General features: G+C 51.3%; 53 protein-coding genes and 2 riboswitches (2 of these 55 cut by a window edge). Of the genes, 21 read left to right on the top strand and 32 right to left on the bottom strand.

Going from position 1 to position 56,875, the window contains the following annotated elements:
- The 4 genes in view from ACTJJS_RS06625 to ACTJJS_RS06610 are tightly spaced (at most 41 nt apart) and all read left to right on the top strand, a layout consistent with a single transcriptional unit that may run on beyond the window.
- A protein-coding gene (locus ACTJJS_RS06625) for a glycosyltransferase family 4 protein (RefSeq protein ID WP_440662952.1) crosses the window boundary here: on the top strand, positions 1 to 160 show its end. Its footprint begins 956 nt before the window's first position; the window shows 160 of its 1,116 coding nt (coding positions 957-1,116); its start codon lies off the left edge, out of view; it ends in the stop codon at positions 158 to 160.
- Positions 144 to 884 (top strand): FkbM family methyltransferase, encoded by a 741-nt coding sequence (locus tag ACTJJS_RS06620; RefSeq protein ID WP_168868747.1) that lies wholly within the window; start codon positions 144 to 146, stop codon positions 882 to 884. The genes ACTJJS_RS06625 and ACTJJS_RS06620 overlap by 17 nt, the downstream gene beginning before the upstream one ends.
- 41 nt (positions 885 to 925) lie before the next feature.
- Positions 926 to 2,323, top strand: coding sequence for an undecaprenyl-phosphate glucose phosphotransferase (locus ACTJJS_RS06615; RefSeq protein WP_440662951.1), 1,398 nt, complete (start codon positions 926 to 928; stop codon positions 2,321 to 2,323).
- A complete protein-coding gene (locus ACTJJS_RS06610) occupies positions 2,313 to 3,578 on the top strand; it encodes a WcaI family glycosyltransferase (protein WP_440662950.1) in 1,266 nt (421 codons plus the stop codon). The genes ACTJJS_RS06615 and ACTJJS_RS06610 overlap by 11 nt, the downstream gene beginning before the upstream one ends.
- Here the strand turns inward: ACTJJS_RS06610 and ACTJJS_RS06605 are convergent.
- From ACTJJS_RS06605 to ACTJJS_RS06585, 5 genes are all read right to left on the bottom strand, one after another.
- Positions 3,538 to 4,278 (bottom strand): FkbM family methyltransferase, encoded by a 741-nt coding sequence (locus ACTJJS_RS06605; RefSeq protein ID WP_343746978.1) that lies wholly within the window; start codon positions 4,276 to 4,278, stop codon positions 3,538 to 3,540. The genes ACTJJS_RS06610 and ACTJJS_RS06605 overlap by 41 nt on opposite strands.
- A 356-nt stretch (positions 4,279 to 4,634) precedes the next feature.
- Positions 4,635 to 5,885 carry an NAD(P)/FAD-dependent oxidoreductase gene (locus ACTJJS_RS06600; RefSeq protein ID WP_440662949.1) on the bottom strand — a complete coding sequence of 417 codons (1,251 nt, stop codon included), beginning with the start codon at positions 5,883 to 5,885 and terminating at the stop codon, positions 4,635 to 4,637.
- An 8-nt stretch (positions 5,886 to 5,893) separates the two neighbouring features.
- Positions 5,894 to 6,895, bottom strand: coding sequence for a 4-hydroxyproline epimerase (locus ACTJJS_RS06595; protein WP_168868752.1), 1,002 nt, complete (start codon positions 6,893 to 6,895; stop codon positions 5,894 to 5,896).
- A gap of 41 nt (positions 6,896 to 6,936) precedes the next feature.
- Positions 6,937 to 8,361, bottom strand: a complete 1,425-nt coding sequence (locus tag ACTJJS_RS06590; protein ID WP_440662948.1) for an aldehyde dehydrogenase (NADP(+)) — start codon at positions 8,359 to 8,361, stop codon at positions 6,937 to 6,939.
- A gap of 9 nt (positions 8,362 to 8,370) precedes the next feature.
- Positions 8,371 to 9,285 (bottom strand): dihydrodipicolinate synthase family protein, encoded by a 915-nt coding sequence (locus tag ACTJJS_RS06585; RefSeq protein ID WP_440662947.1) that lies wholly within the window; start codon positions 9,283 to 9,285, stop codon positions 8,371 to 8,373.
- Between the two features lie 197 nt (positions 9,286 to 9,482).
- Between ACTJJS_RS06585 and ACTJJS_RS06580 the strand changes: the two genes are divergently transcribed.
- Positions 9,483 to 10,382 (top strand): AraC family transcriptional regulator, encoded by a 900-nt coding sequence (locus ACTJJS_RS06580; protein WP_440662946.1) that lies wholly within the window; start codon positions 9,483 to 9,485, stop codon positions 10,380 to 10,382.
- A 74-nt stretch (positions 10,383 to 10,456) separates the two neighbouring features.
- On the opposite strand, the gene ACTJJS_RS06575 is transcribed toward ACTJJS_RS06580, so the two are convergent.
- Entirely contained in the window at positions 10,457 to 10,897 is a 441-nt protein-coding gene (locus tag ACTJJS_RS06575; RefSeq protein ID WP_440662945.1) for an Hsp20/alpha crystallin family protein, read from the bottom strand.
- Positions 10,898 to 11,076: 179 nt separating this feature from the next.
- On the opposite strand from ACTJJS_RS06575, the gene ACTJJS_RS06570 reads away from it, so the two are divergent.
- Positions 11,077 to 11,523 carry a hypothetical protein gene (locus ACTJJS_RS06570; protein ID WP_440662944.1) on the top strand — a complete coding sequence of 149 codons (447 nt, stop codon included), beginning with the start codon at positions 11,077 to 11,079 and terminating at the stop codon, positions 11,521 to 11,523.
- Between the two features lie 6 nt (positions 11,524 to 11,529).
- Here ACTJJS_RS06570 and ACTJJS_RS06565 read toward each other — a convergent pair whose 3' ends face one another.
- The 3 genes from ACTJJS_RS06565 to ACTJJS_RS06555 are packed head-to-tail and all read right to left on the bottom strand — an operon-like array spanning position 11,530 to position 14,318.
- Positions 11,530 to 12,540, bottom strand: coding sequence for a zinc-dependent alcohol dehydrogenase family protein (locus ACTJJS_RS06565; protein WP_440662943.1), 1,011 nt, complete (start codon positions 12,538 to 12,540; stop codon positions 11,530 to 11,532).
- Positions 12,541 to 12,549: 9 nt separating this feature from the next.
- Positions 12,550 to 13,269, bottom strand: a complete 720-nt coding sequence (locus ACTJJS_RS06560) for a polysaccharide deacetylase family protein (RefSeq protein WP_440662942.1) — start codon at positions 13,267 to 13,269, stop codon at positions 12,550 to 12,552.
- A 2-nt stretch (positions 13,270 to 13,271) separates the two neighbouring features.
- A complete protein-coding gene (locus tag ACTJJS_RS06555; protein WP_440662941.1) occupies positions 13,272 to 14,318 on the bottom strand; it encodes a hypothetical protein in 1,047 nt (348 codons plus the stop codon).
- Between the two features lie 184 nt (positions 14,319 to 14,502).
- On the opposite strand from ACTJJS_RS06555, the gene ACTJJS_RS06550 reads away from it, so the two are divergent.
- Together ACTJJS_RS06550 and ACTJJS_RS06545 are read left to right on the top strand one after the other, a co-directional pair.
- Entirely contained in the window at positions 14,503 to 16,011 is a 1,509-nt protein-coding gene (locus ACTJJS_RS06550; RefSeq protein WP_440662940.1) for a DNA polymerase III, read from the top strand.
- A 103-nt stretch (positions 16,012 to 16,114) separates the two neighbouring features.
- The gene (locus tag ACTJJS_RS06545; RefSeq protein WP_440662939.1) at positions 16,115 to 16,735 is read left to right on the top strand and encodes a hypothetical protein; all 621 of its coding nucleotides are present in this window, start codon (positions 16,115 to 16,117) and stop codon (positions 16,733 to 16,735) included.
- Here the strand turns inward: ACTJJS_RS06545 and ACTJJS_RS06540 are convergent.
- Together ACTJJS_RS06540 and ACTJJS_RS06535 are read right to left on the bottom strand one after the other, a co-directional pair.
- Positions 16,732 to 17,556, bottom strand: a complete 825-nt coding sequence (locus ACTJJS_RS06540; RefSeq protein WP_440662938.1) for a sigma-70 family RNA polymerase sigma factor — start codon at positions 17,554 to 17,556, stop codon at positions 16,732 to 16,734. The two genes, ACTJJS_RS06545 and ACTJJS_RS06540, sit on opposite strands and share 4 nt — an antisense overlap.
- The gene (locus tag ACTJJS_RS06535) at positions 17,557 to 17,946 is read right to left on the bottom strand and encodes a winged helix-turn-helix transcriptional regulator (RefSeq protein ID WP_168868764.1); all 390 of its coding nucleotides are present in this window, start codon (positions 17,944 to 17,946) and stop codon (positions 17,557 to 17,559) included. It lies immediately after the preceding gene.
- Between the two features lie 84 nt (positions 17,947 to 18,030).
- Between ACTJJS_RS06535 and ACTJJS_RS06530 the strand changes: the two genes are divergently transcribed.
- Positions 18,031 to 19,452 (top strand): MFS transporter, encoded by a 1,422-nt coding sequence (locus ACTJJS_RS06530; protein ID WP_440662937.1) that lies wholly within the window; start codon positions 18,031 to 18,033, stop codon positions 19,450 to 19,452.
- Positions 19,453 to 19,455: 3 nt separating this feature from the next.
- On the opposite strand, the gene mgtA is transcribed toward ACTJJS_RS06530, so the two are convergent.
- Genes mgtA through ACTJJS_RS06510 form a run of 4 tightly spaced genes read right to left on the bottom strand, consistent with a single transcriptional unit; the run spans position 19,456 to position 24,186 of the window.
- Entirely contained in the window at positions 19,456 to 22,032 is a 2,577-nt protein-coding gene (mgtA, locus tag ACTJJS_RS06525) for a magnesium-translocating P-type ATPase (RefSeq protein WP_440662936.1), read from the bottom strand.
- A gap of 56 nt (positions 22,033 to 22,088) precedes the next feature.
- Positions 22,089 to 22,925, bottom strand: a complete 837-nt coding sequence (locus ACTJJS_RS06520; RefSeq protein WP_440662935.1) for a universal stress protein — start codon at positions 22,923 to 22,925, stop codon at positions 22,089 to 22,091.
- A gap of 20 nt (positions 22,926 to 22,945) precedes the next feature.
- A complete protein-coding gene (locus tag ACTJJS_RS06515; RefSeq protein WP_168868767.1) occupies positions 22,946 to 23,779 on the bottom strand; it encodes a universal stress protein in 834 nt (277 codons plus the stop codon).
- A gap of 11 nt (positions 23,780 to 23,790) precedes the next feature.
- The gene (locus tag ACTJJS_RS06510; RefSeq protein ID WP_168868768.1) at positions 23,791 to 24,186 is read right to left on the bottom strand and encodes a hypothetical protein; all 396 of its coding nucleotides are present in this window, start codon (positions 24,184 to 24,186) and stop codon (positions 23,791 to 23,793) included.
- A gap of 161 nt (positions 24,187 to 24,347) precedes the next feature.
- Between ACTJJS_RS06510 and ACTJJS_RS06505 the strand changes: the two genes are divergently transcribed.
- Together ACTJJS_RS06505 and ACTJJS_RS06500 are read left to right on the top strand one after the other, a co-directional pair.
- Complete coding sequence (locus ACTJJS_RS06505) at positions 24,348 to 25,940, top strand: ATP-binding protein (protein WP_440662934.1); 1,593 nt, start codon at positions 24,348 to 24,350, stop codon at positions 25,938 to 25,940.
- Between the two features lie 4 nt (positions 25,941 to 25,944).
- The gene (locus ACTJJS_RS06500; protein WP_440662933.1) at positions 25,945 to 27,003 is read left to right on the top strand and encodes a response regulator; all 1,059 of its coding nucleotides are present in this window, start codon (positions 25,945 to 25,947) and stop codon (positions 27,001 to 27,003) included.
- Here the strand turns inward: ACTJJS_RS06500 and ACTJJS_RS06495 are convergent.
- The gene (locus ACTJJS_RS06495; protein ID WP_440662932.1) at positions 27,000 to 27,377 is read right to left on the bottom strand and encodes a hypothetical protein; all 378 of its coding nucleotides are present in this window, start codon (positions 27,375 to 27,377) and stop codon (positions 27,000 to 27,002) included. The two genes, ACTJJS_RS06500 and ACTJJS_RS06495, sit on opposite strands and share 4 nt — an antisense overlap.
- Positions 27,378 to 27,536: 159 nt before the next feature.
- Here ACTJJS_RS06495 and ACTJJS_RS06490 point away from each other — a divergent pair, with 159 nt between their 5' ends.
- The gene (locus tag ACTJJS_RS06490) at positions 27,537 to 28,340 is read left to right on the top strand and encodes a hypothetical protein (RefSeq protein ID WP_440662931.1); all 804 of its coding nucleotides are present in this window, start codon (positions 27,537 to 27,539) and stop codon (positions 28,338 to 28,340) included.
- Here ACTJJS_RS06490 and ACTJJS_RS06485 read toward each other — a convergent pair.
- Positions 28,324 to 28,977, bottom strand: coding sequence for a hypothetical protein (locus ACTJJS_RS06485; protein ID WP_440662930.1), 654 nt, complete (start codon positions 28,975 to 28,977; stop codon positions 28,324 to 28,326). The two genes, ACTJJS_RS06490 and ACTJJS_RS06485, sit on opposite strands and share 17 nt — an antisense overlap.
- Positions 28,978 to 29,099: 122 nt before the next feature.
- Here ACTJJS_RS06485 and ACTJJS_RS06480 point away from each other — a divergent pair, with 122 nt between their 5' ends.
- Positions 29,100 to 30,236, top strand: coding sequence for a glycoside hydrolase family 172 protein (locus ACTJJS_RS06480; protein ID WP_440662929.1), 1,137 nt, complete (start codon positions 29,100 to 29,102; stop codon positions 30,234 to 30,236).
- Positions 30,237 to 30,241: 5 nt separating this feature from the next.
- Here the strand turns inward: ACTJJS_RS06480 and ACTJJS_RS06475 are convergent, their stop codons facing one another.
- Entirely contained in the window at positions 30,242 to 31,348 is a 1,107-nt protein-coding gene (locus ACTJJS_RS06475) for an ABC transporter permease (protein ID WP_440662928.1), read from the bottom strand.
- A 97-nt stretch (positions 31,349 to 31,445) separates the two neighbouring features.
- On the opposite strand from ACTJJS_RS06475, the gene ACTJJS_RS06470 reads away from it, so the two are divergent.
- Positions 31,446 to 32,519, top strand: a complete 1,074-nt coding sequence (locus tag ACTJJS_RS06470; RefSeq protein ID WP_440662927.1) for an AAA family ATPase — start codon at positions 31,446 to 31,448, stop codon at positions 32,517 to 32,519.
- Here the strand turns inward: ACTJJS_RS06470 and ACTJJS_RS06465 are convergent.
- Positions 32,485 to 33,219 (bottom strand): LuxR C-terminal-related transcriptional regulator, encoded by a 735-nt coding sequence (locus ACTJJS_RS06465; protein WP_440662926.1) that lies wholly within the window; start codon positions 33,217 to 33,219, stop codon positions 32,485 to 32,487. The genes ACTJJS_RS06470 and ACTJJS_RS06465 overlap by 35 nt on opposite strands.
- A gap of 595 nt (positions 33,220 to 33,814) precedes the next feature.
- Between ACTJJS_RS06465 and ACTJJS_RS06460 the strand changes: the two genes are divergently transcribed.
- Positions 33,815 to 34,378: a hypothetical protein gene (locus ACTJJS_RS06460; protein WP_440662925.1), complete on the top strand. Its 564-nt coding sequence runs from the start codon at positions 33,815 to 33,817 to the stop codon at positions 34,376 to 34,378.
- A gap of 42 nt (positions 34,379 to 34,420) precedes the next feature.
- Positions 34,421 to 34,876 carry an NUDIX domain-containing protein gene (locus ACTJJS_RS06455; protein ID WP_440662924.1) on the top strand — a complete coding sequence of 152 codons (456 nt, stop codon included), beginning with the start codon at positions 34,421 to 34,423 and terminating at the stop codon, positions 34,874 to 34,876.
- Between the two features lie 119 nt (positions 34,877 to 34,995).
- Here ACTJJS_RS06455 and ACTJJS_RS06450 read toward each other — a convergent pair whose 3' ends face one another.
- Both ACTJJS_RS06450 and ACTJJS_RS06445 read right to left on the bottom strand, forming a co-directional pair.
- Positions 34,996 to 35,925, bottom strand: a complete 930-nt coding sequence (locus ACTJJS_RS06450) for a hypothetical protein (protein WP_440662923.1) — start codon at positions 35,923 to 35,925, stop codon at positions 34,996 to 34,998.
- Between the two features lie 38 nt (positions 35,926 to 35,963).
- Positions 35,964 to 37,115 carry a DUF5074 domain-containing protein gene (locus tag ACTJJS_RS06445; protein WP_440662922.1) on the bottom strand — a complete coding sequence of 384 codons (1,152 nt, stop codon included), beginning with the start codon at positions 37,113 to 37,115 and terminating at the stop codon, positions 35,964 to 35,966.
- 250 nt (positions 37,116 to 37,365) lie between these two features.
- A riboswitch (cobalamin riboswitch) is annotated at positions 37,366 to 37,583 on the bottom strand.
- 217 nt (positions 37,584 to 37,800) lie between these two features.
- Here ACTJJS_RS06445 and ACTJJS_RS06440 point away from each other — a divergent pair.
- Positions 37,801 to 40,038 carry an FG-GAP-like repeat-containing protein gene (locus ACTJJS_RS06440; RefSeq protein ID WP_440662921.1) on the top strand — a complete coding sequence of 746 codons (2,238 nt, stop codon included), beginning with the start codon at positions 37,801 to 37,803 and terminating at the stop codon, positions 40,036 to 40,038.
- Between the two features lie 79 nt (positions 40,039 to 40,117).
- Here ACTJJS_RS06440 and ACTJJS_RS06435 read toward each other — a convergent pair whose 3' ends face one another.
- The 8 genes from ACTJJS_RS06435 to ACTJJS_RS06400 form a co-directional block, all read right to left on the bottom strand.
- Positions 40,118 to 41,287 carry a PKD domain-containing protein gene (locus ACTJJS_RS06435; protein ID WP_440662920.1) on the bottom strand — a complete coding sequence of 390 codons (1,170 nt, stop codon included), beginning with the start codon at positions 41,285 to 41,287 and terminating at the stop codon, positions 40,118 to 40,120.
- Positions 41,288 to 41,307: 20 nt separating this feature from the next.
- Positions 41,308 to 42,459, bottom strand: a complete 1,152-nt coding sequence (locus tag ACTJJS_RS06430; RefSeq protein ID WP_168868783.1) for a YncE family protein — start codon at positions 42,457 to 42,459, stop codon at positions 41,308 to 41,310.
- A gap of 3 nt (positions 42,460 to 42,462) precedes the next feature.
- Entirely contained in the window at positions 42,463 to 44,478 is a 2,016-nt protein-coding gene (locus tag ACTJJS_RS06425) for a TonB-dependent receptor (RefSeq protein ID WP_440662919.1), read from the bottom strand.
- Between the two features lie 124 nt (positions 44,479 to 44,602).
- Positions 44,603 to 44,806, bottom strand: a riboswitch (cobalamin riboswitch).
- A 17-nt stretch (positions 44,807 to 44,823) separates the two neighbouring features.
- Positions 44,824 to 45,456 (bottom strand): response regulator, encoded by a 633-nt coding sequence (locus ACTJJS_RS06420; RefSeq protein WP_168868785.1) that lies wholly within the window; start codon positions 45,454 to 45,456, stop codon positions 44,824 to 44,826.
- 128 nt (positions 45,457 to 45,584) lie between these two features.
- Positions 45,585 to 46,805, bottom strand: a complete 1,221-nt coding sequence (locus tag ACTJJS_RS06415) for a lanthionine synthetase C family protein (RefSeq protein WP_440662918.1) — start codon at positions 46,803 to 46,805, stop codon at positions 45,585 to 45,587.
- A 132-nt stretch (positions 46,806 to 46,937) separates the two neighbouring features.
- Entirely contained in the window at positions 46,938 to 47,096 is a 159-nt protein-coding gene (locus ACTJJS_RS06410) for a hypothetical protein (protein ID WP_168868787.1), read from the bottom strand.
- Positions 47,097 to 47,127: 31 nt separating this feature from the next.
- Entirely contained in the window at positions 47,128 to 47,301 is a 174-nt protein-coding gene (locus tag ACTJJS_RS06405) for a hypothetical protein (RefSeq protein ID WP_168868788.1), read from the bottom strand.
- 18 nt (positions 47,302 to 47,319) lie between these two features.
- Positions 47,320 to 47,475, bottom strand: coding sequence for a class I lanthipeptide (locus tag ACTJJS_RS06400; protein WP_168868789.1), 156 nt, complete (start codon positions 47,473 to 47,475; stop codon positions 47,320 to 47,322).
- A 273-nt stretch (positions 47,476 to 47,748) separates the two neighbouring features.
- On the opposite strand from ACTJJS_RS06400, the gene ACTJJS_RS06395 reads away from it, so the two are divergent.
- Positions 47,749 to 50,895 (top strand): lantibiotic dehydratase, encoded by a 3,147-nt coding sequence (locus ACTJJS_RS06395; RefSeq protein ID WP_440662917.1) that lies wholly within the window; start codon positions 47,749 to 47,751, stop codon positions 50,893 to 50,895.
- Positions 50,879 to 51,010 carry a hypothetical protein gene (locus ACTJJS_RS06390; RefSeq protein WP_262888710.1) on the top strand — a complete coding sequence of 44 codons (132 nt, stop codon included), beginning with the start codon at positions 50,879 to 50,881 and terminating at the stop codon, positions 51,008 to 51,010. The genes ACTJJS_RS06395 and ACTJJS_RS06390 overlap by 17 nt, the downstream gene beginning before the upstream one ends.
- A gap of 43 nt (positions 51,011 to 51,053) precedes the next feature.
- Here the strand turns inward: ACTJJS_RS06390 and ACTJJS_RS06385 are convergent, their stop codons facing one another.
- Positions 51,054 to 51,689, bottom strand: a complete 636-nt coding sequence (locus ACTJJS_RS06385) for a 4'-phosphopantetheinyl transferase family protein (RefSeq protein ID WP_440662916.1) — start codon at positions 51,687 to 51,689, stop codon at positions 51,054 to 51,056.
- A 142-nt stretch (positions 51,690 to 51,831) separates the two neighbouring features.
- Between ACTJJS_RS06385 and ACTJJS_RS06380 the strand changes: the two genes are divergently transcribed.
- Both ACTJJS_RS06380 and ACTJJS_RS06375 read left to right on the top strand, forming a co-directional pair.
- Positions 51,832 to 52,236, top strand: a complete 405-nt coding sequence (locus ACTJJS_RS06380; protein WP_440662915.1) for a VOC family protein — start codon at positions 51,832 to 51,834, stop codon at positions 52,234 to 52,236.
- Between the two features lie 100 nt (positions 52,237 to 52,336).
- A complete protein-coding gene (locus tag ACTJJS_RS06375) occupies positions 52,337 to 53,332 on the top strand; it encodes a S1C family serine protease (RefSeq protein WP_168868793.1) in 996 nt (331 codons plus the stop codon).
- A 133-nt stretch (positions 53,333 to 53,465) separates the two neighbouring features.
- On the opposite strand, the gene ACTJJS_RS06370 is transcribed toward ACTJJS_RS06375, so the two are convergent.
- Together ACTJJS_RS06370 and ACTJJS_RS06365 are read right to left on the bottom strand one after the other, a co-directional pair.
- Complete coding sequence (locus tag ACTJJS_RS06370; RefSeq protein ID WP_440662914.1) at positions 53,466 to 54,908, bottom strand: alpha-L-fucosidase; 1,443 nt, start codon at positions 54,906 to 54,908, stop codon at positions 53,466 to 53,468.
- Between the two features lie 12 nt (positions 54,909 to 54,920).
- Positions 54,921 to 56,875 carry the 3' portion of a glycoside hydrolase family 2 TIM barrel-domain containing protein gene (locus tag ACTJJS_RS06365; protein ID WP_440662913.1) on the bottom strand. Its footprint extends 106 nt past the window's final position, so only the last 1,955 of its 2,061 coding nucleotides appear in the window; the start codon falls outside the window, past its right edge; the stop codon is at positions 54,921 to 54,923.

Below are 56,875 nucleotides of genomic sequence, written 5' to 3'. Positions count from 1 at the left end.
CATTCGCCTGCTGGAGTCGGACCCATTCCGGCAACAGATCGTTCAGAAAGGCTATCAGCGGGCCAGCCTGTTTTCATGGAAAAAGACCATCGCAGAAACAATCGGTTTTTATCATCATTGCTGGAACCATAAATTTTCAGAACATGAATATCCTGTTTAGAATGGCGGATGCCGCCAGAGTCATGATCCGCTCGGGAAGGGGGCCCGGAGCCTTCCTTCAGGGAGGCGCGTCCATTGCCTCCACACAGCTGGTCCATAACTGCGGCCACTATATCCGCTCGCTGCACACCATACTGGACGTAGGCGCCAATAAAGGGCAGTTTGCCCTGGCCGTTGCCCACCGTTATCCCCAGGCCCGCATCTATTCTTTTGAACCGGTGCCGGACACCTTCAGCCAGTTGCAGCAACATACCCGGAAAACCCCTGCTATCCGCACGTTTAACTTTGCGCTGGGCAGCAGCAACGGAAGCCTTGAATTCTTCAGCAACGCGTATTCCCACGCCAGCTCAGCCTTGCAGGTGTCCGACAAACAAATACAGCTGCAACCACAGACAGCACATACCCGCAGGATGATGGTCCCGGTAAAACAGCTCGACCAGCTGCCGGACCTCCTGCTGAAAAGCCCTACCCTCCTGAAACTCGACGTGCAGGGCTTTGAACAGGAAGTGCTGCGCGGCGCCACCGCCACCCTCCGGCAAATAGACTATCTGTTGTTTGAAACGTCTTTCATCCCCATGTACAACGGAGAACCCCTTTTTGATGAAATGCATCATTTTGTAAAATCGCTCGGCTTTGACTTTATAGCACCGGTAGGATTTCTGCAGTCAGACAACCTGCAGATCCTGCAAATGGACCTGTTGTACCAGAAACAAAATGACCGGTAAAACTCCCGTATGTGATTACCTAACCGAATGAACTTGTGATTATGAAAACCGCGCTCAATGTACCGCTACTGCTCAGGCAATTTATTGACTGCCTGGTACTCACCATGGCCTACGTGGCGGCGCTGGAGACAGTAGGCACCTTCCAGCATCCCGCTCACAGCCCGTCGAACATACCCGTATGGTGCATCAGCCTGATCACCTGGCTTGCTACAGGGCTTTACCTGCACCTGTATGATGATTTTCGTTCCCGCCCCTTTTCCTATGAGTTTATGGCGATCATCAAAACGCTGTTATTGCACATTTGTATCCTTACCTTCACCCTCTTTTATTTCTTCAAGTTTTTCTATTCCCCCAGGGCCTTCATAGGCGTATACAGCGCCTATGTGTTCATTGGCATGATGTTGTCCAAAATAATGATCAAAAAACTCTTCCTGCGCATCAGGATGAGAGGTTACAATATGAAAAATATACTGATCGTCGGAGCAGGGGAAACCGCTATGAATTTTCACAACACCATCGCCACCAACGATCATTTCGGGTATCAGTGCGTAGGCTTTGTCGATAATACGCCTAACCAGGCAATTAACGGGAAATACCTGGGGCCGCTCTCTTCCCTCGGACATATCCTGGAAAACCACGAGATCGACGATGTGGTGCTGGCCATTCCGGAAAGCAGCCGGGAAGAAACGGAAAGCATCATTGTGGCCAGCGAAAAAGCCGCCAAACGCGTAAAGATCATCGCCAGCTGCTATCAGCACTGCACGTCTACCGTAAGCATGAGCCTTTTCGGCTCCTTCCCGGTGATCACTATCCGGTCTTCCCCGCTGGACAATTCCGGTAACCAGCAGTTCAAACGGTTGTTCGACATCTGCTTTACGCTGTTTCTGCTCATCACCTTTTCCTGGTTATTTATACTGATCGCTATCCTTGTAAAAATATCCTCGCCCGGACCGGTCATCTACAAACAGGAAAGATGGGGGCTCAAAAACAAAAAGCTGACTATTTACAAATTCAGGACCATGAGGGTAAACAGTGAATGGAACAGCGACGGCAGCTACCGGCTGACCACCCGCAATGACCCGCGGGTGACCCGGATCGGTAAGTTCCTGCGGCATACCAGCCTGGATGAACTGCCGCAGTTCTTTAACGTACTGAAAGGAGAGATGTCGTTTGTTGGCCCCCGGCCGCATGTAACGCCCATGCACCTGGAGTTGCAGAAAACCGTACAACACTATATGCTGCGCCACCTGGTGAAGCCCGGCATCACCGGATGGGCACAGGTAAACGGCTGCCGGGGAGAAAATGAACGGGTTGACTGGCAACAGCAACGTATCAACCTGGATATCTGGTATATTGAAAACTACAGCTGCTGGCTCGACTGTCAGATCATATTCCAGACAATCGTAAACCTGATTAAAGGAGATAAAAATGCTTTCTAAAAATAACGCGACCGGCAAACGTGTACTGTTGATCAGTTGTAATTATGCACCGGAGCCCAATGGCATCGGCAAGTACAACGGAGAGCTGATCAACTGGCTGGCGGCCAGAGGTTACCATTGCACCGTGCTTACCACATATCCCTACTATCCTGAATGGAAGATCAATGCGTCTTATCGTTCTAAGAAGTACTTCTTCTCCAGGGAAATCATCATCGCCGGAAGCAAGCCGGTGAAAGTGTACCGCTGCCCGCATTATGTGCCCGCTTTACCGTCAGGCGGCAAAAGAGTATTGCAGGATTTCACTTTCAGCCTGGCGGCTTTCGGGAAAATGCTGCATCTGTTGCTGCAACGGCGCTTTGACGTGGTGATCACGATAGCCCCCTCTTTCCATCTGGGACTGTTGGCCACCGCCTATAAATCCCTGCGGAATACGCGCTTTATTTACCATATCCAGGATATGCAGATAGAAGCCGCCGGCAGCCTTGGCATGCTGCGCTCACCGTGGCTGCTGCAACAGCTGTTCCGGCTGGAAAAGTACATCCTGCGGCGGGCAGACGTGGTTTCCTCCATCTCTCCGCAGATGGTAAACAGCATAGCCGTAAAAGCCTCGCGGGAAGTACAGCTCTTCCCAAACTGGGTAGATGTAGACCGCTACTTTCCACTCGACAACCGTGCTGCCCTGAAGGAAAAATTCGGCTTTTCCGCCGATAACAAAGTGATATTGTATTCCGGCGCACTGGGAGAAAAACAGGGTCTGGAGAATGTACTGCTGGCCGCACGGCAGCTACAGCATCGCCGCGATATCCGCTTTGTGATTTGTGGCGACGGCCCTTACCGCCAGCGGCTGGAAGCCCTGGCGGCCGAATGGCAGGTGGAACACGTTACCTTCCTGCCGCTACAACCGGCATCGCATTTTAACCTGTTCCTGAACATGGCCGACCTGCACCTGGTGATACAGCGCGGGCAGGCAAGCGACCTGGTGATGCCCTCCAAACTCACCACTATCCTGGCCGTAGGCGGTGTGCCTGTTGTTACTGCCAATGAAGGATCGGGGTTGCACCAGCTGATCAGCCAACACCGTATAGGCATCTCCGTTATAGCGGACGATGCAGCTGCTTTAAGTCGCGCCATAGCAGACGCCTTAGCGGGAGAAATCAGTCACATTGCAGCCAATGCCCGCAGGTATGCGCAGGAGCAGCTGGCCATCGATCATATCATGGAACGTTTTGAGCGGGAGATTCTACAAGCGCCGTAGCCCGTATGGCAACGATATTCTGGAAGGAGAAAATTTCATAGTGGGCGGGGTTATATTTACCCAGCGGCTGTAGCCCGTCTGGTAACAACCGGTAAAAATGATATCCTGGCAAGAGATCGATAATATCCTTAAAAAATGTACGGGAGATGACATTCATCTCATTAAATTCTATTTGTATCACGTTCACCATACCGGCAGCAATACACTGGCGGGCGCCTTTCAGCACGGGTAGCTCATGCCCTTCCGTATCTATCTTCAGCAGTGCTATTTCATCGATCTGATGGGACTGAACATATTCATCCAGTGTTGTCTGGGTAATGGCCACCGCTTCCGCCACGCCATCGTGCAGCGTTTCAATCACTTCCCGGTACATACTGGCATGTTCGGAACCACCGGCGCCCGAGTAATCATACATCACCGTTTCAGCTTCATGATCGCCGGCGGCCATCCATACCGGTATAAAATTATTTTTTAACGCCGTGGCCTTCAGTTTCTGATAAGCGACAGGATGTGGCTCAAACGCGTAGATGGACAGCTGTACGCCATGCCTGCGCAGCATTTCGGAGTAGTTGCCCACATTGGCGCCAATATCGAAAACGACACCGGAAGAGAGCATGCGCCGCCGCTTCAGGTAGCGGATAAAAGCCCGCTCCCCCGAAACGCGTTCGTTTTCGTGGTTCTTAATTCCCAATCCCAACATGCTGGTTTTATAAGCGATGAGGTGTAGGGGATAAAACAATTTTCTAACAAATAGAAAAACAAACAACTGTTTACAGGCACGACCTATTCTGTGCATATGTTTCCGGTATTAAAGGGTAAAGGATATAGCCATCAATACATCATGAAGATACGTCGTTAATGAAGACAAATTTCCATTCATTTTGTTCATTCGGGTTCCCAGGGCTGAAGCCCTGGGCTACGTTTTGTTTTAGTTTCTTTTAATGAGGATTCCTTATAAGAAAGGGAGATTTATAAGAGGATGCAAAAAGGAAAAAGCCTTTAAACGGGTAGTTTAAAGGCTCTTTTCCCTGTTGTTGTTTCATTTTATGCGGGCTTTCACCGCTTAAACCTTTCAGGGTGGAAAGGTTGCAGATCCATCGATGTTGGCCGGCCGGCAACGAGTTCAGCCACCAGTTTACCGGTGGACGCGCCCAGGCTGATGCCCAGCATGGAGTGACCTGTGGCGATTGTCATATTAGGGTAGCGTGTTAAGTTGCCGATATAAGGCAGGCCATCGGCGCTGCAGGGCCGGTAGCCATACCAGACCTGGTCTGCCGGAGGAACAGCCATGTCAAAGTCAGGGAAATACCTTTTCACTGAGTCGAAGATGCCCTGTACGCGCCGCATCCGCGGAGGGGTATGCAGCGGCGTGATTTCCATGGTGCCACCGAAGCGGACTTTATGGCCATCAAGCGGGGAGATAGCCACCCTTGCTTCGCTGAGGATGATGGAATGGTGTACTTTGAAAGGCGTATTCTCAAATGTTACGGAATACCCTCTACCCCCTACCATGGGGATACTCAGCCCAATTTCCCTGGCGAGGGCCGCGCTCCACACACCGGCGGCAAGTACTACATGATCTGCTTCCAGTGTGGTGGTAGCCGTGCGGACCCCGGTTATCCGGTTGCCTGTGGCCGCAAATCCTGTCACCTCCTGGTGGTGGATAAATTGCACGCCCTGTTTTTCCAGGTATGTTTGCAGGCTACGCATCAGCAGATTCGGATTGATCTGGGAGTCACCGGGGAAAAACACCGCCCCCAATGCATCCAGTTTCATGCCCGGCTCCATTTGCGACAGTTCCGCTTTGCTGAGCACACGCGCTTCAATACCCAGTGCTGCGGCATCTTTCACCGTTTCATGCGCGTGATGGGCGTTCTGTTCCGTCTGGAACAGTTCCATCATGCCGACAGGCGCATAGGCAAAATCAAGGCCTGGCACGGACGTCCATGATTCATACAACTGCTTGCTGAGCAGCGCGATATCACGCAGCGGAGCAGCCGAACGCTCCACATGTTGTCGCGTGGCGCTTTTCATGAATTTCAGGCCCCAGTTGACCAGGTCCCGGTTGAGCGACGGCTGAATATAAAAAGGGCTGGAAGCGTTCAGCATCCATTTAAGCCCCTGCCGCACAATGCCGGGCGTGGCCAGCGGCACAAAGTGGCTGGGACAGATGTAGCCGGCATTGCCGTATGAGCAGCCCTGCGACATGTCCGAGCGGTCTGCCACCGTGACGCTGTAGCCCGCCTGTTGCAGGTAATAGGCACTGGCCAGTCCGATAATACCGCCGCCGATGATAATTACTTTCATAGTCTGTATCAGATTACCTGTAGTCCGTAAGCATATGGATCGTCTTCCGGATCGATAGAAATAGTATTGTACCCGTACACCCTCGCCCATCCTTCAATGCTTGGACGGATGGCCGGCATATTGCCGATGCTCGTTTCCTCTTCTATCCTGCCGGTGAAGCGGGAGCCGATTATGCTCTCATGCACGAAAGCATCGCCGGTTTTCAGTTTGCCTTTGGCATACCATTGCGCCATACGGGCGGAAGTGCCGGTGCCGCAGGGAGAGCGGTCGATGGCCTTGTCGCCGTAGAACACAGCGTTACGTGCGGTAGAAGTGGCGTCCAGTACGGCGCCGGTCCATAATACATGAGAGCAGCCATTGATATTCGGATTGTCGGGATGCACGAAGCTGCGATTTTCGTTTATCCGTTTGCGTAATTCCCTCGCCCATCCGATCAACTGGGAAGCCGTGAAATGTTCCAGCCCGGGAAAACGTTCCTGTACATCTACGATCGCATAGAAGTTGCCGCCATAGGCCACATCTACGGTAAGCGGGCCCAGGTCGGGGCAGTCCACCACAATGCCGGTAGCCGCCAGGTAAGACGGCACGTTGGTGAGCTTTACGCTTTTCACCTTATTGCCCTGTTGCTGGTATTTTACTTCGACCAGTCCGGCGGGTGTTTCCATTCTCACCCTGCCAGGTGTCTTCGGGTTGATCAGTCCTTCTTCGATAGCGATGGTGATGGTACCGATGGTGCCATGGCCGCACATGGGCAGGCAGCCGCTGGTTTCGATGAAGAGCACCGCCACATCGTTGGCAGGGTCATGCGGCGGATAGAGGATACTGCCGCTCATCATATCATGCCCGCGGGGTTCAAACATCAGGCCTTTCCGTATCCAGTCAAATTCCCGCAGGAAGTGGTCTCTTTTTTCGCTCATATTGCTGCCTTTCAGGACGGGGCCGCCGCCGGCCACCAGTCTTACCGGATTGCCGCAGGTATGTGCATCGATGCAGAAAAATGTATGTTTCAAGAAGCTGTATTTATTGGTTAATAAAATGGCGGAGCCTAACGTTAACGAGTAAACTGATTATCTACCAACCGCCAGATACCACGCGGATTAGCGGTTTTCAGTTCATCGGGCAACAGCGCCTCGGGGAACTGCTGGAAACATACAGGCCTTACCCAGCGCCGGATGGCAGCGGTACCTACAGACGTGAAACGGGCGTCGGTGGTGGCAGGGTACGGGCCGCCATGTATCATGGCCGCACAAACTTCCACCCCGGTAGGGGCCGCATTCAGGATGATACGGCCGGCGAGCGTCACCTGCACATCAATTACCTCCTGCCATTGCGCAAGGTCTTCTTCCGTGGCCATTACGCTGGTGGTCAGCTGCCCTTTCAGGCTTCTGAGCACGGCCAGCAGTTCGGCTTTGTCCTTACATGCCACCAGTAGCGCATGTGGGCCAAATACTTCCTCTTTCAGCGCCGGATTGGCCAGTATGGCGGCGCCGGAAGTCAGGGCCAGCGATGGGCGTACGGCGCTGGCATCAAAGTCCAGTACCGGCGCGGGAGACAGCGTTACGTCCTGGCTGGCCAGCATACGGCTGCGTCCTTCCAGGAAAGCGCTGTGAATGCCGGGATGCAGCATTTTCTGCGGCGACGTTTTCTCCAGCGCGATGCCCAGTTGTCGCTGGAACGCTGTAAAAGCAGGGCTTTCCAGCCCTATCAGCAATCCGGGATTGGTACAGAACTGTCCGGCCCCGAGCGTGATGGAAGTGGCAAACATATCGGCCAGTTCAGCGCTGCGCGTTTCCAGCGCCTGCGGCAGGAACACCACCGGGTTCACGCTTCCCATCTCCGCAAAAACAGGGATCGGAGTTTCCCGCTCCGCTGCATAGGCGCAGAGCGCTTTACCACCTTGCTGAGAACCGGTAAAGCCAACGCCGGTGGTGTTGGGATGAACGACCAGCTCCTTGCCGGTATGATAGTCGCCGGTGACATGCTGCACGGTATACGCAGGCATACCGCTTTGTAAAATAGCCGCCTGTATGGCTTCAAACATCAGCTGTGAAGTACGCGGGTGGGCAGGGTGGCCTTTTACCACCACCGTAGCGCCGGCAGCCAGTGCGCTGGCGGTATCACCACCGGCAGTAGAAAAGGCAAAAGGGAAATTGCTGGCGCCGAAAACCACTACCGGCCCTACCGGCAGCAACATCCGCCGGATGTTGGGCGTAGTATCTATCACCGCTTCCACCCAGCTGCCTTCTTTTATAAGGTCGGCAAACTTCTGCAACTGCGTGGTGGTGCGCACTATTTCTCCGTTCAGCCGGGCCATGGGCAGGTTGGTTTCCTCGCCCGCCGTTTTCACCAGCGCTTCCCGCCGTGCCGTGATCTCTGCGCCGATTGTTTCGAGGAAAGCGGCACGTTGCAACGGTGGAATGTTTTTGTATTGCTCGTAGGCTGTGGCAGCCTGCTGCATAATCTGATCTATCTGCATACACGGAAATTATAAAGAGAGATAATCAGGTAAAACCGGACGTTTGGCTACGGCAGTGCGGATCACCTGCAGTATCCTTTCCCTTTCCGCACCTTCGAGTACCAGGCGTGGCGCCCGTACATATTCGCTGCCCAGTCCTACTTCGGCTTCAGCCAGTTTGATAAACTGTACCAGTTTAGGATAGAGGTCCAGCTCCAGCAGTGGCAGGAACCAGCGGTAAATTTCCACGGCTTCCTGCACGCGGCCCGCTTTGATCAGGCGGTATATGGCCACTGTCTCCGCAGGGAAAGCATCTACCAGTCCGCCTACCCAGCCATGAGCGCCCAGCACCATCTCTTCAAGTGCTAACGTATCGAGGCCGCATAATATTTTAAAACGGTCGCCAAAACGGTTGATCATACGGGTAACGTTGGACACGTCGCGGGTAGATTCTTTAACAGCCTGGATGTTAGGCAGTTCCTGTAACTGGTCGAAGATATCGAGGGTGACTTCTATCTTATAGTCCACCGGATTGTTATATACCATCACCGGCAGGTCGGTGGAGGCGGCCACTGTTTTGAACCAGGTGGCTGTTTCACGTTCATCGCTTTTATAACGCATCGGTGGCAGCAGCATGATGCCGGAAGCGCCCCATTTCTTTACCAGCGCGGCCTGTTGCACGGCGTCGCGGGTAGCGCCTTCAGCGATATTGACCACTACAGGTATTTTACCGGCCACTTTCTCTACGGTGAACTTCGTCAGGGTTTCTTTTTCCGCGGTTGTCAGTGTGCTGGCCTCGCCGAGCGATCCACCCAGAATGATACCATCGATACCAGCTGCCAGCTGGGCCTGGAGGTTTTTATCAAACAAAGGCAGGTCCAGTTCATCGGCTGCAGTGAATTTGGTAGTGATGGCGGGAAATACGCCTTTCCATTCGATAGACATGATATTCTTTTTTTTTCCAAAAGTATTCAGGACACCCGCAGTTGGCTTTCCCGATTGTAATCAATTATAACCCGATATTAACCAGTTTTGAAAAAAACAGGGATACATTACCGTTTTTTAACCAGTTCTACTACCCGGATGTTACAATACGGTTAATATTCGTAATATTGACTCATCCAAGCATAACGGCACCAATTATGAAAGTCTTACAGTTTACCGTACCTGTACCCCTGGATAAAACCATTATCGTGCAAAGAGATGTGTTGCCCTACTTCTATCCGCATCTGCACCGGCACCAGGAAGTACAGCTTACGTGGGTACAACAGGGGGAAGGCACGCTCGTGGCAGATAATAACATGCATGCGTTCCGGCCCAATGATATTTTCTGGCTGGGGGCCAACCAACCCCATATCTTCAAAAGCGACCCCTCCTACTTTGCGCCCAGGAGCCGCAAGAAGATCATGGCATTGGTCATCTTCTTTAATCCTGACGGCAATCTGTCCGCACTGTTCAACCTTCCGGAGATGAAACCGCTGAAAAACTTCATCCAGCAACAGCAATGCGGGTTTAAGGTACCTTCGCTGCAAACGCCGGACATCTCCGCGCAGATGCTGCGCATCGCCAACAGCAACGGCCCCGAGCAACTGATGCATTTCGTGGAACTGCTGCGCCTGCTCTCCGGATGCCCGGATATTAGCCCATTGGCCGCAGTGAATAAAAAGGTCACTGTCAGCGATCATGATGGTATCCGCATCGGCAATATCTACAACTACATCATGCACAACTATGAGCACCCTATCACGCTGGAAGACGCCGCCAGTCAGGTGCATATGACACCCCACGCTTTCTGCCGCTTCTTTAAAAAACATACCCTGCATACTTTCGTCTCTTTCCTGAATGAAGTACGCATCAATGAAGCCTGTAAAAAACTGACGGACGGAAATTATGATAATATTGCTACTGTAGCCTATACCAGCGGATTCAACAGCATCACCAATTTCAACCGGGTGTTTAAATCCGTTACCGGTAAGTCTCCCAGCGAATATCTCAACAGTTACTTTCAGCATGTGGACAACAACAACACCTCAACAAAGTAACATAAAAAAAGTGCCGCCCTCGGTGGAAGGGCGGCACGCAGGTATTTTTCGTATATCCGTTATCGTATGACAGGTCACTTCACAGGAATCTCTGTGTTTTTACCGTTCTTTTTTGCGTCTTCGCTTTTTGGCAGCTTTACTTTCAGGACGCCATCATCATAGTGAGCTTCGATCTTATCTTTGCTTACTCCTTCAGGCAATGTAAAACTGCGCGAAAAGCTGCTGTAGTTATATTCACGACGGCTGTATTTTTCGTCTTTCTCTTCTTTTTCACTTTCTGTTTCTGCGCTGATGGTCAGCATCCCGCCCTCCAGCTGGATTTTAAAATCGGTTTTTTTGAGTCCGGGTGCTGCCAACGATAATTTGTAACTGTCATTGTCTTCGGTAACATTTACAGCAGGCACCGTCAACGCTGCTGTACCATAAAAATCATTTGTCCAGTCCTTCCAGGGACGGAAAAGATCATCAAACACAGAGGGCAACCCTGCACGTTTGCTTAAAGATTGTGTGGCCATAAGTACCTCCTTTTTTTTAACAAACCTACGGCATTCGTAACAGGTGAAAAATGAGTTCCGTCAGCATTCAACCTGATTAAAATCAATCTAAACCTGTCTCTGCAATTATAACATTCAGCCCGCCATACCTGTTATTACTTTACAACGATTTTTCATCACCCCGCAAAATAATAACCCCCATGACACTCTCAAAGCTGTTGCTATTTGTCCCGTTTATATGGATGCATGCCAACCTGCAGGCGCAGGGAAGCAAAGCCGCCGAAGCCATCCGGCATATCAAAGAAAGCACGAGGGCAAGCCTGGACTCATTGGACAGAGAACAGGAAAAAATGGAAAGTGATGCCGCCCGCCTGAAAAAAGACGCTCTGGCGGACTATAAAAAAGAAAAAGCTTCCATCCAAAAACATGAAGCCAAGCTGCGGCAAAAGGTAAAAGAAGACACTAAAGTGACCGATGAAAAATGGGAATCTTTCAAAACATCCGTGGAAAAGGAATTTAACGAACTACAACAACGCCTACATCATCTCAAGGAAAAAATAAAAAAACAACTTCCGGGAGACAACCATAATCTGCAGGACGAGCCACCGACCGAAAACAATACTCCTCCCACTACCCTGCTGACATAAACCCTGTTACATCACCAGCACGGCAGCGCCTTTTATTTTACCATGCCGCAATGCCTGTAATGCCTCATTGGCCTGCTCCAGCGGATAGGTTTGTACAATGGTGGCCACCGGTACATGCTGAATGACCTCCATCAGCAATTCGCCGTCTTTACGCGTGAGATTGGCCACAGAACGAATGACACGTTCCTCCCACAACAACCGGTACGGAAATCCGGGAATATCACTCATGTGGATACCGCCACATACCACCACCCCGCCTCTGTCCAACTGCGAAAGCGCCTGTGGCACCAGTGAGCCGTCCGGGGCAAAAATGATGGCGGCGTCCAGCAGTACCGGCGGCGCATCGAGTGAACTGCCGGCCCAGGCAGCGCCCATCTTCAGGGCAAAGCTCTCTCCTGCTTTATCGTCCGGACGGGTGAAAGCATAAATGGATTTGTAATGGTACTGCGCTATCTGCACCAGGATATGCGCCGCTGCGCCAAAACCGTACAACCCGATATGCTGCGCATGTTCCGGCACCATCCGCCAGGAGCGGTAACCGATCAGACCGGCGCACATAAGCGGCGCTCCGCCGGGATGAACATAGTTTTCAGGGACATGCAAACAATAATCGGCCAGCGCCAGCACATATTCTGCATAACCGCCATTCACGCTGTACCCGGTAAAGAGCGCATGCTCACATAGGTTCTCCTGGTCCATCGAACAATATTTGCAGTGTCCGCAAGTGTACGCCAGCCACGGCACGCCCACTTTTTCTCCGGGCGATAAGGTCGTCACCTCCTCGCCCAGGGCCACCACCTCGCCTACTATTTCATGTCCGGGTATGAGCGGTAAAACCGGCGCCGGCAATTCCCCGTCGATGATATGCAGGTCTGTTCTGCATACCCCGCAGGCTATTACTTTGATCAATACCTGTCCGGCTGCGGGCGCAGGTACCGGCAGCATTTGCAACCTCAGCGGCTGCCCTTTGTTTTCCATGACCATGGCACGCATGGTGGAAGGGATGTTGTGTGTCATACAAAACATTTATTGTGTTCCATACAAGGCCATTTCATGTAGTAGCTGCGCTCCGGACCAGCGGCCGTCCACCATCAGGCGCCGCAGGGTGTACAACTCCTTCCCCGCTACCGGCAGACGATTGAGCTGGAAGGCCCCTTTATAGCCGGCCTGCTTCACATGCATGATGATACTGTCGTTGTACGCGCCGAAAGGATAAGCAAAATACCATACCGGCCGGCCCGTGATTTTCTCCAGCTGCTGCCGCGGCGTTACCAGTTCTTTGTTCCAGTCTTTATATCCGGCCGGAAAGGGATGGTCCCAGGTGTGACTAGCCACCACATGCCCTTCGTCTGACAGTGCCTTTACGTTTGCGGCCGACAGGTAATGTGGTTTGTTCAGCGTAACTGTCATCACAAAAAACACGCCTTTAAAATGATAGTGTTGCAATAAGGGCGCCGCTACCGAATAATGCACATCATGGGAATCATCGAAGGTGATGATACAGGCACGCGGGGGAAATGGTTTATGCTGCGCCATCAGGGCCACCATCTCATCGGGCAGGATAGTATGGTAACCGCTGTCTGAGAGCGTTTTCAGCTGCCGGTCAAACTGATCGCGGTCAATATGCAACAAATCGTTCTTATGCTGTCCCGCGGTGGTGATATTGTGGTAGCATAATACGGGCAACTGCTGAGCGGTGGTTGTCAGTGACAGGCAACAGCACCAAATGACAATGAGCCGTTTCATGGTTATTGGTATTGAATGTAAATCGGTCGGGGGAAAAGGCCCAGCACTTCATCGGGCCCCATCAGGTGGCCGCCGGTAGCGATATCTACCTGGTAAAACAGTTTAAATCCGGTGAACTGCACCGGCTGGTGGGCGATCCAGCACCGGTAAGTGTCCTTTTTTTTAGCTACTCCGCCGAAGCCGTCCATGTCCATCACGATCTGCACTTCGGGTTGCAGGCGGATGTTGCGGTAGTTGGTCACCATACCCTGTGTGAAGCGGTGTACCACCAGTATTTTAGGTGGCAGCTGATGTTGCTTCACCAGGTCTGCCAGCCAGGAGCTGGCATAGTTGATATCTTCCGCGTCCATAGTGCCAATGACCGAACAGGGAGGCTGGCCATACTTCATGGAATACTCCGGGTCTATGCCCAGATGCACTTCCGGCCGTAGCAGGTATTTTTCCAGCACCGGCAGTTCCTCTTGCAGGGTACTGTGCCCCGGCTGTATATCCAGGAAAACGAGCGCATGTGCGCGGGCAGCGGTCTCCAGTGCATTGCTGATAGCTGATGCCGGCATACGCATCCGGTATTTGCCGTCTTTGCCGGGGTTTCGTTGCGCAGTCACTGCGATGTAATGAAAGGCCGGCAGCACCGGCGTGGACGTATCTGCCGCCTGCCACATCGCCGCTGTGGCGGCCAGCTGCGCCAACATGGTATCTACAGGAACGGTACCCAGCACGCCCAGTTTAGGAGTATAAAAATTTCCATAGTAGGCCACAATCCGGTGAAAAGGCAAGAGGGCGCCTGCAAGCGGATAATCCCGTTGATAAGGCCAGCCTGCCACGGCAGAGTCGTGCAGCAGCCGCAGCATCTTTTGCCGGTACGCCAGTGTATCAATAGTTACGCTTACCGGACCGGACTTGTTGACGATCACTTCTTTTTCAGGAAAAGCAGCCTTTCCGTAAGTTTCCGGGCGTTCCACTTTAAAATGGTGGGACGGCGTCCACAAAACCCATAGCAGCAATATCACCACTGCAAGTTCCACTGCGAGTTTACCTATGTATTTCATCGCGCTGTTTTATTGTCCGAAACTACCTGCTTTCCGGCATCTCCACAATGACACTACTCATAACAAATATTGACCGTAATCAGTTGTACGTTATCCTGACCATAATCAGCCTGCCGGATAATACCCGTCATATAATGCCGGCCTGAATCCTCCTAATTTAGTAGTGATTAAAACCGGACTAAATATGAAATCTCATCTTAAAAACAGTCCACCCATACCGGCCCCTTTGGCCCCGCTGGGACGTATCCGGGACATCACTCCCCGGGACGTGCAGGCTATACAGCAACAATTGGGCGTCAACAGTATAAAAGACGTGATAACCGCCATTATCAACGGGCGCCTGGAAACAGTGGAAGGACTTAAACCGGCGCAGATAAAAAATATCAGGCGGGCGTTCAAACTAAATAAAACTGCCGACAGCCGTGTTCCCCTGTGGGACGCACGTCTGGCCGGAGAAGAACTGCTGCGGGCGCTCTGCCAGTTCCCGGAAGTGGAAAAGGCCACGCTCACCGGCAGCCTGCGAAGGAGCAAAGACACCATCGGTGATATCGATATATTACTGCAACTGAGCGAAGCCGATCACCGGAAACTACTCTATAAAATTGCCCGGATGGCACAAACAGAGCGCATCATCGCTACAGGGCCCCATCATATTTGTGTTATACTGCGCAACCAGCTTCAGGCCGATATCCGGCTCGCCACCCGTAAATACTATGGCGCCAGCCTGCTTTATTACACCGGATCTACACAATACGGTGACAGCCTGAAAAGCATGGCCGCCCAAAAAGGCTTCCGCCTGGGCCCACTGGGACTGGTAGACATGCAGACCGGGGAATATGTGGCCGGGGAACAGGAAACAGACATCTACCATCAGTTGGGTATTGGTTACCTGGAACCGGAACTGCGGGAAGACCATCAATCCATGGCGGCCCCTCAGGCAATTCCGCCACTGGTGTCCTTCAGTCAGTTAAGAGGCGACATGCAGATACACACCAACTGGAGCGATGGCACAGAAAGTATCGCCGGCATCGCCAGATACCTGTCACATACCTTTCCGCATTACCAGTATATCGTTATTACCGACCATGTCTCCGCCAAACGGCCTAACCACGTGCTGCCCCCTGCGGACGTTTTCAGGCAGGCCGCAGAAATAGACCGTGTCAATGACCAGATGGGGTTTGGGTACGTCAAAAAAGGCGTGGAGACAGACATACTGGAAAACGGGGAACCTGAACTGGCCCCGGAAGTGCTGCAGCAGTTTGACTGGGTCATTGCGTCCATCCACACCGATTTTACCAGGGACAATACAGACCGGCTCATCAAAGCCTGTGAAAATCAGTATGTTCATTGCATAGGCCACCCCAGCGGCAGAATGATCGGCATGCGGCCTCCTTATCCGGCAGACTGGAATGCTGTGTTTGACGCCGCCGCCCGCACCGGCACCGCATTGGAAATCAACTCGCGTCCCAACCGGTTAGACCTGAATGATGAGCTGGTGCGCAAGGCCGTACGCAAAGGCGTAAAACTGGTCATTAACAGTGACGCCCGTACGCTTTCCCATTTCGATTTTGTGAAACTGGGCATATCCATGGCGCGACGCGGGGCTTGCAGTAAAAAGGATATTCTTAACACCGGCAGCTGGGAAGATATTGAAGCGTTTAAAGCCGCTAAACAACAGTTGCTACGGTCATAACCATGTTTGTTATTTTTCCCCTTCGGGGGATGATAAAAAAAATTTTTACCTGATCTGTCACAAAAAGTCCACGATGTCTGTCCCTGGTGAAATGGATTTTTTTATGACTAAAAGCACAGTTACAGTTTACACCAAAGCAGGACATTACTGGTCAGGCCTTACCCTGGCCGTATTCATCAGTTTTCATCTTTTTAACCAGCTGGCATCTCTTGTGGGAGAGCATGCGCATATCGCTGTAATGCGGGCTTTCCGCAGCGTATACCGGCATCCGGCAGTGGAGGCATTGTTGCTGGCGGCGGTGGCCTTTCAGGTGATCACCGGCCTCCTGTTGATTTTTACGCGGCGACGAAGCACCCGGGCAGAGAAAATACAGGTTTATTCAGGGTTGTACCTTTCTTTCTTTTTGCTGTTTCATGTAGGTGCGGTATTGTATGGCCGCACACTGGAGCTGGACACTAATTTCTATTTCGCGGCAGCGGGGCTGAACATTCATCCGGCCACTTTCTTTTTTATACCGTATTACTTTTTTGCGGTATCCGCTATTTCGCTGCACGTGGCCGCCATACACTATATCAAAACCGGTTCCCTGCGCTGGTCACGGGCCATTGCCGTTACCGGGCTGCTGGCGGCAGCACTGATCATTACCGGCTTTACCAATGGTTTCCGGTGGCGGCACATGCCACCGGCCAATGAGCAGTTTATCCGGCAGTCTTTTGGTGGTTAACGGAGCTTATCGGGGTTACGCACAAAATAAACGGCCTGCACGCCTTCTTCGTCCACAGACACGAGTATGACGGTATCCACGGCACCGGCGGCATCGTAGCAGATGAGGCCCGGCTCGCCGTTGATGGTGGCCATGCTGTAGGTGAGCTTTTCGTTTTGTTTGGCGTATATCCCCAGGAGGAAAGCTGCAGCAGTGGCACGGCCTGTCAGCGGCACCTGCGCAGCTGTGGCTTTTCCGCCACCGTCTGAATAGATGGTAATATCTTCTTTCAGGTATGTCATGAGCCTGGCAGTGTCTCCGCTGCTGCATGCCTCCAGGAATGCGTGGAACAGGGCTGTGCGTTGTTCGTCCGCGGGCGCGTAACGCCGTCGGCCCGCTGCAATCCTTTCTTTGGCACGGTGAAACAGCTGCCGGCAGTGGTCCTGCTCCAACGTAAGGATGGCTGCTATTTCGCCATAGTCATAACTCAGTGTTTCCCGCAGGATAAATACGGCCCGCTCCAGCGGGTTCAGTGTCTGCAATAAAATCAGCAAGGCAAACGATATATCCCGGTCATGGATATACGAAAAACGTTCCTGGAATAAAGGTGAAGGCAGATCGATGCCCGGGTAAACGGTCTTCTTACGGGCTTCCAGCAGGGAGAGGCAGCGATGCATCACTGCCTTGACGAGGTAATTTTCCGGGTTCGCAATAGATGTCGCGTCCTGCCGGGAATACGCCAGGAATACGTCCTGCAGGATATCTTCTGCGTCCATGGCGTTTTTTGTCATCTTATAAGCAACAGCGAACAGGGTGGGCTTATACTGGTCGAATGCCGTCATCTAACAATTTTTAGGCCCCTGTAAAGCATGGTATTCATCGCCCCAGTCGCACAGCGCCTGAATAGTGGGCACCAGTTTTATACCGATGGCGGTGAGTTTATATTCCACGCGCGGTGGTGTTTCAGCGTATACCTTCCTTTCGATAATACCGTCGCGTTCCAGTTCACGCAGCTGCATCGTCAGCGTGGCATGGGTGATGTCTTTCATTTTGTTGCGCAGCTCACCGAAGCGCAGGGGGCATCCCTTGCGGATGGCGTTAAGCAGCAGCAGCTTCCACTTTCCACCGATCACCTTCATGGCTTTTGTCATGGCACAGTTATTTTCTTCTTCCCATATGCCTTTCTCCGACTGTGTATCTAACTGACTATCATCAATAGTATTTTTTTTCATACCAGGTATTATTCTTTAAACTACTTGTTACAGTTCACTGTCCGCCTCAACTTTGGCAGCAATAAAGTTAACAAATTGGACATTATGAACAGACTACAATTGAAATGGCTATCGCTCCTGATCGTATCTACCTCGGTATTTCTGGCTGTCATTGATATCTTTATTGTGAACGTAGCGTTGCCTTCTATCCGTCAGGGCGTGCAGGGCAGTGAATCCGATATGCAGCTGATCATTGCGCTGTACCTGCTGGGATATGCCGCGTTCCTGATCACGGGCGGGAGGCTGGGCGACCACTATGGCAGGAAAAGGGTTTTTATCGTGTCTATGCTGGTGTTTACGTTCAGCTCCCTGTTGTGCGGCATGGCACAGACGGCATGGCAGCTGAATGCGGCCCGGTTCATCCAGGGTACCAGCGCCGCCTTTATGATACCTCAGGGCATCAGTTACATACATATTCTGTTTCCCGAACACAAAGAACGCATTAAAGCGCTGGGCGTTTACGGCAGTATTGCCGGCGCCGCCTCCGTGATCGGCCAGTTCCTCGGCGGCTTGTTACCGGACGTGCATTGGATGGTGGAAGGCTGGCGGTTGTTGTTCCTGATCAATCTGCCACTGGGACTGGCAGCAGCGGCATTGGCGGGCCGTTATCTTCAAGATACGGCGCAGCACCGGGAAGGCCGTTTTGATATCAGCGGCGTGGCATTGCTCACCGTAGCGCTGTTTGCCCTGGTATATCCGTTGATCCGTGGCCGTGAGTTAGGATGGCCGTTGTGGAGCATTTTGTCGCTCGCCGGGGCAGTGGCCGTACTGCTGCTTTTCGGTTATGACCAGCAGCGTAAGCTGGCAGCGCAGCAAAACCCGCTGATCAACATCCGGTTGTTTTCCTATAAGGATTTTAACATCGGGCTGTGTGCCGTATTGTTTTATTTTATGGTACAGGATTCCTATTTCCTGATCAATGCCATCTTCATGCAAACCGGATTGGGATACAGCTCCTCTGAAACGGGCATCCTCTTTGTGTTTCAGGGCGTAGGCTACGTAGTGGCGTCACTGTTATCCATCCCTTTGGTGAAACGTTATGGTAAAAGGGTGTTACAGGGCGGTGTGCTGATCATGATCGTGTCCCTGCTGATGCACCTGTTTTTTTTCCGCGCGGCGGCCATGCCAAAAGCCGTGCTGCTGGCCACCCTTTTCTTTTATGGCACCGGTTGCGGCTCCGTATTGCCTTCCCTGCTGACCATGGCGCTGAAAAGCATCCCGGTACATTTTGCCGGTGCGGCTTCCGGTACTTTTTCCACTTTCCAGCAAACAGCCGTGGCATTGGGGATTGGTGTTACCGGCGGTATATTTTTCAGTCTGTTGGGAGATGCCCCTTCTCCTGCTGTTTATATGAACGCCTACCAGGTAGCCACCGCCGTCAATATCGGGTTTCTCGTCCTGGTAAGCATCTTCCTGTACATCCTGCCCGAAGGGCAGCAGACTATAACGGAAATGGCTATACATTAATAATCAGGCGGGCCCGGGTTTCTTTTCATACCAGCGGTAAAACCAGTTCTTTACCAATTGCGTCAGCGCTACATAAGCCACCAGTATCAGCGCCAGCCAGCCCCAGTAGACTGCCGGCAGCGGCACAAAACCAAACGTTGCTGCCAGCGGGGACACCGTGAGCCAGGCGCCCACCAGCACAATAGCTATAGAGGTAAGCGTGAGCGGCCAGCTGGCCCTGCTCTGGATAAAAGGGATACGGTTGGTACGGATCACGTGAATAATCAGTGTCTGTGTAAACAGGGATTCGACAAACCAGCCGGTATGAAAAAGCGCGGGATTGTGCCAGGCGTTGAAACCGTAAAGCAGCAGGAAAAATGTCACATAATCGAAGATGGAGCTGATAGGTCCTATCACCAGGATAAAGCGCCGCAACTCCCCTACCGTCCACTTACGGGGCTTCACCAGCCAGCCGGCATCTACATTATCAGTCGGAATGGCTGTTTGTGAAAAATCGTACAGCAGGTTATTGATTAGTACCTGTATGGGCAACATCGGCAGGAATGGCAGGAAAGCGCTGGCGCCCACTACGCTGAACATATTGCCGAAGTTGGAACTGGCCGCCATGCGGATGTATTTGACGATATTGCCAAAAACACGGCGGCCTTCAGCCACTCCCTGCTCCAGTATCAGCAAACTGTTTTCCAGCAGGATGATATCTGAAGCTTCCTTGGCAATGTCCACGGCGGTATTCACGGATATGCCCACGTCAGCGGCCTTCAGCGCCGGCGCATCATTAATACCGTCGCCCATAAAACCGGTCACATGGCCGTTCTGCTGGATGGCTTTGATGATACGCAGTTTATGCAGGGGCGCCAGCCGCGCAAATACATGATAGTTCAACACATCAGCCGCCAGCTGTTCGTCCGTCATCTTTTCTATCTGCGGACCGGTCAAAATACGGTCGGCATTCACGCCTACTTTCCGGCAGATGTAAGTCGTAATTGTCTCATTGTCCCCTGTCAGAATCCTCACATCCACTTTCAGGGTGGCCAGCTTTTTCAGCGCTTCAGAAGCTGTCGCCTTGGGCGGGTCGAGGAAAGCGAGATAACCGGACAGGACGAGGCCTGTTTCATCCTTTGTACTATATACCGGTTCATCGGGCGCATCGGGCATCCATTTGTACGCCAGCGCCACCACCCGGAAGCCTTGTGCGTTCAGGGCAGACACCCGTTCGGTGCAATGTTGCCGTTGCTCCGTCGCAATGGCGGTTATCTGGCCGTTGACCTCCATCTGCGTACACTGTTCCATCACTCCTTCCACCGCGCCTTTACAGATGAGTATATTCTTCCCTTCCTTATTTTCCAGTACCACGGACATGCGTTTACGCACAAAATCGAACGGGATTTCATCTATTTTATGAAATGACTCCCGGATCTGTAAGGCGGCCGCCAACTCTTCATGGTCCAGGATCGCTTCGTCCATAAGGTTTTTGAGGCCGGTATGATGATAACTGTTCAGGTAAGCGTAGTCCAGCACCTTCTGGTCGGTATCGCCTTCCGGATTGAGGTATTGTTCCAGCACGATGCGGCCTTCCGTCAGCGTGCCGGTTTTATCGGTGCAGAGAATATCCATGGCACCGAAGTTCTGGATGGCATTGAGCTTTTTTACGATCACTTTTTTGCGGGACATGGCCATGGCGCCTTTAGAGAGGTTCACTGTCACGATCATCGGCAACATTTCAGGCGTAAGCCCTACCGCCACTGACAACGCAAACAAAAATGCTTCCAGCCAGTTATGCCGGCTCAGGCCATTGATGATGAATACGGCGGGCACCATCACTATCATGAAACGGATCATTAGCCAGGTGAAACTGTTGATGCCTTTATCGAAACTGGTCACTACCTGCTGGCTGTTGATATGCGCCGCCAAGGCTCCAAAATCGGTATCTTCCCCGGTATGCACTACCAGCGCTGTAGCAGAACCGCTTTCCACGTTTGTGCCGAGGTAACAGTTGTTGTTACTGAAGGCCGTATCGCCCGCTATAGTTCCCGGGACCGCCGTTTTTTCCACCGGCAGGGATTCACCGGTGAGCACCGCCTGGTTGAGGAAAAGGTCTTTGGCATTCAGCAGCCTTACATCTGCCGGTATCATGTCTCCGGCACCGAGGCGGACGATATCGCCCGGCACCAGCATTTTCAGCGGCACTTCCTGGTCTGTTCCGTTGCGGCATACCGTTGCGTGCGTGCTCACCAGCGCCTTAAGTTTTTCAGCGGCTTTGTCTGCCCGCATCTCCTGAACATAACGGATAGCCACGCCTAATATCACCATCAAAAAGATGACAATAGCAGAACGGACATCGGCGGTCAGCAGGGAAATAAGTCCCAGTATGGTCAACAGGACCACCAGCGGGTTTTGCAGGCTTCGCCACAGCCGCCGCCAGGGCGATAGTGGTTTTTCTTCCTTTACTTCATTCAATCCAAACCTGTTCCGCCGCCGTTCCGCCTCTTCTTCCGATAACCCTTCAGGCAAAAATCCGATCGCCTTTTTTATGTCGTCCAGTGGAAGCTCCATCAGGCCTCCGGTCTTATGGTTGCTCATCAGGTAATGATTGCAATAATAACAGCGGATACCGCTCGTCTGTTCTGTTATAGTAGCTAGGGATGTGTAATAAAAATGGGAATGTTCACTGTGCGCAACACATTTTCAGCATCGCTGCGGTGAAAAAAGCGGGACACGCCGCTGCGGCCATAGGCGCCATAGGTAACAATACAATCGTTCCGGCGGATCAGGTAGGCCAGAAAAGCAGTGGCCGGATCACCGGTCAGCACTTCCGTTGTCACCTGGTCATAGTGCAGGGACAAATAGTTAATGATTTTCTCTTCATGAGGGATGTGATGATGTCCCTTTTCTTCCACATACAGCAGTTTAACCGGGATGTTGCTGCATTCCGGGAACAGCGTTGTAAACGTCCGGATAGCATAGGTAGAAGAAAAAGTGCCGTTATAGGAAAATACAATCTCCCTGATGACAGACAATTCACCGGGCATCACCATCACCGGGCATTCCGCACCGGCCAGTGTTTCTGTTACAAAGCGGGTGGGGACCGTGTCGGGCAAACTGCCAAAGGAGGTGTCCGCACTGAGCAGCAACAGGTCTGCAAACCGGCTTTCCTTTACGATTTCCTGTACCGGGTACCCGTTGGTTTCCACAATCCTGAGACCGATAGCGCCTTCCGCGCAGGCGTCTTCCAGCTTGCGGATATTGGTAGTACGCTGCCATTCCAGGGCGGCCCTGCCTTCAGCGGTGATCTGAGCGTAATTGATCGCATAACATTCAGGGTACATGCTGGTCATAGGAACCATTTCCGCGGAGAAATTATCCAGGCATATGATCGTCAGCCGCGCGTCCTGTTCCCGGGCAAAAAAGCGGAAGGTGGCCAGCTGGGACGGTGAAAAATGCAGGGCATCTACCGCAGCAATCATCTTTTTCATGGTGATAACTTTTTATAATGTTAATGGTGGGCGACGAAAACAGGCTGGCTGACCAGCTTCACGACCGGCTTCATGGGATTGGGCACGAACAGGTTGGACAGCTGGTTCCTTCCGAATGCGCCCATGACGATCATCACTTTTTCTTTCATAAATAGATGTTCCAGCAACCGTGCCTGCACATTATCATCTTCCAATACCAGCAGGGAGCTGTCGGGGTAGTGCATATGCAACCATTCTTCCAGTTTTTCCGTGTCTCCTTTTACAGGTTGACCTTTGGGCGTGACACTGAGCACGGTGGCCTTATGCCCGAACAATTGCGGCAGCAGGTAGGTGAATTGTTTGATGGCATACATAGCAGCAGGGCTGCCGTTGTAGGTAAATATAATCTCATCTATTCCGTCGAAATTTTCCGGCGCGATGATCACCGGGCATTCAGACTGTTCCAGGATTTCTTTCACAAATGCGGAGGGCGCCGATTCAGGACGCCAGGAGAAAGAGGTGGACGCGTCCACCACCAGGAGGTCAGCGTACCTGCTTTCCTTCAGTACCGCTTTAACAGGAATACCTGTATGCTGATGAATGGAGCAGTTTACCCCGCTGTTTTCACAGTGACGCTGAAAACGTTTGATGTTTTCGTCGCGGTACAGTTCTTTCTGCTGCTCGATGCGGGCGCCCGGCACAGGCGCAATCACACCTTTTTCACGGATATCTTCCACAGAGCGCAGCTCCATGGCCTGGTTTTCCAGGAATACGCCGGTCAGCCGTGAATGGGTAAGGTTGCCCAGGTAGCAGGCAAAGTCAAGACAACTTTTGCTCATGCAAACGGCATCTGTTACAAATAATATCTTTTCCATAAACAAGTGTATTATTCGTTTTCAGGTTCTTCCGGCATGTGGAAAGCAGTAGCTTCCTCCGCATCTCCGGCATTTAATTCTTCCAATGTAAGATGGCCGGTAGTAGTGGTTTGCAACCAAAGCCCGCCGGCTTTATGAAATATGTGTCCATGCAGGCCGAAGAGGCATCTAAGGTCATGTTCCACCGCCAGTGCCGTGCGGTAATGGCTGATATCCAGCCAGCCGAAGCTGTGTAGTATCCTGATTTTTTCGATCGGGGTATTGGAGGCGAACTTATCTTTCATATCACAGCATTCTCCCGGTAAGGCTGATTTACGGAAAAACTCCAGTTTCAGCCGGGGATACAGTTGGTGAAACCGCTCCTGTATATCGGAAATAATGGCCTCTTCACTAATATAGATCTGCATAACCATAGCTTTAAATGCTGATACAATATTACGCCGCCACCGTTCCTTCTGAAATGAGATCAGTCAGGAGGGAGGATGATAGTGGTCATATACTTTGCCACCACCGCATAAATCCTTAACTTTCCGGCAATTCACCTGGTTTCTTCATAAGACACATGGCCATGAACCTACATGTCAGCGATTTGGACATCGATTTGCAGCTCAGCATTTTTGCCGCCGTTATGGAGCGCACCCCCGGCCTGGTGGCCGTCAGGGAAATAGCCTCCGGACGGTTGAAATACATCAATGATACTGGTATCCGGATGTTGGGCACCGAAGATTTCCCTTCGCTGGAACTGTTAATGGAACAAAACAAACTGGGCACCGGCAAAGCCGTACAAGGCGCAGCTTTTTCCTCCGAAGAGCCGCTGTTGCAGGAAATACAGTGGAAAAACATGCAAGGCGAAACCTATACCAGCCTTTATGAAGAAATGGTGCTCAAACACAAAAAAGAACAGTACTGTTTCTTCAGAATCACTGACAGCCAGTCAGACCGCCGCTATAAACTGCAGCTCAGCAAGGAATTACAGCGGTTTGGCGCTTTGTTCAACTACGCCAGTATCGGCATTATTGTGGCCAACCAGGACGGCGATATCACACTGATCAATGACTTCGCCCTCTCCCAGTTCGATTACCGCCGGGAAGAACTGACAGGGCAGAAAGTAGAGAAACTCATCCCGCGGCGCCTGCACGACAAACATATTGGCCACCGTGACAGATACAACGCCTCCCCGCAAAGCAGACCGATGGGCATCGGGCTGGACCTTTTCGCCGTCCGCCGCGATGGCTCCGAGTTCCCGGTGGAAATAAGCCTGAGTCACTATTCCAACGAAGAAGGACATTTTGTGATCGCCTATATCAGCAACATCACGGAAAGAAAAAAAGCGGAAGAACGCATCGAAAGACTCAATAATGAGCTGGAAAGCATGGTAGAGGAACGCACCCAGCAACTGGTGAAAGCACTGGCCGACCTGGAAGCGTCCAAAGAAGACCTGACTATCGCGCTCAGCAAGGAAAAGGAACTGGGCGACCTCAAATCGCGCTTTGTGTCTATGGCCTCTCATGAATTCCGTACGCCGCTGAGCACCATCCTGTCGTCCGCCTTCCTGGTAAAACATTATGCCGCTGAAAGCGAACAGCCGGTACGCAACAAACACATTCAGCGCATCGTGAACGCCGTCAGTTTTCTGACAGACACGCTCAATGATTTCCTCTCTGTCGGTAAAATCGAAGAAGGCAAATTGCAGGCACGTTATTCCATGTTCCAGATCAAAGACTATTTCCAGACCATCATACAGGAAATGCAGGGCATCATCAAGGAAAAACAAAACATTCAATATGAACATACCGGCGAAGACGTTTGCTGGCTGGATACCTCGCTGCTCCGGCATATTGCGATGAACCTGCTCGGCAACGCCATTAAATTCTCCGCTGCCGACAGTACCATAGAGCTATTTACCCGCATGGAAGACAACCTGTTCACCCTGATGGTCAAGGATTATGGCATCGGTATGTCGCAGGACGACCAGCAACATCTCTATGAGCGTTTTTACCGGGGCACCAACGTAAGCAACATACAGGGCACCGGCCTTGGACTGCACATCGTACAGAAATACAGTGAGCTGATGAACGGCGCCATCTCCTGTGCCAGCGAGCTGGGCAAAGGCACCGTATTCACCATCACCTTCCCTGCTGATCCTATAAATATTCCGTAAGCATATGAAAACGATCTTATTAATAGAAGACAACGAAGAATTAAGGGAGAACACGTCAGATATCCTGGCTATTGCCGGTTATCACGTACTGACCGCAGAGAATGGCATGACAGGCTTTGAGAAACTGCTGGAACATAAGCCCGACCTCGTTATCTGTGATATTATGATGCCTGTGCTGGACGGCTTTGGCGTACTACACCTCATGCAGCAGCATGAAGCCGTTAAAGATACGCCGTTCATCTTCCTTACCGCCAAAACCGAGCGGGCCGATTTCCGCAAAGGCATGGGCATGGGCGCAGACGACTATCTGACCAAACCCTTCAGTGGCACAGAATTGTGGGAAACCGTGGAAAACAGGCTTCGGAAGGCCGCCATCCGTCAAAAAGAATTCCCGCCCAACCTGGAAGGTATGAACCAGCTGATGCTGGAGGCTACCGGAAAAGGCTCGATGGCAGCACTGGCCGAAGGCCGCAACATCGACAAATACCGCAAAAAACAAGTGATCTATACGGAAGGCAACCACCCTACCCGCCTCTTCTACGTACAGAAAGGAAAGGTAAAAACCTGCAAGAGCAACGACCAGGGCAAAGAACTGGTACTGGATATCTATACAGAAGGTGATTTCCTCGGTTATAATGCTTTGCTGGAAGGCTCGCTGTATAAAGACACAGCAGTGGCCATGGAAGAAAGTGAGATCGCCGTTATCCCGGCCAGCGATTTTCAGGAGTTGTTGAACAACAACCATGAAGTGGCTTCCCAACTTATTAAAATGCTGGCTAAAAATATCAGCGACAAAGAACAGCAGCTGTTGGGACTGGCATATAACTCCCTGCGTAAAAAAGTGGCGGAGGCATTGTTGAACCTGCTCAAAAAATATAATCCGCCCAAAGGCACGCCCCTGGTGATCAATATCAGCCGGGAGAATCTGGCCAACATTGCTGGTACCGCCACCGAGTCACTGATCCGCACGCTGAGCGATTTCCGGGATGAACAACTGATCGAAATAAAAGAAGGGGCCGTGGTGATCTTGAATGAAAAAAAACTGGCCGGCATCCTCGCTTAAACCAACGGGAAAGCCTGCCTCACATAATGGCTGAAGTCAGTATTCAGCATATCAAAATGCTGTTGCACCATGGTAAACCGCCTTTCCATCATCAGTTCCGAGATGGTGGCTTCTTTGAGGCCCGCCGGGGTATGCACCAATGCCAGCTTGCCCTGCTGTTCACTGATTTCATGCCGCAGCAGGGCAATCTGCTCGTCCATTTTCAGAAACCGGCTCTGGAAATACTCCAGCCGGCCCAACTCCCTGTGGTCAAAATCTGTCGATAAAATCCGGGCCAGCTTCAGCTTAAAATGAATATTCTCATCTTCCAGGACCTTTAGCAGGTATTTACGTGAATCATGCTGTGTCCGCAGCTCCTCCAACTTGTCCTTCATCGTCCGTTGTTTATAGTAATCCGGCACAAATTAGAACAGCAGCATCTCCTGATTTATGACTGGAATCAGCCCCCTCAATGATATCCGTCATTGCCTTCGGCCCACAGGCATACGACCTTTGATACAGGTTATTTTTCAGTGTATTATAAATGATGCCAGATGAAAAAGATACTGTTGGCCATCGATGATGGTCATTTCCCTGAAGGGGCATTCCGGTTTGCCCGGACAATCAACGAAATGGAAGCTATCACTTTATGCGGGGTCTTTTTACCGGAACTTGATTTCTCGGAAGATATCAATTATACGTCGGTGTTCATCCCACTGACTGAAAATTATGCAGCCAGTTCCATCCAGCAAAGCCTGCAGACCTTCCAGGACTTGTGCGATCAATATAATATCCATCATATCGAGCATCATGATATGAAGGAGGATGCGTTGAAAGTGCTGCGGAAAGAATCTCTTTTTGCTGACCTGCTGCTGCTCAGCAGTGAAAAATTTTATGCCGATTTGTTATATGGCCCTGGTGGTTTCCTGGGCAGCGCCCTGCACCAGTCGGCATGCCCGCTGATAGCAGTACCTGAAAATGCCGCCTTTCCGGAAAGCGTGATCCTTACCTACGACGGCAGCGCCTCTTCCGTGTTTGCCATTAAGAGTTTTGCAGCGCTGTTCCCAAAATTGTGCGAGCTGAAAACCATGTTACTGTATGGCAATGCCCACGATGCCCCGCTTCCGGATGCATCGGGCATACAGGAACTGGTGCAGCAGCATTTTCCCAATGTGACCACAACAGCCATTAATACCATCCCGGAAAAATATTTCAGCACCTGGCTGAGTGATATCCCCAACCCTATCGTAGTGAGTGGTGCCTACGGCCGTTCCCTGTTATCGAGAATATTCCGGCGCAGCTTTGTGGAAGATACGCTGCGCGCACATCAGGTGCCGGTGTTTATCGCGCACCGTTGACAGCGTATTTGTTTCCTTTCAGGGCATTGACCATCCTATCAAATGCGGTGGTATGAGTGGCCGGGATAACGGCCGATTGCCTGATCATAAACAGGCGGGTAGTAACATAACCAGCGGAGGGGCTGCCACCATGGCTTTGAGAGAGTACGACCGCCTGCCCGTCAGCCGGTTTGCCGGTCCAGATGTATACACTGTCTTTCCCGTCCGTATATCGGTCAACGTTAGTACCCAGTAGTACCGTCAGTTGCTTCACTATCGCTGCGTTACGCGGACTGGCGGCAAGGTTCGTTTCCTCCATTTCCACACCTGCTTTACTGGTACGGGCTTCATCATCATACAAAAAAGAAATGCTTTTGCCCCAGCCGTTGGGCGAACGCAACGTATCATGTGCATCTCCCGTAAACAGCAAGTCTCCATAACGGAAATCACGCACCTTGTCAATCATTTTACTGGGCAGTGATGTAAACGGCTCACGGCTGACCACATGGTCCCTGTAGTTCATATAACTGTTCACATCCATGGTCCAGTAATGCTGATAAAGGTCTGTTTTTATATTACAGGCAGTGGTCATCACCAACAGTAACCACAGCATGCTGTGTAAAGCAATACGGTACATACGGTCGTTCAGTTTCGTCATGTTAACGGCAAGGCGGCAAAGGTATTGCATACCATCCATAAAAAAATCCGGGCAGTGCTTGCATACTAAAACGTTTAACCTTACTTTTAATCAGACTGCTGCAAAATCCTAAATTCCACGACATGAAAAAATTCTTCTTTCTGCTGGCTGCAGCCTGTATACAGCTGTCGGCCTACGCCCAACAACCCTTCAACGGCCTGGACATGAACATGGGCAATCTCTCCCGCCTGTCAGATGCCAAAACACGGTCCATCAGCCCGGAGAACTTCACCGGTGAAGCCGGCAAAGGCGGCATGGCCACCCTGGAGCAGGGCAATGCACGTCATGCTGCCCGGGAACTGGGACAAGGCTGGAAGGTAAATCCCTATATCTTCATAGAGCCCGGCAAAACCGTTACGCTGGCTGAAATCAACGGTCCCGGCGCCATCCAGCACATCTGGATGACACCCACCGGCAACTGGCGCTATTCCATTCTCCGCTTCTATTGGGACGATGAAACCACCCCTTCCGTGGAAGTGCCGGTAGGTGACTTTTTTGGCATGGGATGGGGCGAATACGCCCATCTCAATTCCCTCGCGGTATGTGTCAATCCAGGCAGCGCTTTCAACTGCTACTGGTCCATGCCCTTCCGCAAAAAATGCCGGATCACCATGGAAAATATCAATACCGAAAAAATGACGCTGTATTACCAGATCGACTATACGCTGACCACCGTTCCTGAAGATGCCGGCTATTTCCATGCACAGTTCCGGCGCAGCAATCCGGTAAAAGACGCCAGCTACACCCTGGTAGACGGCATCCGTGGCAAAGGGCAGTATGTAGGAACTTATCTTGCCTGGGGCGTGAACAACAACGGCTGGTGGGGAGAAGGGGAGATCAAGTTCTTTATGGACGGCGACGGCAAATATCCCACCATCTGCGGTACCGGCACAGAAGACTATTTCTGCGGCTCCTACAATTTTGACCTCAAAGGGAAGTACCAGGAGTTCTCAACGCCCTATGCCGGGCTGCCACAGGTCATCCGTCCGGACGGACTGTATAAATCGCAGCAACGTTTCGGGTTGTACCGCTGGCATATCATGGACCCCATCCGTTTTGAAAAAGAAATGAAGGTGACCATACAGGACCTTGGCTGGCGCAGCGGCGGCCGTTACCTGCCACAACAGTCTGATATCAGCAGCGTGGTGTTCTGGTATCAGCGGGAGCCACATGCGCCGTTTCCAAAACTACCGTCGATGAATGAGCTGGAAGTCAATTAACAGCTTTATTCCCATTTAAACATCTTCACAGACAGCACCGCAATAATAGCGGCCCATACGGTCAGTCCGCCCAGTTGCACCGGCACCTGCCAGATATGAGCGCCTTCAAAGGCGATCTTCCGAAGGCCGTCCACGAAGAAAGTAAGCGGCAGGTATTCGCAGAAAGTGCGCAGCCATACGGGATAGTTCTCTACCGGGAAAAAGAGGCCGCACAACAATATCTGCGGCACCGTGATGGTATTGGCCACCGGCGCAATAGAACTTTCGTTGCGGATAACGCCGCTGATCATAAAGCCGATGCCGGTGAAGATCACCAGGCCGAATACAGAGAGCAGCAACATTTCCAGGAAAGTAAGGATACCGTTGACCAGGGTGAAATCGAATGCGAAGTAACCCAGCGCCGTGATGATGATAAAACAGATGATCTGGAACACCAGGCGGCTCATCATTTCACCAAACAGCAGTGAAGCGCGGCTAACGGGCGTCACAAAAATACGCTTCAGCACCAGCGTATGCCGCAGGCTGAACAACAGGAAAGCAGAGCCGAACACGCCTGCCATCAGCAAAGAAAAGCCCAGCTGGCCGGGAAGGATAAAATCGATCTGCCGGTATACACGGCCGGGAATAGTGACCACGTCCAGCTTTGCAGCCACCGGTTGCCCTTGTAGCACCTGTTGGTTGATACGGCCGGTCACCTCCTGCAACGCCGCCTGTACCAGCGGTCTTTTATCGGCTACCGCACCGGAGCTGAGCAAGGTAAGGCCATACTGCGGCACCGGGGTGGTCATCACCGGTGAAGGTATGCGGATGATGCCGGCTATCCGTCCCTTTTTCAGGGCGTTGAGCTGTGCCAGCGAATCTGTTTCTTTTGACAGGCTGAAGATGCTGATATCTTTTACAGCCCGGTATACCGGGCTGCTGGTATCACTGCCGGGAGCGATGGCCACAGGGATTTTCACCGCTGTGTTATCAACCATTGCACCGAACACCGTCACAAAAATGATGGGAAACAATAGGGCGAATACAACCGAAGTAGGGCTACGCAGGGTAGCAATCAGGCTGGCGCGGGCCATCACCAGACCGGCCCTGAGCTGACTATATTTTTTTGCCATAGGGAACCAAAGCTACAGTATTCTTTCAAAGATTCATTTTCCCGGAACATATTATATTTGCCCTTCCAATGCGGTCCCCTAATACCCAAGGCTACTCATGAAAAAAGTGATCACCGGCAAAGACATCGTGCGCCAACTCAAAGCAGACCTGATCGGCAAGGACTCCTACCGCGGAGTTACGCTGACTTATACCTGGCTGGCCAATCAGTTTGGCCATTTCTCCCTCGGCTTCATCCCTACTTTTGTAGGTTATCTTATCCTGAAGCGGCATTTCAGCGAACAACGGGCATCCCTGTACGCTGCACTGGCCGTAAGCCTCTTCTGGCTGACGTTCGAAATTTTTAATTTCCTCGGGCCCCTGCTGTCCCGCAAATCCAGAAGCACCTATATCTTCCAGCCGGCATGGGGCAATATCGCTTTCGACACCATCACCGACCTGATATATTTCTGGTGCGGCGCATTAATGGCTTCTATCCTTTGCGCCTATACGACAACGGCGCTCGTTGCCCTGTTGATACTGACTGTACTGGTGCTCTACCCGGCTTACTACTGGTATCTCACCAAAATGTACCTGCAGGCGCCCTCCTATCCTTTCCAGTTCAGGCTGAGCCAGTGGAGCACAGAACATATTCCCGATGAAGACATCGCGCTGGTGCGCCGTTTCCTCGACAACGAAGAGCAAGGCATGCACCTGTTCCTCTTCGGCCCTAAACGCAGCGGTAAAACGAGCCTGAGCGTGGCCATCGCCACGGAGCTGTCCATCCGCCACCAGTCTGCGGTATATACCTCAGCCATGAAACTGTACTGCATGTTCTTTGAACATGACGATGACAGCGCGGCCAACGTATTATGGACCTGGCGCAAAGCTTCCATTCTTGTCATTGATGATATTAATCCGGGAGACCCTATCAAGGAAGATATTATTACGCCTGAAAGATTCCTCAGCTTTGTCGATACCTTCTCCACCAACGATATTAACCGCACGGTGCTCCGTCAGACCAATGTGATCTGGGTTTTGGGAGATGATGATGCTTCCAGGAAACTGTCGGAGAGATGGCAGGATATGCTGACAGGTATCGGCGTGGAGAAAGAGAAACTGCTGTCTCTCAATCTCCAGTTATATAGCCAGGCGCCTGTTAAGGCAGAATATGATTTGCGTATGCAAAGCTGATCAGATGGGTGAGGCTCTTCACCTCAAAGCGCTTGTACATCGGGATGATCCTTTTTTCAATGGCCGACTGTGACACCCCAAACCGCGCGGCGATCTCTTTAAAGGAAAACCCTTCCGCCACCAGCGACAAGGCTTCTTTTTCCTTTTCCGAAATAGCGTAGTGCCGGAACAGTTGTTTATTGAGGTCTTCCTCGAAAGTCGATTTTTCCGGGCCATAGGCCGCGTAGCGCATTACATTGCCCAGCTGTATGCTTTCATTCTTCTGGGAATGGCCGATGATGGCCGTTACCCTTCCTTCTTCGGAAGCAAATACCCCCACTTTGGTGATCAGTGGCACATGCGTGCCGTCTTTATGGATCTTTTTCAGCTCAATGGTAAAACTATATTGTTCGAGGTCCTTTGTTTTGTTGTGCAGGAACATCAGCGCCTTATCGTTCAGCTCATTGGAAAAGGGAGCATACTCCGGCGCCGTAATGTTAACGAATGTCATCATGGTCATTTCATCATCCCGGTATCCGAGCAGCGGTTCCCAGCCATCGGCGTATAACATACGGTTTTCTTTGAACGAATAGATATATACCGCTTCATCCGGAAACCGCCGGATGATCGTCTTAAAATGCTGTGCTTCCGGGCTGTTCAGGTCAGCCGGTACGTCTGTAATAAATGTTTTGGAATAATGCCCCAACTTATCCGGATCCATTCGTTTTTTGTCATAAATGTAAAAATAATATCACAACCTGCGTAATTACGCAGTTGACTGATTATGAACGTACTGGTAATTTTGCGTCCGTAAACCATACGAAATGGATCTGCAGGAAAAACCGCTGAAGAGGCCTTTTGTCCAGCGAATTCACCCGGTTAATGGTCCGGCAAGGAGGCAAGAACCGGAGACCTTGACCAGGAGTGGTTACAGCCCAAAAGTTGAGATAAAGGAATGTGTTAAAAACCGAGGAAAAGTTTGTTAGAAAAAGCCCCATCCTCATTGATGCAATGTCCCCCGGGGATACAGCTACGGCGCATGGACCGGATTATCCAGGTCCATGCCTGTACTGGCCCTGCCTGTTGACCCTCAAAAGATATTGATTTTGTGTTAAGATTGTCATGAATTTTTTTGACTGTTGAATTACCCCCCGAATTGTTAATCCTACTCGCTTCATTAATGGAGCAACCTGGCGAGGCAATAACCTCGCCATTTTATTTTTCGCCAGCTTATCATGATACCCGCCATGAATAAAAAAAAGATATGAGTATATTTGTTATACCCGATTGTAACACCCAAAGAATATCCAGCAAAAATGAAGATCATTATTTTCGGAGCTTCCGGTGCCGGCACCAGCACCCTGGCCAAAGCTTTTGCCAGAGAAAACGGCTACCTGCATCTCGAAGCGGACAACTATTACTGGCTCAAAACCGAACGGCCATACGAATCCAGGCGCGACCCGGCAGAAAGGAACAAACTGTTCCTCGAAGACCTTAACAGTCATCATAAAGTGGTGGTGGCAGGCTCTATTTTCAAATGGGACCCGGCCATGGCCGGACTGTTTGACCTGGCCGTTTTCCTGTGGCTGCCCCCTGAAATCAGGATGCAGCGGCTTATACTGCGGGAAAAACAACGCTATGGCTCCCTGTTGGACTCCGATCCCTGGCTCAAAAAACACAACGCCGAATTCATTGCCTGGGCATCCCGGTACGACGAGCCCGGTTTCCCCAGCAGAAGCCTCACCCTCCACAAAGAATGGATCGCGCAACTGAAAATACCGGTACTGGAAATCAACGGCGACTTCCCACTGGCAGAAAGACTGCAGCGGATGCAGGAGAAAATCGCCGGCATCAAATATCACGAGACTTCCCGACAGTAAGGCCTCCATCGACGACCTTCCATTCATGCATACCACCATGATATGAAACAAAGTGCAGGCATCCTGCTCTACCGAAAGCACAAAGGCATAACAAACTACTTCCTGGTACATCCCGGCGGCCCCTTCTTTGCCAAAAAAGACGCCGGATGGTGGAGCATACCCAAAGGAGAAATAGCACCGGGAGAAGCCCCATTGCAGGCAGCTATCCGTGAGTTTGAAGAAGAAACCGGCTACCGGCCGGGAGGAACATTTATCCCCCTGCAACCTATCACCCAGAAAGGAGGCAAACAAGTGCTCTGCTGGGCCACCGAAGGCGACCTGGACCACCAGGCCATCGTGAGCAATTTATTCGAGATAGAATGGCCGCCGCATTCCGGCAAAAAGAAACAGTTCCCGGAAATTGACAAAGCCGGCTGGTTTGACGCCGATACAGCTAAAAAAATGATCAATCCGCAACAAGCGGCATTCATCGATGAATTATTAAGGTCCCAGGGCTGAAGCCCTGGGCTACGTTTAGATAAAAGCGGTGATTTTACCGCTGCGATAAAAGCGAAGGTTTTATCGTTGTGATAAAAGCGAAGGTTTTACCGTTTATGACAAAAGCGGAGGTTTGTTTTTTACAGGTGAAGGTCCCGCGCTCCTCTCACTTCGGTGGAGATCTCCCCTAACATGGCGCCAGCATTGCAGTTCTGGCCGGTATACACTTTCACAAAATCAATGGCGTTGAGCGTTACCGGTTGACCGCTCGCATTGACTGCATTGGCAATATCCACGGTGTTGTATCCCAAAGTGGGATACTCACTGGAATAGCTGTCGGTGTATCCCCATGCAAAAGCAAGATTGGTGAGTATTCCTCCCGATACCAGCGTATTCACCAGTCTCGTGCCCGTAAAGGTAACAGAGTCCTGGTTGGGCGCCGTGGCCGGATAGTAGTTGTTGGCGGAATGAAAGGCATTTGCCTGCACATATCCGCTGTTGCCCAGGTTATCGGTCCAGTTTACATTTGTTCCGGCAGCATGCGGATTGTAATAGGTGATCCGGTAATTTTTGACAGTACCGGACGCATTGTATTCGCTGCCGGCCAGTTCATACCAGGGATCATCAGGAATACCGTTGGCATTAACGTCCTGGCTTACCATCACAATCCCCGGCTCAGACCATTGATAGGCAGGGCCGGACGGATTGCCATATATGCCAAGGTCTGCCCCGGTCCCGTTCACTACGGAATGGTCAAACCCAAAAACAATGTAGCCACCATAGCCGCCCAGCGATACCATGTTAGTGGTGCTGCCCACCAATGCCTGCGCAGCAGTGGCAGAACCCAGGCCAGACTCATTGATGTACTGACCCGGCGCCGGCATGTACGCATATACGGTACTGATAAACGGGCTACTGGTCAGCGTGGCCTGCCTGACAGCCACATTGCTGACGATACCGGCACGTGCTGTTTCAGGGCTGTTCAGCGTGCCGGTTAAAGCCTCTTTACGGCAGGAAGACGAGAAAAAAAGGGTGGCCAGTGCGATAGCTGGCAAATAGGAAATCTTCATATTATCTATTTAAGGTTGGAGGGAAAGAAGGAACATGATCAATAAAATACTGGCAGGGCCGGGAAATAATAACCTGTATACCGCACTGTTTCTTTCAACGCGGCGGTATTGGCGTCATACATCAACCAACGGTTATCGTTGCTGGCGCCAAACTGGTCTGTGAGCGTGATCACCAGCAGCTCGTTGCGCGTGGCGTTATAGCGTACGGCAGAACCGTAGAAATATTGACCGGAAGGCACTGTCAGGAAAGGCGCTGACAGCGACGCGGGATTACCCGGAACATAACGGTACAACTGGGTGCCGCCATATTCGATGTTGCCGCCAATACCGGCAGTGGACTGACGGGCAGCAATAAACACGGATGATCCGTCAGATGTCAGGGAACCGGAGCGCCAGGACAGATAAGCCCATGGATTCGTAGTGGCAAAAGGCAGTTTCACGCGGGACACCGCCAACGAAGCCGGGTTAATGGCCACCAGTGAATCTTTACCGGCTACCCAGACAGTGCCGTCATTGGTCCGGGCAAAGCCTGCGTCGCCGATACCAAATTTTTTCGCGATGCTGTAGTCGGATACGTTCAGTGCCACTACCCCATCGTCTTTGGTCATCACAAACACATAGTTGCCAGCCAGCAGCATATCGCCCGCAGGGCCGCTAATGCCTGCTACTTTGGCGCCCAGCGATGGTCCGGAGAGACTGATGCGATAAACACCGTCCACCGCGCTCAGCAGCCCTCTGCTGGCATCTACGCCTACGAAGGCATAACCTTCGCTTTGAGGCAGGTTGGCAATCCTGCCGGTTTCCACCAGGGAATTGGCATCAGTGGCCACCAGCGGGCCTCCCACTTTTGCGACCATATACACCTTGCCATTGTAGATAGTGGCAAACTGCAGAGTGGAAGTAGTAGGGCCCAGGTTTTTACCGGGGTTCTCCGCTTTGTAGATGTCTTTCGCTACTTTGTTGCTGTCATAGCTATAGTACCACAGATCACCATTGTTGACACCGTACTGCCCTTCATGTACCATCAGGAAGCCGTTTTGATATTTGCCGAGGAGGGTTGCACCGGTATGCACCGCATTGGCGTTTTCTTTGGTTATCAGTCCTAACCCGGAATCGGTGTTTTCTTTTTTACAGGCGGCAAACAGGATTAACAGCGAGGCCGCCAGGGCCAAACACTTGATTGATTTCATAGTTTACAAATTGTGGTTATGCTAAATAAAAAATGAGCATCATAGGGCATCCGGTCGTTCATAGGAGGCAAGGGTTATCCATTTTGTTTTTCACTCAAAAACAATTTGCTACAATAGCTGCTTTTCACAGCCTGAAAAAATAGTACAGGTTTTCTTTCCCGTACCCGCACGCAGGTGAAACAAAAAAAAACAAATACGCGAATATAAAGCCGGCAGGCCTACATTCTACAGCCTTTCACCCGAAAGCGACGAATGGTGATCACAGCTGGCAGGTCTTCTGGCTCTCCTGCTTTTCCGGAAACCTTCCCATCCGCAATCGCAGACAGTGGTATGGAGCAAACTCCGGAAAAACATTGCCGGTTATAAGCCGGCAGGCAGGATTACAGCTACGGGGATAGCTCCGGTTTTACACCGGATTCCCTTTTAATGTTCTGCATGAACAGAACAACCAGTTGCCTTACAAACGTACGTTAACTTCCGCTTATATCCAATAAAATAAAGCGCAAAAAATGAAGTGGCTGAAAACCACGCTGGATCCGCGGCCCGTGGCAGGTTCCCGGATTCTCGTCTTTACCCGCCACTGAATTAGTCAAGCTTCAAAAACCCTGCAATATTTTAGGGAATAACTATATTTTGGCAAGCATATCTTAACCGAATTAATTGTTGTTCTTCAAACCCTTATTTTATGAAAAAACTATTTGAAAAAACCTGTCCTGCCATCCAGTTGCTGATGGCCTTCCTCCTCTTTTCCTGCACTAAACCCGAAAAAAAACTATCCCCCCTCGACGCAGGCGAAAAAACAATGGGGGCTTTACTGTTACAGGGTACGCCCATCAACAACCTGTTATTTGAAAGCAAAATCATGCAGGAGAGACAGGGTAACTTTACCGGGTACAATTTTCTTACAGGTGATGTAACGGGCGACGGACGGGCCGATCTCATCGCTGTTACGCCACAATTTGGCCGCGCCGTTGTATGGGAAAATAAAGGTTATGTTTTCGGTGCTCCTGTAGCCTGGATGGAGAACCAGGGCAATTATAGCGGATATAATTTTATGGTGTCTGATATGTCTGGTGACGGGAAAGCCGATCTGATAGCTGTTGAGCCACAGCTAGGGAAAGCGGTGATCTGGAGAAGCAGTGGCAGTGGTTTTCCATCAGTGGCTCCCCTAATGCAGAACCAGGGCAATCTTAGCAGCTATACATTCCTGACGGCCGATATGACCGGTGATGGAAAAGCCGATCTGCTGGCCGTTACGCCGGCCACCGGCCGCACCATTATCTGGCCCAGTACAGGTAACGGGATGGGAGCTGCCGCGGTATGGACAGACAACCAGGGTAACTATACCGGTTATACGTTTTTGGCCGCTGATATGACCGGAGACGGAAAGAGCGATCTGGTAGCAGTCATACCCCAACCTGGCCGGGCAGTCATATGGAACAGCACCGGCAGCAGTTTGGGGACGGCCGCTTCATGGATGGAGAACCAGGGCAACTACACCGGCTATAATTTTATGGCGGCCGATATGACCGGCGATGGCCGGAGCGACCTGGTGGCCGTTACACCACAATATGGTCGCGCCGTGATGTGGAACAGCACTGGCAGTAGTTTCGGCGTTGCTGCCGCCATGATGGAAGGCCAGGGCAATTACTCCGGCCACACCTTTTGCCTGGGAGAATTTAACGGCACTGATTTCTCCGGTGATAAACGATATGACCTGCTGGCTGTAAAAGATACCACCGGCCAGGCCACCTTATGGTCCTACAATCATGCGGTATGGAAAGTCGATTCTACTGCCATTAAACCTGCGGAGTTGCAGCATCTCGGTGGTAATGCGTGGAACAATGATGACATCCAGCAACCTTACCTCGTATACATGCCGGAGCAAAATAAACTATTGATGCAACTGCTCTCCTTCCCTGCTGTGCCCAACGGTGTTAACAGCAGTCAGCGGGTGCTGGTGTCCAGTACAGACCAGGGCGCAAGCTGGAGCGGCAGGTCACAGTTCCCGATAGGCAAGCCGATAGGTTTGACCTATGCTGGTAATGGCGTATTATATTCTTTTGAAGAAGATTTTAACCACCTGTTCTATAAAAGCACCAATTACGGTGTCTCCTGGGTCTCCACCGGTACTCCTCCGACATCAACCACGTCCATCTATGCCTGGAACCCGGTACTGGTAACCAACAATGGCGGGACACAGCAAATAACCGAAACCGGATATAGTCAGAACAATACCCCTTTTGGGCAGAATGTTAATTATTTTTCACAGCCCTTTATCCGGTCTTCCACCGACCAGGGTGCTACTTGGAGCGTACCCAGGGCTGTCACTAACTGGAAAGGCTACAATGAAGTCAGCCTCGTGGTTGCCGGCAATGGCGACTGGGTAGCCGCGTTAAGGAAAGATACGGACCCGTCACAGTTTAATTATAACGATCACCAGGTAAACTACGATAACTATAGTGGGTTGGCCGTTTCAATTTCAAAAGACCAGGGGGCTACCTGGTCCAATCCTCAGGTACTGTTTTCGTATGGCAGGCACCATGCCTCAGTCATATTGTTGAACGATCAGCACACTTTACTGATGACATATGCGGTCCGTGTTGGTGGTGCACGATGTGGAACAGATGACAATTTCTGCAACTCGCCTGATGGTTATCCCTATTATGGCATCGAAGCCGTAGTAAGCACAGACAATGGAGCAACCTGGAATATTGATAAAAGATATGTTATTTCAAGATGGAAGGGCAATCTCCCTTTAACCAACCCCTACTACTTCTTCCGTTCCTGTCAGTCTACGTCCACCATACAGCTGCCGGACGGTACGTTACTTACCGCCTATGGCACCGGACGATACCGGACAACCTCTTCTAACGGAGGATGGTTCATGGATACAGACGTAGTGAAATGGAAATTATGGTAGTAATTCAACCATATTCCAAAACAGAAGGCGTCTCAAAAATAATTGAGACGCCTTCTTCAATATTTATTTAAAAAATTGATTATAAATTAAGATCAGTCACGCCTGTGACCTCAGTGGAAATTTCACCGAGCCAGCCACCTTCTGCACGCAGACCGGTATACACCCGGATAAAGTCCACGCCTGGCAGCCGAACAGCATTGCCATTCTTGTCCACCGCCCAGCTGATTTTGATGCGCGCGTCCGGATTACTGTTGGCCCAGTTGTCAGCATAACCGAAAGGGAACGCCATGCTTACATAGAAGCTGCCTTTTCCGGACTGGTCTTTCACACCTTCATCAGTAAGGCGTGTACCCGTAAACGTGATACTGTCGCCTTTCCACTGCGGGTAATAAGGCTGCGCGTGGAACTGGTTACGGGAGAGATAACCGGATTTGCCCTGATTGTCTTTCCAGCGGATATAAGTGGTATCAGTGAGATAAGCGTAGTCTTTATTAGGAGTCTTCGTTTTATTCTCGTCCGGTTTGTAATAAGTGATGCTATAGTTGTGGATGGTTTTAGGGCTCTTGTATTCAGAACCGGCAATTTCATACCATTGATCATCCGGCAATCCGTTGCCATTGGCATCATAAGCCACTTCGATGATACCCGCTTCAGACCAGTTGGCAAAAGCATTGCCCAGCACGGTAAAACTGAAAGAGTCCGGAACGTTCACAATAGTATGGTCAAATCCCATTACCACATAACCGCCGAAGCCGCCAAGGTGTATCATGGTACCGTTCTTCAGCGATTCTTCTGCCTTAGCCGTCATCTTAGCCTGGTCATCGCCGGCCTCCCATTTTGGCAGGTCATGCACAAACTGGCCGGGTGCCGGGAAGTAGTCAAACACACGGGCAACTCCATTCACATACTTGCCGGCAGTCACTTTAACGGGAACGTTTACACGCTCTTCGCCAACACTGTTTTTGGCAACGAAAGTGAGGGTGTAATCGCCTTCTTTGGGGAAAGCATACACCAGCTCCTTTGTGGTAGCGATCGTGTCATTGCCCAGTTTCCACAGGAAGGAAGTGGAGGCGCTTTCATTCTTTACGGTGGCGGATACACGCACCAGTTTCATGTTGGCGGTCGTTACGCCGCCCGGCGGGACGTTGACAGACACGTCCGGCTTCGTGGAAGGCGTATCGTCAGATTTGGAACAGCTGCCGGCCAGGAGTACCGCCAGTACAGTGACAGGTAAAAGTTTATATTTCATAATGGTTGAGTTTTATAGTTTTATAGTTTTTTAGGAAGGAAGACAAAGTGTGCAGGGATATCACCGGTAATCACTGACCATCGCTTTTTACCTGTTTTATCGAAACAATACAATGTGCCGGGAGACACATAATCACGGGCATCAGTTACATAAATATCCCGGGTTTCAGGATCTACCATGATACCATAAGGCATTTTGATGTTCTTCTCTGTGCCGTCAGTAATAAAATTGCCCGGCAGCAATGTTTCCGTTTTCACATTCACCATGGCATAGTTGATTTTCCAGGAAGCGGTATTATAGCTGTACTCGGAGCCATACAGGTAAGCGGTATCCCCTGCAATGCAAAGATTGCTGGCCGCAATGGCGATACGCTTTTTTACCTCGTCGGTTTTGGTGTCCACCACATACAGGGCAGAGGGCCGGTTATAGTAGTCTCCCCTGCTGGTCACATACAAATCGCCATCGCTGTCAGCTTTCAGCCGGTGCAGGTTAATATCCACATGGATTTTTTTTATCTCTTTAAAGGTGGCCAGATCTATCACGGATATGGTGCTGTCATAGTCCGGCGGACGGTAGCCACCGGAATTGGCCACATACAGCTTGTTGCCTATTACGGCCATTTCTTCAGGCTGGTAGCCGACTTCCACCTTGCGGGTAATTTCCAGGGTGGCGGTATCCACTTCGGCCACAATACCCAGCGGCGAACGCGGGTCTATTACTACAGGGCCTGCGTATGAACTGATATAGGCTTTCCCGTTAGCAAACGCCATGTAACGGCAGTTAAGCAGATCTACCTGCTTTATACGCTTTGCAGTAGCAGCTTCCAGCACCTCTACCTTGTTGGACACGTTGATGACGGCGTACAACTTACTGCCGTATATTTTGATATCGTTGCCCACATCGCCCAGTTCTTTCACCACGTTAGGGTTCACGGTGGCGTAGATGTTTTTATTGTACGTTCCCGTCGTGAAGTCGTAGAAATCGAGGGTACATTTGTTGCTGCCCATGTTTCCTTCGTTGAGAAGATAAAACCCTTTGTAGGTGGCGTGCGTTACCGGTGTGTCCACAGGTGTTACTACCGGAGGCACGATATAGTCGCCGTTACGGCAACCGGCCATGGCCAGCATGGTCATTACTACAACTATTCTGATAAAACGTAGTTGTTTAATCATCTTTTAAATATTTACAGAGAGAATAAATTTGTAGTTTCTTCCCGGCATCGGGTAGTTGATCACCACGTCATAGTATTGGTTCATCAGGTTATTCACCTGTGCGGTAAGCCGGAAGCGGGTTTTATTGACAGTACGTGTATACGCCAGCGCGAGGTCGCTGGTATACCAGGGCAGCGTGTAGTTGGCCGGTATATTGGCTTTCGCATTGTACCGTTCGCCGGTGTAGATAAAGCTGTAGTTCAGGTCCCAGGCCTTGTACAGGCCGCCTATGATCAGCGAACCGCTGTGCCGGGGAACGTAGGCTATCTGATCTCCGTAGAACGAGTCTGATTTATCAGTATAATCACGCGCTTCCTGGAAGGTATAAGTGGCCCTGGTAGTCACTTGCAGGTCATGCAGCAACTGCCATGCTGCCTTTGCCTTAACGTCCACGCCTTTGATCTTCACAAAGCCGAGGTTCATCATGGTCCAGCGGAACTGGCTGGAGCCAGGCACCGCCACGATTTTGTCGGTCACTTCATTGTAGTAGGCATCTGCTTCTACGCCCAGTTCCTGCAATATGCTTCCGTGGAAGGACTGGTTCCAGGTGAGGCCTGTATTGTATTGCGTGGTGAATTCCGGTTTCAGGTTGGAGTTGCCTATTTCCGTGTAATAGAGATCATTAAACGTGGGCATTCTGAAAATGCGCTTGTAGAAGCTCCTCCAGGTGACGGGTATTTTCGCTACCGGCTGCCACGATACAAAAACCGCCGGTGTCAGCTCCTGCCGGAAAGGCGAGGCTGCATTGCGTTTTACCTGTTCGTTCATGTTGGTGTTCAGCAGACTGGCCTGCGCGCTGAAACGCTGGAAGTTGACGGACGTGGCCAATGCCACCAGGGTGGTGAAGCGCTGCGGATAGGAGAAGCCTTTGAGGTCCGCGTCCAGTTTGTTCCATTGAAAATCCCCTGACAGTCCTACGTTCCACCAGTTGGTCACCGCAAACTGATTGGCGACCGACAGGTATACTTCCTGCTGATAGTAGCGGTTCTCCGCAAAGTAGGCAGTATCCGGGGCGAGGTAATGCGTATAGTCGTAGGCGTATTTACCGTTGAACATCAGGCTGTACCTGGGCGAGATGTCTTTGCGCCAGGATGACTGTGCAAAGAAGTTCCGGTCCCATTGGCGGTCCACATGTACAAACAGGTTGTTGGCCATATAGCCGGGCAGGCCGCGTTCTGAATCGTAAAAGTAGATTTTGGAGTTCCATTCACCACCGTTCATGACACCGTGCAGGCTGCCTTCGAGGCGGAAAGCGTTGATATCGCCGTTTTTGCGGATGGCCGTGGTATCATATCCCGCGGCAGGGTTTTGTTTGTCGGTTTTCCGGTAGCGGAATTTATACTGGCCATTGGCGTTGGTCCACTCACCGCTGAAAGTGGCCGACACGCGGCTGCTGATTTTCTCCTGCCATAGCACGGAAGGGTTGACGAGGCCAAAGGAGCCGGTCTTAAACGTTCCTCTCAGGTGTCTTCTTTCGCCTTCTTCGAAACGGGGCTTTAGGGTGGTGAGATAGATGGAGCCTGAGGAGCCATAGTCTTTTGCCGGTTGGAAGATGCTGCTTTTCTGGCCGTTGTAGAGCGCTATTTCCTCCATGTTGTCCAGCGAGAATTTGCCCAGGTCCACCACGCCGTTTTGTGCGTTGCCCAGTTCGATGCCGTCATAGAACACGCCGGTGTGGTTGGTGCCCATGCTGCGTATGTCCACTGTTTTCAGGCCGCCGATGCCACCGTAGTCTTTTATCTGGATACCCGAAAAAAAGCGCAGCGCATCCGCTACAGACTGGGAGTTCAGTCTTTGCAGCTCCGCCCCTTTCAGTTGTTGCCCGGGGGCGATTTCTTTACCGCCCCTGGGGGCAATGACAGATATTTCCCGCAGGTCTTTGGTCCGGGTGCTGTCAGTTTGCTGTTGCGCCATCAGGGACACAACAGGGCATCCTGCGAGCACCATGTACAAGGTGGTCCTCAGTAATGGGATACGCATGTTAATTCACCGTTTTGATAATTCATCCAACGGCCTTCGTAACAGGAAATAAAATCAAGGTGGATAACAGCAGGGTATCAGTCCTGCATCATGACTCATTTCCAAGCCTCATTCCACGAAGGCTTAAAAAAACTGATGCATGGCAGGTATTCTGACTTATCTCTGCTCCGGGCGGCCTTCCCATTGAATGTTCAACAGTGGCCGGATGGTTGCCCGGGCGTTTATGGAGACTTACAGCAGCGGGACTGTCCCGGATTTACACCGGTGTTCCCTTTTAATTACCCCACACCGCAATGGAGGGGGGTAAACCATTGCGGTGCGAAGGTAGTGCTTTAATTTATTTCTTCAAAAAGTTGTCAGGAGCTTATGGTCGATCGCGCATTTAATGAGCATAGCGGTATTGCGGGCTTTCAGTTTGCCCAGCAGGTTGCGGCGATGACTGTCTACCGTATCGCTGCTGATAAACAGTTTTTCCGCAATTTCATGGTTCGTATGCCCGTTGGCGATGAGCCACAGCACTTCTTTTTCCCTTTTGGTGATATGTAGTTCCCGGGTACGGGCGGCGCCGGCAGTGGTTTCCAGTTCGGCGGCCAGTACGGCGGAGAGGTAAGTGTGACCGCTATAGACATCGTGAATGGCTTTTAGCAGCTCCTCTTTATCGGCATTTTTCATCAGGCAGCCGCTCGCGCCGCTGTCCATCATATCCTGGATGCCGCGGCCGTCTTTATGATAGCTCAGTCCGAGCACCATCGTATCAGGATGGTTCTTTTTGATCAGGTGGCATAATTCCGCCCCGGCAATGTCGGGCAGCATGGTGTCGAGTAATACCACGTCTGTCTGGTGGTGCAGCAGGAAATTGAGGCAAGACTCCCCTGTTCTTGTTTCCCCTGTCAGTTCTATATCCTTTTCATAACTGAGTAAAGCGCGAAGTCCCTCTAATATCAATGGATGATCATCCACAAAATATAATCTGATCATGGTTTTTCATATTTGCTGTAACGTTGGCATGCTTAGGCATGGTATCTCCCGGGAGAACCGTTCTGTTTAGATTTCATTTACTACCCGTAATATATAAAAAAAAGAAAAAGAAAGCTATCATGAAAAGTTTACGGGATCAGCAGGCTGTTATTCCATCCGGGTGTTATGTCCGGCTGGAGGAAGCCTAATACTGACAGTCCCACGCCGGCAATACCTTCGAGTACGTTGTAACTGTTATGGTAATCGGGATGATGATAAAACTTATACCCGGCAGGCCCATCCTTCCAGGTGTTCATACTGAGTGTTGTTTGCAACCACTTTTCAGCGGCTTTTTCCAGGACGGGATCTCCGGTGGCGATAGCGGCCTGTTGCAGTATATGTGCAATCCCCGCGCTGCCGTGACAGATGCAGGCATCATGCACAGCGCCGTTCCGGGTATCCCGATGCCGGGCGATATCATGCAGGATGGTCAGCGCAGCTTCGTTGTAATCTGCCCGTTGCAGGCGTTTTCCGGCCCCCAATAGAGCGACAGCAATGCCGAGGTCTCCATAACACCACCCAAGGCGGCTGTGTTTATCACCCACCGCTTCACCGGAGGCATCTGCCAATACCGGGTAGAGTGATTCCCCTCCCCCACCATGGCTTTTTTTATGGGACATCAGCCAGCTGATGCTTCCTTCCATCAAACGGCGCACTTTCTCGCGGGCAATGCCTTTTTCGTATATCCGTCCGAGTATAGCGATAATAGCGGGCACTCCATGGGCGAGGCCCAGGTTGTACAAATCGCGGTGCTGGTACTGTTCACTCTGCGAAGAGAACACGTCTTTCCAGGTAATGCCTGTCGGGAACCGGTGCGCCGATTGTTCGAGATAATCCACCAGGCGTTCCAACACCGGCGTGGCCACCGCAGCCGGCCGCTCCAGAAAATACAATGCCGTACCCACGCCTTCGTGTAGAAAATCGTTTTTGCCAGCGGACAAAGATTCTTCCATAAAAGCAGCTACCATCAGGTCTATTTCCCCGAAAGCATCTTCCACCTCATCGTCTTCTATATATCCCATCTGTGCCAGATGTTGAATACACCAGGCCACACCGGCCACGCCACCACAGAAAGATCCGTTCAGCGGCAGTTCCGATAAAGCCTCTATACTTTTTTGTACAACAAACAAAGCCTTTTCCAGATGCTCATCGCGGGAAGTATGCTGATAATAATAGGCATAAAATAAAGCACAGCCGGTATATCCTCCCAAAAGCCCGGCATTGTTGTCGTTGGCAGTAAAGTCATCCAGTTCCCGGCTGATATTTTCCAGCACGGCAGTCATGTCGTCTTTGTAATCCATGTAATCCATCGTTCCTGAGATATAATGTTCCCGGGCCTATAGCTCCGGGCTGAGAATGTTGTGAACAGCGATTTTATGCATACCCTAAAACATAATAGCCCCGGGCTTTAACCCGGGGCAACTGTAATCCGTGAATTCCGTTTAATACAAGCAGGAGTCTACACTGCAGATCGGCGCACCAGTGCTTATGCACTTGCGGGAGCCAGCCAGGTTTTCTGCACCGGCAGTCTGCACGTTTTTGCTAAGGTCAGATACCCTGATCTTGCCTAAGCTGAGTTTTTTTTCAGTTTGCTTTTTCATTAGTATCGTTTTTAAATACAAATGTTTTTGTTTAGAACCGGCAGGAATCAACACTGCATACAGGCGCGCCCTGGCTCAGGCAGGAGAGCGGGTGGGAAACGCAGGCAGCAGAGCGGTTATCGGCTTCGTTGGTCTGCATGTTCCGGCTCAGGTCAGATACTTTGATCTTACCCAGGCTAAGCTTTTTTTCAGCTTGTTTTTTCATCTGCTATCTATTTAGTGATTAACAACTTTTAGTTGACGGAGGAGTACATTTGGCCATCAGGCTGCATCCTGTGTAAGTAGGCGCTTTGATATCGTTATTACCCGCTTGGGAAGCATTCAGTTTTGCTACTTTAATCTTGTTGAGCGCCAGCTTTTTTTCAAATGTTTTTCTCATAAAACAATTTTTATAGGTTTAAATAAAAGAAGAGTGATTGATAAACAGATAACGGATTTTGGACAGAATCTCTACTTTGAGGGTGATTAAATCAGGTTTTCTACGGATTACAGGATACTGTTAAATGTAAGCAGAAACCATGAAACCATAGCTCACGGAAAAACGTGATTTTTAAAATTTTATTTGTTTAAACATGAAATTTACCGGTTTTACGGGATAGCCTTACGTACCTGTTTCTGTTACCTTCAGTGGCCTAAGCGCGCACCGAAAACCATGATCAAGGCTGAAAATTTTTACGTTGTCAGAACACCGCTGTTACCGGTAGACACCACCGGCAATCTGGCCCACCCACATCTGGCCCAACATATCCGGCAACTACTGCAAATACCTTTTTTCCGCGAAGCTATCTACATCGCCTCACCGGAGCTGTTCCAGGAACTGGAGAAATGGGAACAGGGATACGAGGATGATAAATTATTGTATGCGCTCTATCGTTACTTCCTGCGCATGAGCAGCCGCTGCACACCCTATGGGCTGTTTGCCGGCTGCGCTACAGGTGCAGTAAGCGAACAATCAGGCATACGGCTTCATCATTACCGGCAACATATTAAACAAAGCCGGCTTGACATGAACTATGTGGCAGAACTGGTCAAAGCCTTTACCGCCATCCCCGAAGTCAGGGAACAGCTTCTCTTCTACCCCAACAACTCTTTATATAAATCAGGTAGCCGTTACCGTTATGCGGCCTACCAGCTCACCAATAAATTCCGCCACTATTTCCTGACTGCTGTTAATGCCAGCGACTACCTCGACGCAGTACTGCACAGGGCCGCCCAGGGCGCTACGCTGAAGGATATACGCAACAGCCTCGTTGATGAAGCAGCCGGTATCACCGAAGCGGACGCCGACGATTTTACGGAAGAGCTGCTGCAAAGCCAGCTGCTGGTCAGTGAACTGGAACCAACCGTCACCGGCGAACAGTTTTTCAAACGTTTCCTCGAACGGGCAGCCACCTTGCAACATACCGGCGACTGGCCTGCCGTGCTCCATCAGATACAATCACTGTTGCAAGACCAGCAAAGCAGCATCGATGCATACCGCCACGTACATTCGCTGGTAAAATCGCTGGTGCCCGATACCAGCGTCAAAGACCTCATTCAGACCGACCTCTTTGTCGCAACGGTGCAAAACACGCTCAGTCAACACGTCATCGACGATATCACGGCCCAGGTGGAACAACTGCGCAAACTCATACGCCACCGGCCCCATACCGACCTGGAAAATTTCTGCCAGGCTTTCAGCCGGCGGTATGAGGAACAGGAAATACCGCTCAGCCTCGCCCTCGACCCCGAAGCGGGCATCGGCTACGGCCACCACCTCGGGCATCATACAGACCATACGCCGCTGGCCGATGACATCGCTGTAGCAGCAGCCAGTACACCGGCCACAAGGCCCGTAAACAAGCTGCAACAGTTTCAGCAACAACAACTCTATCAGTGCCTGCGAAACAACAGCACCGAAATACTGCTCACCGATGCAGACCTTGACGCTATACAGGAAAAAGAGCCATCCCCGATGCCTTACAGCATGTACCTGATGGGCAGCCTGCTGGGCGCCAGCGCCGCAGCTATAGATGCCGGCGATTACCTCTTTGAGATGAACGGATGCGCCGGCCCTTCCGCCGCCAATCTGCTGGGACGTTTCTGTCATGGTGATGAACACCTCGCCACACAGCTAAAAGCCTGCCTCGACCGCGAAGCGGCACAGGAACCGGATAAAATTTTTGCGGAAGTGGTACACCTGCCGGAAGCCCGCACCGGCAATATTTTAATGCGCCCCCAGCTGCGCGATTATGAAATCGTATATCTCGCCAACTCACAGGTGGCCGAAGACCACCAGCTGCCGTTGTCAGACCTGATGATCAGCGTACAACAAGGCCGTGTGGTGCTGCGCTCCCGCAAACTGAACAAGATCATCGTGCCCCGCATGAGCACCGCCCATAACTACCGCAACGGCCTGCCCGTGTATAAATTCCTCTGTGAACTGCCACTACAGGACTTTTCCGGCAATATCGGCTGGGACTGGCAACTGCCGGGTGGTGAAACTTTCCTTCCGCGCGTGCGCTATCGTAACATCATCCTCAGCAAATGCACCTGGACGCTGGATAAAAAAGACTTTCCCGATCTCGACAGCAGCAAGTCGTCCCTCGCTATTTTCCAGCCTTTCAAAACACGGTGGCAACTACCCTCCCATGTGGTGATCGTGGAAGGTGACAATGAACTGCTGATAGACACTACCCAGGAAGCCGCACTGCAGCTGCTTTTACGACAGCTGCGCAAAAGCGGCACCCTTACCATCCAGGAATTTCTCGGCACATCCGAAAACTGCTGGATAGAAGGTCCCGATGGCCGGCATACCAATCAGTTTATCATCCCTGTGCATGACGCTGCCGCTATTCCAAAAGATACAACGGCAACGGACACACGTCCGGCGGCTGCATCCTCCCCGCAGCGGCAGTTTATGCCGGGCAGCGAATGGCTGTACCTGAAAGTATACTGCGGCACCCGCACCGCGGAAGATTTCCTGAAAGAAACGCTGCATCCGCTGGCGCAACAACTCACGGACGCATCGCTCATCGATAAATGGTTCTTTATCCGTTACACTGATCCGGACCATCACCTGCGTATCCGGTTTCATCACGGCACACAGCCTGACTTCTGGCAGACAGTACTAAAGCGGTTCTACGCAGCCGTACAGGATTTTTCCGGCAAAGCATTGGTATACCGCATACAAACGGACACGTATGAACGGGAAATGGAACGCTACGGCGAAACCACCATGGCGCTCAGTGAAAGCATCTTCTGTTATGACAGCGAGGCGGTCGTGCAAATGACCGGGCTGCTGGACGAAGAACAGGGAGAAGACTACCGCTGGCAACTGGCCCTGCGGGGCACAGACATGCTGCTACAGGATTTCGGGTATTCACCGGATGAAAAAACCGCTTTCATGGAAAGAATACAACAAGCTTTCTTCCGGGAGTTTGGCGGGGAAAAAGCACTGTTACATCAGCTCAACGATAAGTACCGCAAGGAGATGCGGAAAATACAAAGTATACTGAACCCACATGATGATGAGCGCAACGGCGTAGAGGAGGCCGTGGCCCTTTTCCGGCAGCGCTCAGAAAAAATACGGCAACTACTGCATCAGCATGGACCACTCCCCGAAAAAGCAGCGCTGCTGCCCAGCTACATACATATGTTCCTCAACCGCCTGTTCCTCGCCAATCAACGTAAACAGGAACTGGTGCTCTATCACTTCCTGAGCAAGTATTACGCTTCCCAGTCCGCCATCCGGAAACAACAAACTACCACCGGCTCTATTCATCACATAAAATCGATACAGTATGAAAAAGAAAAATGAGAAAAAAATGAAACTGACCACTATCAAAGTGGCCAGGCTGACTGCTACACACGAAAAGAACGCTTTTGGCGTCACCCGTCCCACCACAACAGTGATTCGGACGTTTGACTGCTAATCATCCAAAGTTGCGTTACTATCCGTAACGCAACTTTTTATCTTCAGAAAGTAATTTTTTCAATGGAAATAAATGCAGGGGTTGTTTCTGTTGCCAGATGGCCGGCATAGCTCTCCTGCAGGGTCAGTGGCGTCAGCGTCCAGGTGAAGCCCTGCAACTCCACCGCACTGTCAGAGAGAATATGTATGGCAGGCAGCTCCACAATGCCTATCCCATTAGCTTTGGCCACCGCTTCCTTCATGGTCCAGTACCGGTAAAACTGCCAAACCGGATCGGGCGCAGTCACTACCTGCCGCCATTCGTTTTCCGCAAACTGTTCCCGGAAATCACTGAAATCGATCCCCCCGTTTTGTTCTATATCGATGCCTACCCGCCCGCTGGTATCCACTGCGCATACCACCATATTACCGGAATGGGAGATATTGAAATCCGGCCCGTCGCTCCAGTACGGCCTGCCGGCCGATGTATACAGCACTTCCTCCAGGTCCGGCTGCCGGCCTGTCTGGGAGAATGCGTGCAACAACAGGTGTTTGCCTAAAAGAGAGGCATGTGCGTCCTCCCATCGATGAAAACGCAGCACCTTGCGCCGTGCCTGTTCCGGCAATACGGCCAACAACCGCTCAAAACGATGCTCTGGCAGCGGTGTGTCAAAAACGGAATAATAAATCGAGACAGCCATAAACGGAAGATATATTTTTTCCCTGATTTGATGATATGAAATTCCCGGGGCTGAAGCCCTGGGACGTAATATCCCCCAAAATTGTCGCAACGCCCCCCGGCGCAATCCTGCTGCATGCTGTAGTTTTGTAAAAAACCAGTGTATGTCACAGATCAACGTGTACCTCAATTTTGATGGCAAATGCGCGGAAGCCATGAAGTTTTACCAGTCCTGTCTGGGTGGCGAGCTGACTTTGCAGACCGTAAAAGACTCTCCTATGGCCAACGACTGGCCTGCCTATAAGCAGGACCATGTACTGCATGCGAGCATTACCAAAGGACCGCTGCTGCTACTGGCTTCCGATATGGGTGAAAATCCGGCGGGCAACAATATCAGTATCAGTCTCACCTGCGACACAGGCGAGCAACTGGAAGAAGCTTTTGAAAAGTTGTCTGTCGGCGGAGAACGGACCCGGCCGGTGCATGACTTTTTCGCGGGTAAAATTGCGGCACTGAAAGACAAATACGGCTTCTACTGGATTCTCTATTCCCACAACGGCCAGCAGTAAAGTTGACAGTAGTCCTGCCTATTCTGGCAGCAACACCGGCCACGCTTTGCCAAAAAGGCGGAATTATATTCTGGAAACATATTTGAGCGTTTGTTCCATTATGGAAAATGCACTCAACTTCTTAACATATCATCCGGTAAACGATGCCGGTTTACTGGATGCATATTCTCAAACGGTTACCGGTGTAGTAGGCACGGTCGCCGAATCCGTTGTACATATTGAAGTACAGCGCCCTGTCAACGATAGGCGCCATCCGGAAAGAAAAACGCAGGGCGGCTCGGGATCGGGCTTCATCATTTCTTCTGACGGCTTTATTATCACCAATAACCACGTGATAGAAAAGGCAGAAAGCATCCGCGTTTCTTTCGTTGACGGCAGGAAAGTCAATGCAGAAATAAAGGGCGCCGACCCCTCTACGGATATTGCCGTGCTCAAGATCGATGAAACCGGGCTGAAAGCATTGTCTTTCGCGGATTCAGCTGCGTTACAGGTAGGCCAGATCGCTATCGCCATCGGTAATCCCATGGGCCTGCAATACACCGTTACCGCCGGCGTGGTGAGTGCGTTGGGCCGCACGCTCCGCGCCAGCAACGGCAGGCTTATCGACAACGTCATTCAAACCGATGCGGCACTCAACCCGGGCAACAGCGGCGGACCGCTGGTCAACTCCCTCGGACAGATCATCGGTGTTAACACCGCCATGATCCCTGCGGCACAGGGACTGTGTTTCGCTATCTCCTCCAACCTCGCAGCACAGATAGCCGGCCAGCTTATCCTGCATGGAAGAGTAAGACGCGCCCTGCTCGGCATCGCGGCCCAGCCGGTGAAACTCACAGCCCGCATGATCGCGGCCAATAAACTCACCACTCAAAGCGGCGTTTATATCGTTGAAACAGTCCCCGATGGCAACTATGACAATAGCCAGCTACACGCCGGCGATATCATCGTGGCCTTCGATAATGTTCCCGTGGCCAGCGTTGATGATATGCACCAGCTGCTCACCGAAAAACAAATCGGCCGTAAAGTACCGCTGGACGTGCTCCGCGGAGGACATAAGGTAACGATTACGGTTACACCGGGACCTAATGACATTTAGGGATTATTTGATTTACGATTTTTTGATTTCATAATCTGATAAAAAAGGGAGACCTAAGCGGTTACATTCGCTTAGGTCTCCCTTTTTTATCATTCGCGATTTTGATCCACAAAATCAAAAAATCCCTGAATGTCTAGGTTTTGGCTTTCTCAAAATTGCCTTTGTCTTTATTCTCTCCTGTAACTGTTTTCAGTAAGATGACCACCGGCGAATCTGTTGTTTTGCCGGGAAGATGCAGGAAATATTCGTTCCGGCCAATCCACTCCGGTGTAAGCGTGGTATTGCCCTGCACCATGGACGCTCCTGTGAGTTCGGTGCGTGCCGGCAGTTTCACCCGCAGACTACCGGAAACGGGTATATTAAATACTACCATGTATACGCTGTCTGTTCCTGCCTTACGGATATAATATCCCCAGTCCTGTTTCTCAAAACCAGCGTAGGTGCCGTTGTAAACAGCCTCTCCGTTTACTTTCATCCACTGCCCGATACCGACGGCCAGCTGCTGCTCTTCGGCACGGAAAGTGCCGTCTGCTTTAGGGCCGAAGTTGAGCACAAAATTGCCGTTAAGCGACACGCTCTTCACCAGCATCTCCAGTATTTCATTGACGGTTTTCACATGGCCCGTCCATTTGGCGTGGTAGCCCCATTGGTTTTCCGGCACCGTCATCACTGCTTCCCAGTCGTTGCCATGCACATCTTCGATGGTAGCCGGCAGTTTTCTTTCCCATCCCTGTTCGTAGTCGCCCATCAGGCGGCCGTTAGAATCAAAATGGCGGGCGCCTTTTTCATCGGCGCGCAGGCGGCTGCCCATCACCAGCCCGGGATGCAGCGATTGCAGATACTGTTCCAGCTCATCGCTGAAAGCGCCATCGTTTTTCCAGGAATCGTCCCAGGTACCGTCAAACCAAAAGCCTTTGATGGTAGGATACCGCTGCAACAGTTCCGCCAGCTGGTTTTTAACGAACAGCTGGAAACGTTTACCGGCAGCAGAATCGGCGGCATTCTTCAGCGATGCGCGATAATCCGGATGGTTCCAGTCGATGATGGAAAAATACAGGTGTACATCAATGCCTGCCTTGTTATACGCGTCGATCATCGGTCCCAGCAGGTCCTTTTTCCAGGGCGTGGCAGCGATGGTGTATTTGGAATACTTGCTGGGCCACAGACAAAAACCATCATGGTGCTTCGTGGTGATGATCATGTATTTGGCGCCCATGCTTTTGGCCTGTGCGGCCCACTGCTGCGGATTAAAATTCACCGGGTTGAACTGACGATATAATTTATCATACTCCTCATGCGGCATCTCTTTCCAGGAACGTATCCATTCGGCGGCGCCGTTGTAGGTCTTACCGTTCCATTCCCCTCCCGGGATAGCGTACAGCCCCCAGTGAATAAATTGTCCAAAGCGGAGCGACCGCCAGCGGGCCATGTCAGCATCGGTACGGTTGCCGATGCGATGCGCGCCATGTTGCAGCGCAATGGTATCTTTCTTCGGCAGCTGGACCTGCGCGGTGGCCTGTAGCAGGAAGGTGCAGCAGGCGGCCGTCAGTATGCCGGTAATCATTTTCTTCTTCATGATGATACTATTTTATTCCGATGCCTGTAGCTGCCAGGTGATCGTGTCTGTCAATATCTTCCCGTGCTGCACACCGGTGGCAATGATAGTATTAGCGCCGGGTTGCAGGACAACGTCATCAAAGAGAATATCTCTCTTATTAGCGCCCTGCCTGCCGGTCAACGGTTTTCCATTATTCACGGAAAGCGTGATTTTTTCCATATTGCTGAACACCTCCACCTGTACCTTTGCATGCTTGCGGATGTTGTTGCGGCGTTCTGCAATATAAATCATCGGCTCAGGGTTCCAGTTGGCCTTGTACCAAAAGAAGGCATCCTTTTTCTGTTTACGGTCATAGGTGATCAAACCTTTCAGGTTGCGGGCATTCACGCCTCCCCTGTTCCACATGGGAACGGCAAACTCAAACGTGTTCCACAAATAGGAAGCGGCAATGTAGGGATGCTGCTCAATAACAGCCCATTGTTTGACGTGTGTGGCCGTCTGATAGGTTTCAGGGAAAAACTGTCCGTTTACCGGGTTAAAGTCGGTGGACAGGCTATCAGTATGTTGATGAATGTTTCCGTCTGCACCATATTCTGTCAGCATCAGTTTATAATCGGGATACTTTTGCTCCAGACCTTTCACCCAGCCTTCAATATCTTCTATTCTGCCTTCGTACCAGCCGTAGTAGCGGTTCATGCCCTGTATATCCGCGGCCAGGTTGGCCGGACGGTCCATTTCACCATAACCGCTGACAGCGGTCGTATACCGGTCCGGGTCTTCTGTTTTGGCCAGATCGTTCAACTGACGCGTGAGTACGGCCACATGTTCATCAGGTGTTTTGGCGTATACTTCGTTATGCAGTCCCCATACATAAATAGCCGGATGGTTGAAGTTCTGGCGGATTAGCTCCGTCAACTGCTGTTTGGCATTATCCCCTTCTTTACCGGAGGAGTTATTGACAAAAGGTATTTCCGCCCATATTACAAAGCCCATGCTGTCGCACTGGGAATACAGGTATTCGGCCTGCTGGTAATGCGCGAAACGGATGGTGGTAGCGCCTATTTCTTTGATCAGGTCGAGGTCTGCTTTATGTTGTGCATTGGAAAGGGCGTTACCATAATCCTGCCATTCCTGGTGACGGGTAACGCCATGCATCACATATGGCTGGCCGTTCAGGAAAAATCCCTTGCCAGGGACTACCTCAAAACGACGAATGCCCAGTGGCTGGGTAACCGCATCCAGTATTTTTCCATCAGCCATCACCGTGGTGGTAAGCGAGTACAAGTAAGGATCTTTCTGTCCGTTCCACAAATGCGGCCGGTCCACCTGCAGGTCCTGGCGGATGATATTGATCCCCTGCGGGCTGACATTCACCTTTTTACTGTTGGCGGCCACCTGTTTGCCCTGGCGGTCTTTGATCACCGTCTGCACGGTAATGTCTTTGTGGTGCAGCTGTTTGTTTTCGATCTTGGCCGTTACGCTGATGGCGGCCTTTTGCGCGTTTACATCGCTTTGACGGATATAAATGCCTGGCGACGCATAGTCTGTTGTGGTAATATTGATATCGTTGGTAACGATGAGACTTACCGGCCTGTAGATGCCGCCGAAGATACCGAACAGGAAATGATTGATGGGCAGTACGTCCTCACGCGCGCTGTTGTTCGCTTTCACGACGAAAGTATTCTCTTCGCCGTATTTCACCGAGTGGGTGATCTCATAACAGAAAGCGGAATAGGAACCTTTATGCTCGCCGATCAACCGGTTGTTGACATACAGACTGGCAACAGACCCAACGCCTTCAAAACGCAGGAACAACCGTTTGCCTCTCCATTGCGGGCTTACCGTAAATGTTTTGCGGTAGCAGGCTTCGCCGGCATAGAAGTTTTTGCCTTCCTGCATGTCCCTGTTATTCCACGTATGCGGCACCGTTATATTTGTCCAGCCGGTGTCCGGCTGGTTTTTGTCGGTGGTCAGCGCTCCTTTGC

Source organism: Chitinophaga sp. 22308 (genome assembly GCF_052045305.1).
In the GTDB taxonomy this organism is placed as follows: domain Bacteria; phylum Bacteroidota; class Bacteroidia; order Chitinophagales; family Chitinophagaceae; genus Chitinophaga; species Chitinophaga varians_A.
Note: the sequence above shows the minus strand (reverse complement) of the source record. Positions and strands in the feature narration are given on the sequence as shown.

Excerpts from the sequence above, each read along its gene's own strand:
- ACTJJS_RS06620 (WP_168868747.1), top strand. The coding sequence starts at position 144 with ATGAATATCCTGTTTAGAATGGCGGATGCCGCCAGAGTCATGATCCGC.
- mgtA (WP_440662936.1), bottom strand. The coding sequence starts at position 22,032 with ATGAGCAACCATAAGACCGGAGGCCTGATGGAGCTTCCACTGGACGAC.
- ACTJJS_RS06540 (WP_440662938.1), bottom strand. The coding sequence starts at position 17,556 with ATGACGGCATTCGACCAGTATAAGCCCACCCTGTTCGCTGTTGCTTAT.
- ACTJJS_RS06580 (WP_440662946.1), top strand. The coding sequence starts at position 9,483 with ATGAAAGTCTTACAGTTTACCGTACCTGTACCCCTGGATAAAACCATT.
- ACTJJS_RS06585 (WP_440662947.1), bottom strand. The coding sequence starts at position 9,285 with ATGTCTATCGAATGGAAAGGCGTATTTCCCGCCATCACTACCAAATTC.
- ACTJJS_RS06465 (WP_440662926.1), bottom strand. The coding sequence starts at position 33,219 with ATGGATCCGGATAAGTTGGGGCATTATTCCAAAACATTTATTACAGAC.
- ACTJJS_RS06375 (WP_168868793.1), top strand. The coding sequence starts at position 52,337 with ATGGAAAATGCACTCAACTTCTTAACATATCATCCGGTAAACGATGCC.
- ACTJJS_RS06425 (WP_440662919.1), bottom strand. The coding sequence starts at position 44,478 with ATGCGTATCCCATTACTGAGGACCACCTTGTACATGGTGCTCGCAGGA.
- ACTJJS_RS06420 (WP_168868785.1), bottom strand. The coding sequence starts at position 45,456 with ATGATCAGATTATATTTTGTGGATGATCATCCATTGATATTAGAGGGA.
- ACTJJS_RS06615 (WP_440662951.1), top strand. The coding sequence starts at position 926 with ATGAAAACCGCGCTCAATGTACCGCTACTGCTCAGGCAATTTATTGAC.
- ACTJJS_RS06605 (WP_343746978.1), bottom strand. The coding sequence starts at position 4,278 with ATGTTGGGATTGGGAATTAAGAACCACGAAAACGAACGCGTTTCGGGG.
- ACTJJS_RS06590 (WP_440662948.1), bottom strand. The coding sequence starts at position 8,361 with ATGCAGATAGATCAGATTATGCAGCAGGCTGCCACAGCCTACGAGCAA.
- ACTJJS_RS06405 (WP_168868788.1), bottom strand. The coding sequence starts at position 47,301 with ATGAAAAAACAAGCTGAAAAAAAGCTTAGCCTGGGTAAGATCAAAGTA.
- ACTJJS_RS06560 (WP_440662942.1), bottom strand. The coding sequence starts at position 13,269 with ATGAAACGGCTCATTGTCATTTGGTGCTGTTGCCTGTCACTGACAACC.
- ACTJJS_RS06410 (WP_168868787.1), bottom strand. The coding sequence starts at position 47,096 with ATGAAAAAGCAAACTGAAAAAAAACTCAGCTTAGGCAAGATCAGGGTA.
- ACTJJS_RS06535 (WP_168868764.1), bottom strand. The coding sequence starts at position 17,946 with ATGAAAAAAAATACTATTGATGATAGTCAGTTAGATACACAGTCGGAG.
- ACTJJS_RS06555 (WP_440662941.1), bottom strand. The coding sequence starts at position 14,318 with ATGAAATACATAGGTAAACTCGCAGTGGAACTTGCAGTGGTGATATTG.
- ACTJJS_RS06415 (WP_440662918.1), bottom strand. The coding sequence starts at position 46,805 with ATGGATTACATGGATTACAAAGACGACATGACTGCCGTGCTGGAAAAT.
- ACTJJS_RS06505 (WP_440662934.1), top strand. The coding sequence starts at position 24,348 with ATGAACCTACATGTCAGCGATTTGGACATCGATTTGCAGCTCAGCATT.
- ACTJJS_RS06530 (WP_440662937.1), top strand. The coding sequence starts at position 18,031 with ATGAACAGACTACAATTGAAATGGCTATCGCTCCTGATCGTATCTACC.
- ACTJJS_RS06475 (WP_440662928.1), bottom strand. The coding sequence starts at position 31,348 with ATGGCAAAAAAATATAGTCAGCTCAGGGCCGGTCTGGTGATGGCCCGC.
- ACTJJS_RS06490 (WP_440662931.1), top strand. The coding sequence starts at position 27,537 with ATGAAAAAGATACTGTTGGCCATCGATGATGGTCATTTCCCTGAAGGG.
- ACTJJS_RS06455 (WP_440662924.1), top strand. The coding sequence starts at position 34,421 with ATGAAACAAAGTGCAGGCATCCTGCTCTACCGAAAGCACAAAGGCATA.
- ACTJJS_RS06500 (WP_440662933.1), top strand. The coding sequence starts at position 25,945 with ATGAAAACGATCTTATTAATAGAAGACAACGAAGAATTAAGGGAGAAC.
- ACTJJS_RS06435 (WP_440662920.1), bottom strand. The coding sequence starts at position 41,287 with ATGAAATATAAACTTTTACCTGTCACTGTACTGGCGGTACTCCTGGCC.
- ACTJJS_RS06565 (WP_440662943.1), bottom strand. The coding sequence starts at position 12,540 with ATGACACACAACATCCCTTCCACCATGCGTGCCATGGTCATGGAAAAC.
- ACTJJS_RS06495 (WP_440662932.1), bottom strand. The coding sequence starts at position 27,377 with ATGAAGGACAAGTTGGAGGAGCTGCGGACACAGCATGATTCACGTAAA.
- ACTJJS_RS06440 (WP_440662921.1), top strand. The coding sequence starts at position 37,801 with ATGAAAAAACTATTTGAAAAAACCTGTCCTGCCATCCAGTTGCTGATG.
- ACTJJS_RS06570 (WP_440662944.1), top strand. The coding sequence starts at position 11,077 with ATGACACTCTCAAAGCTGTTGCTATTTGTCCCGTTTATATGGATGCAT.
- ACTJJS_RS06470 (WP_440662927.1), top strand. The coding sequence starts at position 31,446 with ATGAAAAAAGTGATCACCGGCAAAGACATCGTGCGCCAACTCAAAGCA.
- ACTJJS_RS06600 (WP_440662949.1), bottom strand. The coding sequence starts at position 5,885 with ATGAAAGTAATTATCATCGGCGGCGGTATTATCGGACTGGCCAGTGCC.
- ACTJJS_RS06575 (WP_440662945.1), bottom strand. The coding sequence starts at position 10,897 with ATGGCCACACAATCTTTAAGCAAACGTGCAGGGTTGCCCTCTGTGTTT.
- ACTJJS_RS06510 (WP_168868768.1), bottom strand. The coding sequence starts at position 24,186 with ATGCAGATCTATATTAGTGAAGAGGCCATTATTTCCGATATACAGGAG.
- ACTJJS_RS06380 (WP_440662915.1), top strand. The coding sequence starts at position 51,832 with ATGTCACAGATCAACGTGTACCTCAATTTTGATGGCAAATGCGCGGAA.
- ACTJJS_RS06550 (WP_440662940.1), top strand. The coding sequence starts at position 14,503 with ATGAAATCTCATCTTAAAAACAGTCCACCCATACCGGCCCCTTTGGCC.
- ACTJJS_RS06520 (WP_440662935.1), bottom strand. The coding sequence starts at position 22,925 with ATGAAAAAGATGATTGCTGCGGTAGATGCCCTGCATTTTTCACCGTCC.
- ACTJJS_RS06385 (WP_440662916.1), bottom strand. The coding sequence starts at position 51,689 with ATGGCTGTCTCGATTTATTATTCCGTTTTTGACACACCGCTGCCAGAG.
- ACTJJS_RS06545 (WP_440662939.1), top strand. The coding sequence starts at position 16,115 with ATGACTAAAAGCACAGTTACAGTTTACACCAAAGCAGGACATTACTGG.
- ACTJJS_RS06485 (WP_440662930.1), bottom strand. The coding sequence starts at position 28,977 with ATGACGAAACTGAACGACCGTATGTACCGTATTGCTTTACACAGCATG.
- ACTJJS_RS06480 (WP_440662929.1), top strand. The coding sequence starts at position 29,100 with ATGAAAAAATTCTTCTTTCTGCTGGCTGCAGCCTGTATACAGCTGTCG.
- ACTJJS_RS06400 (WP_168868789.1), bottom strand. The coding sequence starts at position 47,475 with ATGAGAAAAACATTTGAAAAAAAGCTGGCGCTCAACAAGATTAAAGTA.
- ACTJJS_RS06515 (WP_168868767.1), bottom strand. The coding sequence starts at position 23,779 with ATGGAAAAGATATTATTTGTAACAGATGCCGTTTGCATGAGCAAAAGT.
- ACTJJS_RS06610 (WP_440662950.1), top strand. The coding sequence starts at position 2,313 with ATGCTTTCTAAAAATAACGCGACCGGCAAACGTGTACTGTTGATCAGT.
- ACTJJS_RS06395 (WP_440662917.1), top strand. The coding sequence starts at position 47,749 with ATGATCAAGGCTGAAAATTTTTACGTTGTCAGAACACCGCTGTTACCG.
- ACTJJS_RS06390 (WP_262888710.1), top strand. The coding sequence starts at position 50,879 with ATGAAAAAGAAAAATGAGAAAAAAATGAAACTGACCACTATCAAAGTG.
- ACTJJS_RS06430 (WP_168868783.1), bottom strand. The coding sequence starts at position 42,459 with ATGATTAAACAACTACGTTTTATCAGAATAGTTGTAGTAATGACCATG.
- ACTJJS_RS06450 (WP_440662923.1), bottom strand. The coding sequence starts at position 35,925 with ATGAAGATTTCCTATTTGCCAGCTATCGCACTGGCCACCCTTTTTTTC.
- ACTJJS_RS06445 (WP_440662922.1), bottom strand. The coding sequence starts at position 37,115 with ATGAAATCAATCAAGTGTTTGGCCCTGGCGGCCTCGCTGTTAATCCTG.
- ACTJJS_RS06370 (WP_440662914.1), bottom strand. The coding sequence starts at position 54,908 with ATGAAGAAGAAAATGATTACCGGCATACTGACGGCCGCCTGCTGCACC.
- ACTJJS_RS06460 (WP_440662925.1), top strand. The coding sequence starts at position 33,815 with ATGAAGATCATTATTTTCGGAGCTTCCGGTGCCGGCACCAGCACCCTG.